Source organism: Amycolatopsis samaneae (assembly GCF_039541975.1).
Lineage (GTDB): Bacteria > Actinomycetota > Actinomycetes > Mycobacteriales > Pseudonocardiaceae > Amycolatopsis > Amycolatopsis samaneae.
In genome coordinates this window covers 1-55,924 of sequence record NZ_BAABHG010000018.1, presented here as the reverse complement: position 1 = coordinate 55,924, position 55,924 = coordinate 1, and the positions used below count along the sequence as shown (strand labels likewise).

General features: G+C 69.6%; 55 protein-coding genes. 30 read left to right on the top strand and 25 right to left on the bottom strand.

Features of this window, described 5'->3' with window-relative positions; translation table 11 throughout:
* Positions 1-9: 9 nt before the first annotated feature.
* Both ABD987_RS36840 and ABD987_RS36835 read right to left on the bottom strand, forming a co-directional pair.
* Complete coding sequence (locus ABD987_RS36840) at positions 10-873, bottom strand: HpcH/HpaI aldolase/citrate lyase family protein (protein WP_345405739.1); 864 nt, start codon at positions 871-873, stop codon at positions 10-12.
* Positions 874-878: 5 nt separating this feature from the next.
* The gene (locus ABD987_RS36835; protein ID WP_345405376.1) at positions 879-1,949 is read right to left on the bottom strand and encodes an HpcH/HpaI aldolase/citrate lyase family protein; all 1,071 of its coding nucleotides are present in this window, start codon (positions 1,947-1,949) and stop codon (positions 879-881) included.
* A gap of 451 nt (positions 1,950-2,400) precedes the next feature.
* On the opposite strand from ABD987_RS36835, the gene ABD987_RS36830 reads away from it, so the two are divergent.
* Genes ABD987_RS36830 through ABD987_RS36820 form a run of 3 tightly spaced genes read left to right on the top strand, consistent with a single transcriptional unit; the run spans position 2,401 to position 4,700 of the window.
* Positions 2,401-3,054, top strand: a complete 654-nt coding sequence (locus ABD987_RS36830; protein ID WP_345405373.1) for a hypothetical protein — start codon at positions 2,401-2,403, stop codon at positions 3,052-3,054.
* 19 nt (positions 3,055-3,073) lie between these two features.
* Positions 3,074-3,724: an NAD(P)H-binding protein gene (locus tag ABD987_RS36825; protein ID WP_345405370.1), complete on the top strand. Its 651-nt coding sequence runs from the start codon at positions 3,074-3,076 to the stop codon at positions 3,722-3,724.
* A gap of 25 nt (positions 3,725-3,749) precedes the next feature.
* The gene (locus ABD987_RS36820) at positions 3,750-4,700 is read left to right on the top strand and encodes a ribose-phosphate diphosphokinase (RefSeq protein ID WP_378214241.1); all 951 of its coding nucleotides are present in this window, start codon (positions 3,750-3,752) and stop codon (positions 4,698-4,700) included.
* Here the strand turns inward: ABD987_RS36820 and ABD987_RS36815 are convergent.
* The 3 genes from ABD987_RS36815 to ABD987_RS36805 form a co-directional block, all read right to left on the bottom strand.
* A complete protein-coding gene (locus ABD987_RS36815; protein ID WP_345405367.1) occupies positions 4,697-5,425 on the bottom strand; it encodes an SDR family NAD(P)-dependent oxidoreductase in 729 nt (242 codons plus the stop codon). The two genes, ABD987_RS36820 and ABD987_RS36815, sit on opposite strands and share 4 nt — an antisense overlap.
* Positions 5,425-6,726: an MFS transporter gene (locus ABD987_RS36810; protein ID WP_345405364.1), complete on the bottom strand. Its 1,302-nt coding sequence runs from the start codon at positions 6,724-6,726 to the stop codon at positions 5,425-5,427. The genes ABD987_RS36815 and ABD987_RS36810 overlap by 1 nt, the downstream gene beginning before the upstream one ends.
* 77 nt (positions 6,727-6,803) lie before the next feature.
* Entirely contained in the window at positions 6,804-8,111 is a 1,308-nt protein-coding gene (locus tag ABD987_RS36805) for a D-arabinono-1,4-lactone oxidase (protein WP_345405361.1), read from the bottom strand.
* 97 nt (positions 8,112-8,208) lie between these two features.
* Here ABD987_RS36805 and ABD987_RS36800 point away from each other — a divergent pair, with 97 nt between their 5' ends.
* Entirely contained in the window at positions 8,209-9,393 is a 1,185-nt protein-coding gene (locus ABD987_RS36800; RefSeq protein ID WP_345405358.1) for an amino acid deaminase/aldolase, read from the top strand.
* Here ABD987_RS36800 and ABD987_RS36795 read toward each other — a convergent pair whose 3' ends face one another.
* Positions 9,394-10,134 carry a VOC family protein gene (locus ABD987_RS36795; RefSeq protein WP_345405355.1) on the bottom strand — a complete coding sequence of 247 codons (741 nt, stop codon included), beginning with the start codon at positions 10,132-10,134 and terminating at the stop codon, positions 9,394-9,396.
* Positions 10,135-10,228: 94 nt separating this feature from the next.
* Positions 10,229-10,846, bottom strand: coding sequence for a TetR/AcrR family transcriptional regulator (locus ABD987_RS36790; RefSeq protein WP_378214248.1), 618 nt, complete (start codon positions 10,844-10,846; stop codon positions 10,229-10,231).
* 157 nt (positions 10,847-11,003) lie between these two features.
* On the opposite strand from ABD987_RS36790, the gene ABD987_RS36785 reads away from it, so the two are divergent.
* The gene (locus tag ABD987_RS36785) at positions 11,004-12,326 is read left to right on the top strand and encodes a GH1 family beta-glucosidase (protein ID WP_345405349.1); all 1,323 of its coding nucleotides are present in this window, start codon (positions 11,004-11,006) and stop codon (positions 12,324-12,326) included.
* Complete coding sequence (locus tag ABD987_RS36780) at positions 12,319-13,584, top strand: MFS transporter (protein ID WP_345405346.1); 1,266 nt, start codon at positions 12,319-12,321, stop codon at positions 13,582-13,584. Before ABD987_RS36785 ends, ABD987_RS36780 begins: the two co-directional genes overlap by 8 nt.
* A gap of 328 nt (positions 13,585-13,912) precedes the next feature.
* Here ABD987_RS36780 and ABD987_RS36775 read toward each other — a convergent pair whose 3' ends face one another.
* Together ABD987_RS36775 and ABD987_RS36770 are read right to left on the bottom strand one after the other, a co-directional pair.
* Positions 13,913-14,326, bottom strand: a complete 414-nt coding sequence (locus tag ABD987_RS36775) for a hypothetical protein (protein ID WP_345405343.1) — start codon at positions 14,324-14,326, stop codon at positions 13,913-13,915.
* A gap of 13 nt (positions 14,327-14,339) precedes the next feature.
* Positions 14,340-14,693, bottom strand: a complete 354-nt coding sequence (locus ABD987_RS36770; protein WP_345405340.1) for a hypothetical protein — start codon at positions 14,691-14,693, stop codon at positions 14,340-14,342.
* A 355-nt stretch (positions 14,694-15,048) separates the two neighbouring features.
* On the opposite strand from ABD987_RS36770, the gene ABD987_RS36765 reads away from it, so the two are divergent.
* Both ABD987_RS36765 and ABD987_RS36760 read left to right on the top strand, forming a co-directional pair.
* Positions 15,049-16,443, top strand: a complete 1,395-nt coding sequence (locus ABD987_RS36765; protein ID WP_345405337.1) for an NsdA family TPR-like regulatory protein — start codon at positions 15,049-15,051, stop codon at positions 16,441-16,443.
* A 22-nt stretch (positions 16,444-16,465) separates the two neighbouring features.
* Positions 16,466-17,353 carry a phosphotransferase enzyme family protein gene (locus ABD987_RS36760; protein ID WP_345405334.1) on the top strand — a complete coding sequence of 296 codons (888 nt, stop codon included), beginning with the start codon at positions 16,466-16,468 and terminating at the stop codon, positions 17,351-17,353.
* A gap of 192 nt (positions 17,354-17,545) precedes the next feature.
* Here the strand turns inward: ABD987_RS36760 and ABD987_RS36755 are convergent, their stop codons facing one another.
* From ABD987_RS36755 to ABD987_RS36735, 5 genes are all read right to left on the bottom strand, one after another.
* Complete coding sequence (locus tag ABD987_RS36755) at positions 17,546-19,612, bottom strand: ATP-binding protein (RefSeq protein ID WP_345405331.1); 2,067 nt, start codon at positions 19,610-19,612, stop codon at positions 17,546-17,548.
* A 112-nt stretch (positions 19,613-19,724) separates the two neighbouring features.
* Positions 19,725-20,753: a copper resistance D family protein gene (locus ABD987_RS36750; protein ID WP_345405328.1), complete on the bottom strand. Its 1,029-nt coding sequence runs from the start codon at positions 20,751-20,753 to the stop codon at positions 19,725-19,727.
* Positions 20,753-21,310: a copper resistance CopC family protein gene (locus tag ABD987_RS36745; protein WP_345405326.1), complete on the bottom strand. Its 558-nt coding sequence runs from the start codon at positions 21,308-21,310 to the stop codon at positions 20,753-20,755. The genes ABD987_RS36750 and ABD987_RS36745 overlap by 1 nt, the downstream gene beginning before the upstream one ends.
* Positions 21,310-22,098: a YcnI family copper-binding membrane protein gene (locus ABD987_RS36740; protein ID WP_345405323.1), complete on the bottom strand. Its 789-nt coding sequence runs from the start codon at positions 22,096-22,098 to the stop codon at positions 21,310-21,312. The genes ABD987_RS36745 and ABD987_RS36740 overlap by 1 nt, the downstream gene beginning before the upstream one ends.
* 71 nt (positions 22,099-22,169) lie before the next feature.
* A complete protein-coding gene (locus ABD987_RS36735; protein ID WP_345405733.1) occupies positions 22,170-22,655 on the bottom strand; it encodes a hypothetical protein in 486 nt (161 codons plus the stop codon).
* Between the two features lie 361 nt (positions 22,656-23,016).
* Here ABD987_RS36735 and ABD987_RS36730 point away from each other — a divergent pair, with 361 nt between their 5' ends.
* From ABD987_RS36730 to ABD987_RS36715, 4 genes are read left to right on the top strand one after another with little or no spacing between them, the layout of a single operon-like run.
* Complete coding sequence (locus ABD987_RS36730) at positions 23,017-23,664, top strand: ABC transporter permease (protein WP_345405320.1); 648 nt, start codon at positions 23,017-23,019, stop codon at positions 23,662-23,664.
* Entirely contained in the window at positions 23,651-24,841 is a 1,191-nt protein-coding gene (locus ABD987_RS36725; RefSeq protein ID WP_378214240.1) for an ABC transporter ATP-binding protein, read from the top strand. Before ABD987_RS36730 ends, ABD987_RS36725 begins: the two co-directional genes overlap by 14 nt.
* Positions 24,838-25,617, top strand: a complete 780-nt coding sequence (locus tag ABD987_RS36720; RefSeq protein WP_345405314.1) for an ABC transporter permease — start codon at positions 24,838-24,840, stop codon at positions 25,615-25,617. The genes ABD987_RS36725 and ABD987_RS36720 overlap by 4 nt, the downstream gene beginning before the upstream one ends.
* A gap of 20 nt (positions 25,618-25,637) precedes the next feature.
* Positions 25,638-26,603, top strand: a complete 966-nt coding sequence (locus tag ABD987_RS36715) for a glycine betaine ABC transporter substrate-binding protein (protein ID WP_378214247.1) — start codon at positions 25,638-25,640, stop codon at positions 26,601-26,603.
* Here ABD987_RS36715 and ABD987_RS36710 read toward each other — a convergent pair.
* Genes ABD987_RS36710 through egtD form a run of 3 tightly spaced genes read right to left on the bottom strand, consistent with a single transcriptional unit; the run spans position 26,596 to position 31,617 of the window.
* The gene (locus ABD987_RS36710; protein WP_345405308.1) at positions 26,596-27,438 is read right to left on the bottom strand and encodes an alpha/beta fold hydrolase; all 843 of its coding nucleotides are present in this window, start codon (positions 27,436-27,438) and stop codon (positions 26,596-26,598) included. The genes ABD987_RS36715 and ABD987_RS36710 overlap by 8 nt on opposite strands.
* 26 nt (positions 27,439-27,464) lie before the next feature.
* The gene (locus ABD987_RS36705; RefSeq protein ID WP_345405305.1) at positions 27,465-30,602 is read right to left on the bottom strand and encodes an amino acid adenylation domain-containing protein; all 3,138 of its coding nucleotides are present in this window, start codon (positions 30,600-30,602) and stop codon (positions 27,465-27,467) included.
* Between the two features lie 43 nt (positions 30,603-30,645).
* Positions 30,646-31,617 (bottom strand): L-histidine N(alpha)-methyltransferase, encoded by a 972-nt coding sequence (gene egtD / locus ABD987_RS36700; RefSeq protein ID WP_345405302.1) that lies wholly within the window; start codon positions 31,615-31,617, stop codon positions 30,646-30,648.
* A gap of 243 nt (positions 31,618-31,860) precedes the next feature.
* On the opposite strand from egtD, the gene ABD987_RS36695 reads away from it, so the two are divergent.
* Complete coding sequence (locus ABD987_RS36695) at positions 31,861-33,318, top strand: MFS transporter (protein WP_345405299.1); 1,458 nt, start codon at positions 31,861-31,863, stop codon at positions 33,316-33,318.
* 7 nt (positions 33,319-33,325) lie between these two features.
* Here the strand turns inward: ABD987_RS36695 and ABD987_RS36690 are convergent, their stop codons facing one another.
* The gene (locus ABD987_RS36690) at positions 33,326-33,790 is read right to left on the bottom strand and encodes a DUF6474 family protein (protein WP_345405296.1); all 465 of its coding nucleotides are present in this window, start codon (positions 33,788-33,790) and stop codon (positions 33,326-33,328) included.
* A 90-nt stretch (positions 33,791-33,880) separates the two neighbouring features.
* On the opposite strand from ABD987_RS36690, the gene ABD987_RS36685 reads away from it, so the two are divergent.
* From ABD987_RS36685 to ABD987_RS36675, 3 genes are all read left to right on the top strand, one after another.
* Positions 33,881-35,524, top strand: coding sequence for a TM0106 family RecB-like putative nuclease (locus ABD987_RS36685; protein WP_345405293.1), 1,644 nt, complete (start codon positions 33,881-33,883; stop codon positions 35,522-35,524).
* An 87-nt stretch (positions 35,525-35,611) separates the two neighbouring features.
* Positions 35,612-36,259 carry a PadR family transcriptional regulator gene (locus tag ABD987_RS36680; RefSeq protein ID WP_345405290.1) on the top strand — a complete coding sequence of 216 codons (648 nt, stop codon included), beginning with the start codon at positions 35,612-35,614 and terminating at the stop codon, positions 36,257-36,259.
* Positions 36,260-36,421: 162 nt separating this feature from the next.
* Positions 36,422-37,102: a class I SAM-dependent methyltransferase gene (locus tag ABD987_RS36675; protein ID WP_345405287.1), complete on the top strand. Its 681-nt coding sequence runs from the start codon at positions 36,422-36,424 to the stop codon at positions 37,100-37,102.
* Between the two features lie 76 nt (positions 37,103-37,178).
* Here ABD987_RS36675 and ABD987_RS36670 read toward each other — a convergent pair whose 3' ends face one another.
* Complete coding sequence (locus ABD987_RS36670; protein ID WP_345405284.1) at positions 37,179-37,937, bottom strand: SDR family NAD(P)-dependent oxidoreductase; 759 nt, start codon at positions 37,935-37,937, stop codon at positions 37,179-37,181.
* 170 nt (positions 37,938-38,107) lie between these two features.
* Between ABD987_RS36670 and ABD987_RS36665 the strand changes: the two genes are divergently transcribed.
* The 6 genes from ABD987_RS36665 to ABD987_RS36640 all read left to right on the top strand — a co-directional run bounded on the left by ABD987_RS36665 (position 38,108) and on the right by ABD987_RS36640 (position 44,406).
* Complete coding sequence (locus tag ABD987_RS36665) at positions 38,108-39,421, top strand: UDP-glucose dehydrogenase family protein (protein ID WP_345405281.1); 1,314 nt, start codon at positions 38,108-38,110, stop codon at positions 39,419-39,421.
* A 443-nt stretch (positions 39,422-39,864) separates the two neighbouring features.
* Positions 39,865-40,443, top strand: a complete 579-nt coding sequence (locus tag ABD987_RS36660; RefSeq protein WP_345405278.1) for a YbaB/EbfC family nucleoid-associated protein — start codon at positions 39,865-39,867, stop codon at positions 40,441-40,443.
* Between the two features lie 20 nt (positions 40,444-40,463).
* Positions 40,464-40,799 (top strand): hypothetical protein, encoded by a 336-nt coding sequence (locus ABD987_RS36655; RefSeq protein WP_345405275.1) that lies wholly within the window; start codon positions 40,464-40,466, stop codon positions 40,797-40,799.
* Positions 40,796-41,935 carry a hypothetical protein gene (locus ABD987_RS36650; protein WP_345405272.1) on the top strand — a complete coding sequence of 380 codons (1,140 nt, stop codon included), beginning with the start codon at positions 40,796-40,798 and terminating at the stop codon, positions 41,933-41,935. Before ABD987_RS36655 ends, ABD987_RS36650 begins: the two co-directional genes overlap by 4 nt.
* Before the next feature lie 65 nt (positions 41,936-42,000).
* Entirely contained in the window at positions 42,001-42,618 is a 618-nt protein-coding gene (locus tag ABD987_RS36645) for a hypothetical protein (RefSeq protein WP_345405269.1), read from the top strand.
* 9 nt (positions 42,619-42,627) lie between these two features.
* A complete protein-coding gene (locus ABD987_RS36640) occupies positions 42,628-44,406 on the top strand; it encodes a gamma-glutamyltransferase family protein (protein ID WP_345405266.1) in 1,779 nt (592 codons plus the stop codon).
* A gap of 70 nt (positions 44,407-44,476) precedes the next feature.
* On the opposite strand, the gene ABD987_RS36635 is transcribed toward ABD987_RS36640, so the two are convergent.
* The 5 genes from ABD987_RS36635 to ABD987_RS36615 all read right to left on the bottom strand — a co-directional run bounded on the left by ABD987_RS36635 (position 44,477) and on the right by ABD987_RS36615 (position 47,616).
* Complete coding sequence (locus ABD987_RS36635) at positions 44,477-44,869, bottom strand: hypothetical protein (RefSeq protein WP_345405264.1); 393 nt, start codon at positions 44,867-44,869, stop codon at positions 44,477-44,479.
* A gap of 54 nt (positions 44,870-44,923) precedes the next feature.
* Positions 44,924-45,814 carry a VOC family protein gene (locus ABD987_RS36630; protein ID WP_345405261.1) on the bottom strand — a complete coding sequence of 297 codons (891 nt, stop codon included), beginning with the start codon at positions 45,812-45,814 and terminating at the stop codon, positions 44,924-44,926.
* Complete coding sequence (locus tag ABD987_RS36625) at positions 45,807-46,331, bottom strand: RNA polymerase sigma factor (protein ID WP_345405259.1); 525 nt, start codon at positions 46,329-46,331, stop codon at positions 45,807-45,809. The genes ABD987_RS36630 and ABD987_RS36625 overlap by 8 nt, the downstream gene beginning before the upstream one ends.
* Positions 46,332-46,395: 64 nt before the next feature.
* Positions 46,396-47,310, bottom strand: a complete 915-nt coding sequence (locus tag ABD987_RS36620) for an NAD-dependent epimerase/dehydratase family protein (protein WP_345405256.1) — start codon at positions 47,308-47,310, stop codon at positions 46,396-46,398.
* A 9-nt stretch (positions 47,311-47,319) separates the two neighbouring features.
* Entirely contained in the window at positions 47,320-47,616 is a 297-nt protein-coding gene (locus tag ABD987_RS36615; protein WP_345405253.1) for a hypothetical protein, read from the bottom strand.
* A 110-nt stretch (positions 47,617-47,726) separates the two neighbouring features.
* Between ABD987_RS36615 and ABD987_RS36610 the strand changes: the two genes are divergently transcribed.
* The 3 genes from ABD987_RS36610 (at position 47,727) to ABD987_RS36600 (ending at position 50,015) form a co-directional block, all read left to right on the top strand.
* Complete coding sequence (locus ABD987_RS36610) at positions 47,727-48,560, top strand: helix-turn-helix domain-containing protein (RefSeq protein WP_345405250.1); 834 nt, start codon at positions 47,727-47,729, stop codon at positions 48,558-48,560.
* Between the two features lie 6 nt (positions 48,561-48,566).
* Entirely contained in the window at positions 48,567-48,833 is a 267-nt protein-coding gene (locus tag ABD987_RS44655) for a DUF397 domain-containing protein (RefSeq protein WP_378214239.1), read from the top strand.
* Between the two features lie 162 nt (positions 48,834-48,995).
* Positions 48,996-50,015 carry a hypothetical protein gene (locus ABD987_RS36600; RefSeq protein WP_345405247.1) on the top strand — a complete coding sequence of 340 codons (1,020 nt, stop codon included), beginning with the start codon at positions 48,996-48,998 and terminating at the stop codon, positions 50,013-50,015.
* Positions 50,016-50,064: 49 nt separating this feature from the next.
* Here the strand turns inward: ABD987_RS36600 and ABD987_RS36595 are convergent, their stop codons facing one another.
* Positions 50,065-51,507, bottom strand: a complete 1,443-nt coding sequence (locus ABD987_RS36595) for an MFS transporter (RefSeq protein ID WP_345405244.1) — start codon at positions 51,505-51,507, stop codon at positions 50,065-50,067.
* 101 nt (positions 51,508-51,608) lie between these two features.
* Here ABD987_RS36595 and ABD987_RS36590 point away from each other — a divergent pair, with 101 nt between their 5' ends.
* The 5 genes from ABD987_RS36590 to ABD987_RS36570 all read left to right on the top strand — a co-directional run.
* Entirely contained in the window at positions 51,609-52,445 is an 837-nt protein-coding gene (locus tag ABD987_RS36590; protein WP_345405241.1) for a helix-turn-helix transcriptional regulator, read from the top strand.
* A gap of 82 nt (positions 52,446-52,527) precedes the next feature.
* A complete protein-coding gene (locus ABD987_RS36585) occupies positions 52,528-53,424 on the top strand; it encodes a hypothetical protein (RefSeq protein ID WP_345405238.1) in 897 nt (298 codons plus the stop codon).
* Positions 53,425-53,482: 58 nt separating this feature from the next.
* On the top strand, positions 53,483-54,607 hold the full coding sequence (locus tag ABD987_RS36580) for a sensor histidine kinase (protein WP_345405235.1): 1,125 nt from the start codon (positions 53,483-53,485) through the stop codon (positions 54,605-54,607).
* Positions 54,604-55,272, top strand: a complete 669-nt coding sequence (locus ABD987_RS36575; protein ID WP_345405232.1) for a response regulator — start codon at positions 54,604-54,606, stop codon at positions 55,270-55,272. The genes ABD987_RS36580 and ABD987_RS36575 overlap by 4 nt, the downstream gene beginning before the upstream one ends.
* A gap of 406 nt (positions 55,273-55,678) precedes the next feature.
* The coding region (locus tag ABD987_RS36570; RefSeq protein ID WP_345405228.1) for a hypothetical protein at positions 55,679-55,924 on the top strand (246 nt) is incomplete at its 3' end.

Sequence of the window (55,924 nt, the reverse complement as noted above, 5' to 3'; positions counted from 1 at the left end):
GGCTTGTGACTAGCTCGCGGGCTCGCCGATGGCGTCGGCCAGCGCGAGGACTCGGCGGGCGTTGTCGACGTGCAGGTTCTCGATCATCCGGCCGTCCACCGTCACGACGCCCTTGCCCGCCGCCTGTGCCTCCTCGAACGCCGCGATGATCCGGCGCGAGCGGTCGATCTCCTCGGCGGACGGGGCGAAGATCCGGTTGCACGGCTCGACCTGTCCGGGGTGGATGAGCGTCTTGCCGTCGAAGCCGAACTGGCGGCCCTGCAGGCACTCCGCCTCGAACCCGGAGAGGTCCTTCACGTCGTTGTAGACGCCGTCGAGGATGACCTTGCCGGTCGCGCGCGCCGCGAGCAGCGCCAGCGACAGCCCGCCGAGCAGCGGCGCCCGGCCCGGCACGAACTCCGCGTGCAGCTCCTTGGCCAGGTCGTTCGTGCCCATCACCAGCACGGTCAGCCGCTCCGACGCGCCCGCGATCTCCGCCGCGCGCAGCATCGCGACCGGGGTTTCGACCATCGCCCAGATCTTCGTGTGCTCCGGGGCGCCGCCCAGCTCCAGCGCGCGCTCGATGTTGTGCACCTCGGCCGCCGAGTTCACCTTCGGCACCACCACCGCCGCGGGTCCGGCCGCCGCGGCCGCCCGCAGGTCGGCGTCGTGCCATTCGGTGTCGAGGCCGTTGACCCGGATGGTCACCTCGCGAGAGCCGTAGTCGCCGGACGAAGCGGCAGCGCAGACGCGTTCGCGTGCGGCCTCCTTCGCGTCCGGGGCGACGGCGTCCTCCAGGTCGAGGATCAGCGCGTCGGCGGGCAGCGTCTTCGCCTTCTCCAGCGCGCGCTCGTTCGCGCCCGGCATGTACAGCACCGAGCGGCGCGGCTTCACTTCACTCACGACAGGGCCTCCTTGGTGGCCGCGGCATAGGCGGCGGCCAGTTCCGCGTCGTTCGCGGCCAGCTCGTCGGCCAGCTCGGCGACCACCCGGCACTGCTTCACCGACGCGTCGTCCTGCATCTTCCCGTCGATCATGACCGCGCCCGTACCGTCACCCATTTCGGCGATGACCCGGCGCGCCCAGGCCACGTCGGACGGCGACGGCGAGAACACCTTCTTCGCGATGTCGATCTGCACCGGGTGCAGGCTCCACGCCCCGACACAGCCGAGCAGGAACGCGTTGCGGAACTGGTCCTCACAGGCCACGACGTCACGGATGTCCCCGAACGGCCCGTAGTACGGCAGGATCCCGTGCATCGCGCACGCGTCGACCATCCGCGCCACCGTGTAGTGCCACAGGTCCTGCTGGTACGTCGTGCGCCCGGCGGTCAGGTCGTCGCCGACGGGGTCGGTGCGCACCAGGTAGCCGGGGTGCCCGCCACCCACCCGGGTGGTCTTCATCCGGCGGCTCGCGGCCAGGTCGGCCGGGCCGAGCGAGATGCCCTGCATGCGCGGGCTCGCGCCGGCGATCTCCTCGACGTTGGCCACGCCGCTCGCGGTCTCCAGGATCGCGTGCACGAGCAGCGGCTTCGTCAGCCCGGCGCGGGCCTCCAGCTGGGCGAGCAGCCGGTCGACGTAGTGGATGTCCTGCGCGCCCTCGACCTTCGGCACCATGATGACGTCGAGCTTGTCGCCGATCTCGGTGACCAGCGTGACCAGGTCGTCCAGCACCCACGGCGAGTCGAGGCTGTTGACCCGCGTCCACAGCTGGGTGCCCCCGAAGTCGCTCGCCTTGGCGATCGCCACCAGCCCGGCGCGCGCGGCCTCCTTGCGGTCGGCGCGCACGGCGTCCTCGAGGTTGCCGAGCAGGACGTCGACCTTCTTCGCGATGTCCGGCACCTTGGCGGCCATCTTCTCGTTGCCGGGGTCGAAGAAGTGGATCATCCGCGACGGCCGCACCGGGATCTGGCGGAGCGGTTCCGGCGCGCCCAGCGCGAGCGGGGCGAAGAAGTCCTTCGGCGAGCGCATCGATCCTCCATGCACGGTCGTATACCGACGAGTAACCATAAACCCGGGCGGTGCCCGGACGCTGCGGCGCAAGTCACCTCCAACCGGGTGAGGGAACCCGAACGGGGCAACCGGGGGTGTGGCCGCTGGTCAGTGCTCCGGCGTCCACAGTGGATCCTCAAGCGATTGGGCCGAATGGTCTAGCGCGTTGAATCCTTTGCTCTACCGTGGTTCTGTGCCTTCGGTAGCGGTACGTGGGCGCACAGTAATGCCACTCACCTCGCACTCACTCGGTTGGCGGCACGGTCGGACCGAAGTCCGTCGACCGCCCGTCGACCGGTCACCGACCGCTGAGCGCCGTCGATCGCAGCCACTCGCGCTAGCCGGAGACCCCGCGTCGCCAGACTGGTACTCAAGTACCTGTGCCGGTTTTCGCTGGCACGAGCGGTACAGGGTTGAAGGAGGCGGACTCGTGGCGGCTACACCTCAGAACACCGAGAGCTCGGCGGTCACCGGAAGCGCGAAGCGCAGCCGGTCGCTGCCCAGCCGTGTGGTGCCGCCGATCGAGCTTCCGGCGAGTACCGGGGAGCTGGCCCGCAAGGCCGCCGCGCTGCTGGGCTGGCACGGCGTCGTGCTGCCCGAGACGACCGTGCTCGGCCGCAAGGTCTGCGTGGTCGCGCGCCTGCGCACCGACGTGCACGCCGAGCGGATCGCGATGGGTGTCGGTCCCGTCGCCGACCGCGCCACCGTCGACACCTGGACCTGGCCGGAGCTGGCCGCGACCGCACCCGCGCCGGCCGCCGAGATCATCGGCGTCCTCGCGGTCGCCCGGCACTGGCGCACCGCGATGGCCTCCGCGGTTCCGTTCGCACGCTACGGCGAGGCCGCGATGGTTCTCCCATCGCCAGCCGTACTGACGGAGGACTACGTCGGCAACTGCCTCCCGCGTGCCCGCGCGTACGGCCTCGCCGTCGTCTCCGCCGACCCGAACGCGATGATCGACCTCGACCTGGAGGGCCGCGCCGAGCGGATCCTGCTCGACGAGGACCCGGTGTCCCGCTTCGTCAACGAGCACGTCTACGACCAGCTGCTGCGCGCCACCGAGGTCCCGGCGGACGTCGACTAGGCAGGCTAGGGTCACCGGTATGCGAGTCGTCATCGCCGGTGGACACGGTCAGATCGCGCTGCGGCTGGAGAAGCTGCTTGCCGCGCGCGGAGACGAAGCGGTCGGGATCGTCCGCAATCCCGGGCACGTCGCCGATCTCGAAGCGGTCGGCGCCCGCGCCGCCCTCCTCGACCTGGAAAAGTCCGATGTGGACGCGGTGGCCGCGGTGCTCGACGGCGCCGACGCGGCGATCTTCGCCGCGGGCGCCGGGCCGGGCAGCGGTGCCGCCCGCAAGGACACAGTGGACCGTGGCGCCGCCGCGTTGTTCGGCGCGGCGGCCGAACAGGCCGGGGTCCGCAGGCACATCCAGGTCGGCTCGATGGGCACCGACCAGCTCGACTCGCCCGCGTTCAGCCCCGAGTTCCGCGTCTACCTGGAGGCCAAGAAGGCCGCCGAGGACGACCTGAAGGCCCGCGACCTCGACTGGACGATCCTGCGGCCGGGCCAGCTGACCGACGACCCCGGCACCGGGCTGGTGTACTTCGCCGAATCCACCGGCCGCGGCAAGATCCCGCGTGACGACGTCGCGCTCGGCCTCGTCGGTCTGCTCGACACGCCGGGCACCGCGGGCCGCACGCTGGAGCTGATCGCCGGTGACCTGTCGGTCGCCGACGCCCTCGCGGTGCTCTGAACGAAGGATCGTTACCCTGTCGGGAGTGAGCGCACGCGAGATCGCAGTCTTCAGCGGAAGTGCCCATCCCGAGCTCGCGGCGGAGATCTGCGCGCAACTCGGCGTCCCCCTGCTACCCACCCAGGTGCAGCGGTTCGCGAACGACTGCCTCGAGGTGCAGTTGCAGGCGAACTGCCGCGAACGCGACGTCTTCATCATCCAGCCGCTGGTCCGCCCGGTGCAGGAGAACCTCGTCGAGCTGTTGCTGATGCTCGACGCCGCGCGCGGTGCCTCGGCCGCCAGGATCACTGCGGTCATCCCGCACTACTCCTACGCGCGCTCGGACAAGAAGGACGCGCCGCGGATCTCGATCGGCGGAAAACTGGTCGCCGACCTGCTGGTCACCGCGGGGGCGAACCGGGTGCTGGCGATGACGTTGCACTCGCCGCAGGTGCACGGATTCTTCGACATCCCGGTCGATCACCTGCACGCGCTGCGGGAGCTGGCCCGGTACTTCCGGCAGTACGACCTGTCGAAGACCACCGTGGTGTCCCCGGATCTGGGCAACGCCAAGGAGGCGGCGCATTTCGCGCGGCTGCTCGGGGCGCAGGTCGCGGCCGGGGCGAAGCAGCGTTTCGCCGACGACCGCGTCCAGATCAGCTCGGTGATCGGCGAGATCACCGGCCGCGACGTGATCGTCCTCGACGACGAGATCGCCAAGGGCAGCACGGTGCTCGAACTCCTGGACCGCCTTCGCGAGCTGAAGCCGCGGTCGATCCGGGTCGCCTGCACGCACGGGCTCTTCGCCGCCAAGGCGATCGAGCGCATCGGCGCGCAGGAGGACGTGCTGGAGATCGTCTGCACCAACACGGTGCCGATCCCGAAGGACGAACGCTCGGACAAGCTCAAGATCCTCTCGATCGCCCCGGCGATGGCCGAAGCGATCCGCCGCATCCACAACGGCGAGTCCGTCAGCGCGCTCTTCGAGTCCGTTTAGGCCATCAGGGCGCCGCCGTTGACGTCGAGGACGGCGCCGGTGATCCAGCCCGCTTCCCCGGAGGCGAGGAACCCGACCGCGGCCGCGACGTCCTCGGCGGTGCCGAGGCGTCCGACCGGAACGGCGGCGAGGACGCGACGCAGCAGTTCGGGGTCCCGGCCGGTGATGAGGCCGGTGTCGACCGGGCCGGGCGCGACGGCGTTCACAGTGACGCCGTCGACTGCGAGTTCGCGCGCTGCGCTGCGGGTCAGCGAGATCAGTCCCGCCTTGGAACTCGCGTACGCGGCGGTGCCGATCAGCCCGCCGCCCTGCCGTCCCGCGACCGACGCGACGTTCACGATCCGGCCACCGCGGGCCCGCATCGGCGCGATCGCGGCGCGGATCGCGGTGAGCGCCGCGGTCAGGTTGACCGCGTGCACGTGTTCCCAGCGTTCGGGCGTCAGTTCGGCCAGCGGCGTCGTGTCCAGCACCGCCGCGTTGTTGACCAGCACGGCGTGTCCCGGCCCTGCCGCCAGCGCCGTCCGGACGGCTTCGGCCAGCGCGTCGTGGTCGGTGACGTCCAGCGCGACCGTCCGATATGGACCATCCACTGCGGACAGTGCGGCGGCGTCGCGGTCGATCAGCGTGACCTCGGCGCCGCGAGCGGCCAGCGTGGCCGCGGTCGCCAGGCCGATCCCGCGGGCGGCGCCGGTGACGACCGCGGCCACGCCGTCGAGCGCGGACATCAGGGCGCCAGGCCGTCGGTGAAGTCGGCGTCCTTGGTCTCGCGAAGCAGCAGCAGCGAGACCACGCAGATCACCGCGATGCCGATCAGGTAGAGCGAGATCGGCGTGGAAGATCCGGTCCTGGCCAGCAGGTCGGTCGCGATGATCGGGCTGACCCCGCCGCCGACCACGCCCGCCGCGCTGTAGGCGAAGGACGCGCCGGAGTAGCGGAACCGCACCCGGAACAGCTCGGGCAGGAACGCGCCCATCGGCCCGTAGAGCATCGCGAAGCACAACAGGCCGCCGGTCATGCCGAGCGTGATCAGCAGTGGGTCCCGGGTTTCGATGAGCCAGAACATCGGGAACGCCCACAGCGCGGCGAGCACCGCCGACGCGACACACAGCCGTTTGCGGCCGATCCGGTCGGAGTACACCGCGAAGACCAACGTCAGCAGACCCATCACCGACACCGCGATCATGGCCGCGACCAGCATCATCGTCCGGCTGATCTTGAGCGTGCCGGTGCCGTAGGAGAGCACGAACGTGGTGACCGTGTAGAACAGCGTGTGCGCCAGGATGAACGACAGCGTGGCGAGCGCGAGCACGCCGGGCTGACGGCGCAGCAGGTCGAGGAACGGGACGCGGGATCGCTCCTGTTTGTCGAGCGCGGCCTGGAAGATCGGCGTCTCGGCGATCCGCATCCGGATGTAGTAGCCGACGGCCAGCAGGATGGCCGAGGCCAGGAACGGGATGCGCCAGCCGATCGCGCGGAAGGTCTCGGCCGACATCGTCGCGTTGAGCAGCAGGAACAACGCGTTGCCGAGCACGAACCCGATCGCGGGACCGAGCTGCGGGAACGCCGAGTACAGCCCGCGCTTGCCCGGCGGCGCGTACTCGGTGGCGAGCAGCACCGCGCCGCCCCACTCCCCGCCGAGGCCGATGCCCTGCAGGAACCTCGTGATCACCAGCAGGATCGGCGCGGCGACGCCGATGTCCTGATAGGACGGGATGAGCCCGATGGCCACGGTCGCCCCGCCCATCAGCAGCAGCGAGACGATGAGCATGCGCTTGCGGCCGAGTCGATCGCCAAAATGTCCGAAAAGGACGGAGCCGAGCGGCCGGGCGACGAACCCGACGGCGAAGGTCGCGAACGAGGCCAGCGTGCCGGCGAGCGCGGAGAACTGCGGGAAGAAGACCGTGCCGAACACCAGCGCGGCGGCGGTGCCGTAGATGTAGAAGTCGTAGAACTCGATCGCGGTGCCGATGAAGCTGGCGGTCGCGATCCGGCGGCGCGACGGCGCTTCGGTGTTCGTGCTGCTCACCCGCCGATGTGATCATGCGGGCGCGTGCCGGGCAAGGGACTAGACGGGTCGAAGTACTTCTTGCCGCTGAGACCCCATCAGCACAGTGGTCCGAGCACGCGGTCCAGGTGGGTGTTGGTGAACACGCCCGCGGGGTCGACCTCCTTGCGGACACGGAGGAAGTCGTCGAAGCGCGGGTAGCGCGCACGCAGGGTGTGCACGTCGAGATCGTGCATCTTGCCCCAGTGCGGGCGGCCGCCGACCTGGCCGGCGATGTCGGCGAAGGCGGTGAAGTACTCGCGGTAGGGCATGCCGGCGAACTGGTGGATCGCGATGTAGGCGGAGTCGCGGCCGTGCGCGGTGGACAGCCAGATGTCGTCACCGGCGGCGACGCGGACCTCGACCGGGAACATCACCGGGTTCTCCAGCCTCGGCACGAGCGCGCGCAGTTCGGCGAGCACGTCGAGAACGGATTCGCGGGGCACGGCGAACTCGGACTCGGTGAACCGGACTCCGCGGTGCGTGACGAACACGCGGTGGGAGAGGTCGCTGTAGTCGCGTTCGGACAGTACCCGCGAGGCGAAACCGCCCAGTGGCTTGACGAGTTTCGGGACCGTGCGGCCGAGGCGGCACAGTCCGCCGAAGGCGAGGTTCTCGGTGAGGTCGTAGTCGATGTACTGCTTGAGCCTGCTCAGCGGCCTGCGTTCGGCGTCGGCAGGGAGCCGGTTGTTGCGCTTGACCAGCGCGTCGCGGCCGTAGGGGAACCAGTAGAACTCGAAATGGTCGTTGGTGGCGGCGAACTCGTCGAAGCCTTCGAGGACCTGTTCCAGTGGTTCCGGTCGTTCCTGCGCCGCGAGCACGAACGACGGCTCGCACCGGAGGGTGACGGTGGTGATGACGCCGAGCGCGCCGAGCCCGACCCTGGCGGCGGCGAAGAGGTCCGGGCGTTCGCCGGCCGAGCAGGTGACGATCGACCCGTCGGCGAGGACGAGTTCGAGCGCGGCGATCTGGGTGGCGATCCCGCCGAACTTCGCGCCGGTGCCGTGGGTACCGGTGGAGATCGCGCCCGCGACGGTCTGCGCGTCGATGTCGCCGAGGTTGGTCATCGCGAGGCCGAGCGCGTCGAGTTCGGCGTTGAGCTGCCGCAACGTCGTGCCGGCGCGGACGGTGACCAGACCCGTGGTGACGTCGGCCTTTTCGATGCCGGTCCAGTGGGTCAGGTCGAGCGCGTCGGAGTCCGCGACGGCGATCGCGGTAAAGGAGTGGCCGCTGCCCCAGGCACGGACGCGGTGCCCCGAAGCGGACACGGTGGACACGGTTTCCGCGATCTCGGCCACGCTGCGCGGCCGATGGACGCGCAGCGGTGCGGCGTGCGCGGTTCCGGCCCAGTTGCTCCACCGTGTCATGCGTCTACACCTTGTCGTCGTCGTCAAGGGATGTGCGTGCCGAAACAGTAAGTGAATAGTATTCGCGTTTCAAGGCTTGTTGTCGTACTTTAGAGCGGTGACCAGTGCGACGGTGTACGACGCGGCGACCAAGGACCTCGATCCTCCGTTCGCGGTCGTCGATCTGGCGGCGTTCGACGCGAACGCCGACGATCTGGTGCGCCGCGCCGCGGGCAAGCCGATCCGCGTGGTCAGCAAGTCCGTGCGCTGCCGTGCGCTGTTGGAGCGGGTGCTCGCGAAACCGGGCTTCACCGGGCTGATGTGCTACTCGCTGGCCGAGGCCGTCTGGCACGTCGAGCAGGGCACCACCGACGACATCGTCGTCGCGTACCCGACGGCCGATCATGGCGCGCTGCGCGGCCTCGCCGCGAACGAGCGCGCGCGGGCGGCGATCACGATCATGGTCGATTCGACCGCGCATCTGGACCTGGTGGACGCCGCGCTCGGCGACGGACATCCGGAGATCCGCGTGTGCCTGGAGCTGGACGCGTCGTGGCGGCCGCTGCCCGGCGTGCACGTCGGCACCCGCCGGTCGCCGGTTTTCACCCCGAAGCAGGCCGCCGAACTGGCGCGGATCATCGTGGCGCGCAAGGGTTTCCGGCTGGCCGGGATGATGGCGTACGAGGGGCAGATCGCCGGGCTGGGCGACGCGGACGGCGCCCGCCCGAAGAACGCGCTGATCGGCTGGATGCAGCGCCGGTCCGCGGCGGAGCTGGCCCGGCGGCGCGGGGCCGCGGTGCGGGCCGTACGCGCGATCGCGGAACTGGAGTTCGTGAACGGCGGCGGCAGCGGCAGCGTCGAGTCCACCGTCGCCGAGGGCGCGGTCACCGAGGTCGCGGCGGGTTCGGGGCTCATCGGCCCGACCCTCTTCGACGGCTACGCCCACTTCAGCCCGCGCCCCGCCGCGTTGTTCGCGCTGCCGGTGGTTCGCCGTCCGACGCGCAACGTCGCGACGCTCTACTCCGGCGGTTACATCGCTTCGGGCCCGACAGGGCCTTCGCGCGTTCCGACGCCGTACCTGCCTGAAGGGCTTTCGCTGTTGAGTTTCGAGGGCGCGGGTGAAGTCCAGACGCCGGTCACCGGCGAAGCCGCCCGGTCGCTGAAGCTCGGCGACCGCGTCTGGATGCGTCACGCGAAGGCGGGCGAACTCGCCGAACGGTTCACGCACTACCACCTGCTCTCCGGTGACCAGGTGGAGCGCACCGTGCCGACCTACCGTGGCGAGCAGCGGAACTTCGGCTGATCAGGGGCGTGAGCCGACCGAGAACTCGGTGCCCCACGGGTCGGTGACCGTGGCCATGCGGGCGTACCGCGTGTCCTCGGGTGCGGTGGCCGTCCCACCCGCGGCCCTGACCCGCGCCACGGTTTCGTCGGCGTCGGCGACCTCGATCAGCGTTCCCCAGTTCGACACCCTGGCGTCCGCCGAGCCCATGATGCCGCCGATCTCGTGGCCGTCCGGCCTGCGGAGGAAGGTGAAGTCGACGCCGGGCAGATCGTCGTTGCCGTCCAGCGTGAAGTCGAAAACCGCGGTGTAGAAGGCCCGTGCCCGCTCGGCGGCGGGAGTGACCAGGTCGTTGCGCACCAACGTGCCCGGCTCGTTGACCAGCCGGCAGCCCGGCCGCGTCCGGCCCTGCCAGAGCCCGAACCGCGCACCGGTCGGGTCGAGGGCGTAGGCGACGCGGGCCTGGTCGCCGACGTCGTGCGGCTCGTCGAGCAGCGTGCCGCCCGCGGCGACCACGTTCTTCGCGGCGCCGTCGCAGTCGTCCGTGGCCAGGTGGACGGTCCAGCCGCCGCCCGAGGTCACGGCCTCCCGCAGGCCCGCGACCGGGAGGCCGCGCAGCAGGCAGGTGGCGCCGTTCTCCTCCTCGGCGAACTCCCAGCCGAAAACGGATCCGTAGAACTCCCGCGTCCCGGCCGGATCCGCGACGTCCAGTTCGATCCAGGTCGGCGTGCCCAGCGGCTGGTTGTGGTCGACTCGGCTCATCGTGTGCTCCCTCGTTCGGTGACCCGGCCGAGCGTAGGGAGCGTTTAGGTCAGATCCGGTCCTACTGGCGGCGAAGGCGCTTACCCGATCGGGGTCATTCGCCGAACTTGCTCGCCAGGTAGCCCTTCACCAGGTACTTCGTCTCCGTGACGATCTTCTCGTCACCGCTCGCCTCGCGGCGGAAGGCGAGCTTGAGCAGTGCGTCGGCGGCCTCGTTGGCGATGGTGATGGCGAAGCGCAGGTCCTCCACGGGCCGGTCCACCCGCACGCTGAGCAGATCGGTCAGCGAGTCGACGAGCACGGCGTTGTTGTCCCGGTCCTCGTCGAGCAGCTGCCGGTCGACCACGTCGCCGAAGTGGACCTTGGAGAAGCCGGGTACCTCGCGGTGCATCCGCAGGTAGATGTCGAGGATCGAGTCGACGACGTCCCACCAGTGCTCCGGGCTGAGTTCGGTCAGCCGCTCGTTCACCGCGGCGACGAAGCGCTCCATGTTGCGCTGGGTCAGTGCCTGGACCACGGCCCGCTTGTCCGGGAAGAACTGGTACAGCGAGCCGACGGCGACGCCGGCCCGCTTGGCGATGAGCGTCGTGGTCAGTGCGTCGTAGCCGAGCTCGTCGATCAGCGCGGCGCTCGCGTCGAGCATCTGCTCCACGCGCTTCGCGCTGCGCTGCTGCACCGGCTGCCGCCGGAGGGGGGTGGTGTCGGCCGGCATCTTCGAGGCCTCGACGTCGGGCACTGAGCTCCTCCTCCATTTTTCGCTCTGGGACATTACCGTGCCGACGGGCTTCCCCAGGCCCGGCCGACGACCTAGTATATGAGAACTTTTCACGTTCACCCGCACGGGTGGCAGGACGAAAGGTGCGTAGCCGGTGGAGTTTCCGACCTTCCCGCCCGATTTCCTCTGGGGAGTTTCGACTTCGGCCTTCCAGATCGAGGGAGCCACCAAGGAGGGCGGCCGCGGACCGTCCATTTGGGACACTTTTACCGCGACCGAGGGCAAGGTAGCACGCGGGGAAAACGCGGACGTCGCGGCTGATCATTATCACCGGTATCCGGAAGACATCGCGTTGATGGCCGAACTCGGCGTCGATGCCTACCGCCTTTCCATCGCCTGGCCGCGTATTCAGCCCACCGGCAGCGGCAGGCCCAATCCGGCCGGACTTTCCTTCTACGACAAGCTGATCGACGCAGTGTGCGAGGCCGGGATCGCCCCCGTGGTCACGCTGTACCACTGGGACAGTCCACAGGTGATCGAGGACGACGGTGGCTGGCTTTCCCGGGGCACCGCCGACCGGTTCGCAGAGTACGCCGCGATCCTCGGAGCACGATTCGCCGATCGGGTGAAATTGTGGATTCCGCTCAACGAGCCGATGGTCATGTCGATTTATGGCTACGCGATCGGCGAGTACGCGCCAGGGAAGACCTTGTTGCTCGACGCCATCCCGACCGCGCATCACCAGGCACTCGCGCACGGCAAGGCCGTCCAGGCGCTGCGGGCCGCGGGCGCCACCGGCGTCGGCACCGCGAACAACCACTCGCCGGTCTGGCCCGCAGCCGACACGCCCGCCGATCGCGCCGCGGGCGCGTGGCTCGACGCCTTGATCAACCGCCTCTACGCCGACCCTGTCCTGCTGGGCAGCTACCCGGAGGAACTGCACCCGTATCTGCCAGAGGGGTTCGCCGACGACCTGCCGGCCATCGCGCAGCCGCTCGACTTCTACGGCGTCAACTACTACGAGCCGCAGGGCGTCGCCGCGCCCGGCGAGGGCAATCCGCTGCCGTTCGAGCTTCGCCCGATCGAGGGCTATCCGATGACCACCAACGATTCGCCGATCGTCCCGCACGGATTACGCGAGCTGCTGGTGTCCTTCCACGAGCGCTACCGTGACAGGCTTCCGCCGGTTCACATCACCGAAAACGGGTGCAGTTTCGCTGACGAGGTCGACGCGGACGGCACGGTGCGCGACCCCGAACGCGTCGACTTCCTCGCCGGGCACCTCGGCGCCGTGCGCGAGGCGATGGACGCCGGGGTGGACGTCCGCGGCTACTTCGTCTGGTCCCTGTTGGACAACTTCGAATGGTCCAAGGGCTACGCGCCGCGCTTCGGGCTGGTGCACGTCGACTACGAGACGCAGCGCCGCACGCCCAAGGATTCCTTCCACTGGTACCGGAAGCTGGTGCGTCATGAGTGAGACCGCCGCCGACCCCGCCACCCCGGAGGCACTGGCCGAACCCGTCGTCCCGGTCCGCGCCGGGTGGATGAGCCTGCTGTTCTTCGCCAACATCGCGCTCTGGCTCGGGATCTACGCGCCGATCCAGGTGCTGCTGCCGAAGCAGGCGGAACTGCTCGCCGCGACGGACAAGGAGTTCGTGTTCGGTCTCGTCACCGGGGTCGGTGCGGTCGTCGCGATGGTGACGAATCCGGCGATCGGGTTGCTGTCGGATCGCACCTGCTCCCGCTTCGGCCGTCGTCACCCGTGGACGGTCGCGGGCGCGACGGTCGCCGCGCTCGGGCTGCTCACGCTGGCGATCGCCCCGAACGTCGCGGTGATGATCATCGGCTGGTGCCTCGTGCAGGCCGGGCTGAACGGGATGCTCGCGACGTTGATGTCGGGCATGGCCGATCGGGTGCCGGTCGGCCAGCGCGCCCAGGTCGGCGGGCTGATCGGTATCGCGCAGATGCTCGGCACGGTGCTCGGCGCGGCGGTGGTCGTGGTCATGCTCGACCTCGCCGGGCTGCCACCGGCCTACGCCGTCTGCGCGGCGATCGTCCTCGCGGGCGCGGCGGCGTTCGTGCTGCGCACCCCGGACGCGCGGCTGCCGGTGGCGTTCCGGCCCTCCACCCGGCTGCGCGAGGTGCTGGCCGAGCTGTGGGTCTCGCCGCGACGTCACCCGGACTTCGCGTGGGCGTGGGCCTGTCACTTCATGATCAACCTCGGGAACGCGTTCGGGACGCTGTACCTGTTGTTCTTCCTCAAGGACGCGGTGCACTACGCCGATCCGGACACCGGGCTGCTGATCATGATGGGCCTCTACGGTGTCGCGCTGGTGATCGGCGCGGTGCTGGCCGGGCACTTCTCCGACCGGTCAGGCCGCCGCAAGCCCTACGTCCTCGGGGCGTCGGCGGTGATGGCGCTCGCCGCGCTCCTGCTGGTGGTGTGGCAGACCTGGCCGGTCGCGCTCGTGGCGTCCCCGCTGCTGGGCGTCGGTTTCGGCACGTACATGGCGGTCGCGCTGGCGATGCTCACGCAGGTGCTGCCCGCCGCGCGGGACCGGGCGAAGGACCTCGGCGTCGTCAACATCGCGAACTCGCTGCCGCAGGTCGTCGCGCCGCTGCTGACGACCGTCATCCTCGCGTCGTTCGGGGGCTACCCGGCCCTGTTCACCGCGTCGGCGGTGGCGACCGTGATCGCCGGGGTACTGGTCACCCGGGTGCGGTCGGTCGGCTGATCGGTATGGAACCGCGGGCCGGTGCCGGTCGGGGGAGGGGAGTGCAACGGCACCGGCCCGCGGAATCAGGGGGCCACTCGTGGGCGGGGCGCAGGGTGTGAGCTACGAAAACCGCACCCTGCGGCTGATGATCTTCATAATCTAGCGGTCGGATTATGCCCTCCGCTAGGTTTTTCGCGGAAATTTTTCGATTAATCGCGGTGGGGACCGGGATGGTTGCCGAGCGTCGGTCTGTCACGGTCGGGGAGCCGGACAAACCCGCGTCGGCCGGGACGAACACGACGGCGCGCCGAGGGGGCGGGGTCGGAGCGCCGTCGTGCCCGTCGGGTCAGGCCGGGGCGGTGGCGCGCCGCGGGGGAACCAGCGCGTGCCGTCCGGTGGTCTCGGCGGGGGACGGCTGGCCGGGCACGGCGGCCCGGCGCCGACCGGGACGCAGCCTGCTCGCGGCCGACGCCGTCTGCTGCGGCGCGAGACCGCCCGCGACGAGGTGCTCGTGCGCGGCCTGCCAGACCGAGCACGGCGCCTTGCAGCGGTGCCACCGGGTCGAGCAGGTTGGGCAGTCACCGCGCTCGTCGGGCTCGTGCGCCTTCAGCATCGCGCGCCAGCCCTCGGTCAGCCGGGGCAGTTCGGAGCGGGCCACCGACACCAGCGACTGCGCGTCCGCCCGGTCCGCGAGGTCCGCCAGCATGTCGAGGCGTTCCCAGACCGCGTTGCGCAGGACCTGGCCTAGTACCTGATCCATCGAGAGCTCACCGTTACCTTTCCGCCATCTTGGCGGCTTCGTTGAGCGCGGCCCTGAGCTGGCCGAGCTGGCCGGAGGTCAGTCGCGCCGTCTCGCCGGGAGGCGACACGAGGACCACCTGGTTGTCTTCGACGAAAACCGTGACCGCGCGTTCGCGGCTGATCAGGTCGCCGCACTGCACACGCCAGACCAGCTGCCCGCCTTCGTAGCGGCGCAGGCTCGCGGTGCGGGGGTCGACGGGCGCGGAGGTGACGGGGCGGGGCCCTGGTGTCGTGTTCATGGTCGCCGCCTGCGTGATCGCCGCCTGCCGCACAGGTCGTGTGGCGGTACCGGCGTGCCTGGCCGCGATCGAGTCCACGAACTCCACTGGCTCTTCTCCGCTCTGTCGTGCCGCGCTGTCCGGCTCCTGTGTCCGGGTCGACTCCCGTGTTCGGGCCGGCTCCCGTGTTTGGGTCGACACTGTCCTCTCGACCGGTTTTCGTAGCTCTCCGTAATCGCTGCCGGTATCCGGACGGTGACGGAGATCTGACAACTACAGTGAAGTGAAACCGGGTGCGATAGAAGGTCGAAACGGCGTCATAGCGGTGACCGGGCGAGGTTCCACGGTAAGCGGTCAAGGAACTTCGCCCCGACCGATCAGGGTGCGGTTTCGCTGTTTCACACGGTTCAAGAGCTTTGCCTACGCTGTTTCCCAGACGCCCGATGGACGGTGAGGGGTCGCAATGGACGCCGGTAAAGGCGGCAACGGACCTGGTTCCGAGGCCCGGCAGGGTCAGACGGTTCCCCCCGAGGCCTGGGAGCAGGTCGACATGCGGGAGGCGCTGTCCGTCCGGGACGTGAGTGCGGTCTACCGGTTGTTGCGCAAGCACGGGATCTCGCAGCGCCAGATCGCCGCGATGACCGGGCAGTCACAGTCCGAGGTGTCGGAGATCCTCAAGGGTCGGCAGGTCATGGCCTACGACGTGCTCACGAGGATCGCCGACGGCCTGGGTGTCCAACGTGGATACATGGGCCTCGCCTACGACGAGGCGACAGCGATACGGGTCGTCGGCTCCGTCGGCGGCCAGCAGGCTGAGGAGGACGAATCCGTGAAGCGACGGAGGTTCCTCGCGCACGCCGCCCAGGTCACGATGGGCGCGGCGGTGTTCGGAGCGGAATCGGGGACGTGGGCGGCCGGGCCGGCACGGACACCGGCGCCCGGCCGGATCGGGATGACCGACGTCCGCCAGGTGGAGGCCGCGACCAGGGCACTGCGGGCGCTGGACTACCAGTACGGCGGCGGCTTCTGCCGGGACGCCGTGGTGGCGCAGCTGTCCTGGGGACAGCAGATGCTGGAGGCCACCGGCGCCGATCCGGTCAAGACCCGGCTCTACACCGCGCTCGCCGACCTGCACAGTCTCGCCGGCTGGACCTCGTTCGACACCGGTCTGCTCGACTCCGCCCGCGGTCACTTCGCCAACGCGCTCGACCTGGCGAAACAGGGCGAGAACCACCCGCTCGTCGCGAACGTGCTCTACCGGATGGGCCGGGTCTACCTGCACCAGGACGCGGCGAACGACGCGCTCAAGCTGTTCCAGCTCGGCCAGATCGCCGCGCAGGAATCCGGTTCCGAGCTGGCGGTCGCCGTGTTGTGCGCCAACGAGGCGTGGGCCTACGCGATGATGGGCAACGAGGAGCAGGCGGTGAAGCTGCTCGGCCGGAGCAAGGACAAGTTCGAGCGGGCCAACCTCGCCGAGGCGGAGTCCTTCTTCAAGTTCTTCACCGAGACCGACGTCTACGCCATGGTCGGCACCGTGCACACTGTGCTCGCGCAGAAGAACGCCGAGCACACCAAGTACGCCATCCCGGCGCTGACCCGCGCGGTCGACTCCTACGACGACGGCATGGCACGCAGCAAGGCGTTCATGCTCAGCGCGCTGGCCACGAATCACCTGCTCGAAGGCGATATCGACCACGGCGCGAAGGTCGGAGGCAAGGCCGTCGACTGCGCGGAGAGCCTCAAGTCCGAGCGGGTCAAGGACCGGATGCGGCCGCTGCGGGAGGAAGCCGAACGACGCAGCAACAACCCCGACGCCCGTGACCTCGCCGGCCGCCTGCACGACTTCTACGCGGCCTGAGCCAGGAGTCGCTGGGACCGTCTTGGACGGCCGGTTCACGCCCGAAAAACTCTACGGCGCGCTGACGTCGACGTGCGCGTCGCTCGGTCTCGATCCCGCCGGAGCACGGCTGCTGCGCTTCACGAACAACGCGGTGTACGCGCTGGCCACGGCCCCGGTCGTGGTCCGGATCGTCGGTTCGACCCGGCTGAGGCATCGCGTCGGTACCGTGGTCCGGGTCGCGAAGCACTTCGAACGGCACGGAGTTCCGGCGATCCGCCTGCTCGACGGCGTCGAGCAGCCGCTGCACGTCGGCGAGCACCTGGTGACCGTCTGGCACGAGGTGCCGAGCACCGGCCGCCCGGCGACCGTCGCCGATCTGGCCCTGCTGCTGCGCCGGGTGCACGCGCTCGAACCGCCGGACGGCCTCGCCGCGTGGGCGCCGCTCGCCGCCGTGCGGGCGAGGGTGTCCGACGCCGAGGAACTCGCCGAGGGCGACCGGAACTTCCTGCTGGACCGCTGCGCCGAGCTGGACGACGCGCTGGCCTCGCTGGACTTCGCCCTGCCGCGCGGGCTGGTGCACGGCGACGCCTACCCCGGCAACCTCATCCCCGGGCCGGACGGCCCGGTGCTGTGCGACTTCGACTCCGCCGGGGTCGGGCCGCCGGAGTGGGACCTGACGCCGCTCGCCGTGGGCCGTGAGCGGTTCGGTGACCCGTCCGGGCAATATCGGGCGTTCACCGCCGCGTACGGCTTCGACGTCACCGCCTGGCCCGGGTTTTCGGTGCTCAGGGCCGTGCGGGAACTGAAGCTGACGACCAGTGTGCTGCCCATTCTGCGGAGTCACCCGCAGGTACGGCCCGAGTTGTACCGGCGGCTGGACGATCTGCGGCACGGCCGCACCGGAACGCGCTGGACGCGGTATCGCTGACCTCGCGCAATGCGCCAAATGCACGTGCATTCGGCGATGACAAAAGACCGCTCGCCGCATTCGAATAATCGTCTTCGGAGAGTAGAGAATTCTGCCCGACAGGTCACCTCCAATGGATCACGCTTCCCCCAATTGTGCAAGTTGCAGCTACGGGGGGTGACCAATTTTCCGGGCGTCCCTCTTTGGGGACGGTCAAAGCCCCTCGATCCGCCGACGCAGTTCGTCAGCTTCCGGACGGCCGAGCCCGACGAAGATGGGCAACGCCTGGTTGTACAGCCGTTGCGCCGCCTCGACGTCGCCTTCGGCCTCGGCCACCTCACCCAGCGCCTGTAGCGTCCGCGCCTCCTCGAACGGCGAACCGCTCTCGTGCATCGCCTCCTGGGCGAGGGCGAGTTCCGCACGGGCGGTCGCGAAGTCGCCGGAGGCACCCAGCGCCCGGCCGAGTTCGATCCGCGCCCGCGCCGCGTTGTAGCCGTCGCCCTGCGCCGCGAGCGAATCCCGCGCCCGCACGAGGTGCTCGACGGCTTCGGCCACCCGGCCCGCCCTGACCAGCGTGGCGCCGAGGTTGATCAGCGCGAGTCCGACGTCGTGCGGCCGGTCGAGGCGTTCGCTGATCCGCAGGTCCTCGGTGAACGCGTCGAGTGCCGCGTCGATCCGGCCACGTCGCAGGGCGACCAGGCCGAGTCCCTCGACCGAGCGGATCGCGATCACCGGGTCGTCGCCCGCGAGCGCGACCTCGTGGCCGCGCCGGTAGTGGCCCTCCGCCTCGTCGTACTTCCCGGTCGCCCTCGTCGCCGCGCCGCTGCGGTTGTGCATCAGCGCCTCGGCCGAGCGGTTTCCCCACCGCCGGGCGTGCCGCACCCCGAGCTGGCTGACCTGGAGGAAGTTCGGATAGTGCTTGTGCAGCAGGAACAACGGCCACATCGCGGCCGCGAGCTGCCAGCCGAGCTCGTACATCTCGTACTCGTGCGCGAGTTCGATCGCGGCGATGAGGTTCGCGCGTTCGAGCTCCAGCCATCCGAGCGCGGCCTCCCTGGTCTCGAAGGACACCCGGCTCGCCGGCCGGTGCGCGTAGGCGTAGGGGATCGGGCTCTGGTCGGGTGTGGTGAGGGCGGCGGTCTCGCTCGCCGTGTGGAGGTACCACTCCAGCATGCGCCGGACGACGGTTTCCCGGTCCTTCGCCGACGTCTTCTCCGCGGCGTGCTTCCTGATCAGGTCGTGGAAGGTGTACCGGTCGTCGCCGCGGTCCTCCAGCAGTCCGTCGGCGACGAGCCGGTGGAGCAGCTCTTCGGTCGCTTCGACGGTTTTGCCGATCGACGCGGCGGCCACCCCGCTGCCGAACTCGGCGCCGGGGTGCAGCCCGAGCGCTCCGTAGAGGGCGGCTGCGTCCGGCGGGAGTGCCTCGTAGGACCAGTTGAAGACGCCGTCCACCGGAGCCATCCCTTCCGCCGCGATCGCCAGCGGCCGCTCGCGTAGTTCGATCACCACCTTGGTGAGGGACAACTTAGGGCGTTCGGCCAGTTTCGCGGTGACCACGCTCAGCGCGACCGGCAACCCGCCGCACGCGCCGACGATGTCCCGCGCCTGCTCCGCCTCCGCGGCCACCCTGGCCTCGCCGACCGTCCTGACGAGCAGTTCCGTGCTGTGCGCGCTGGTCAGCGGGGCGAGTTCGACGATCCGCGCGCGGTGCTCGGTCTGGAGCACGCCCAGCCGTCTGCGGGAGGTCACGATCACCAGGCTGCCCGCGGACGCGGGCAGGAGCGGGTCGAGCTGCGCGAAGGTGCCCGCGTTGTCGAGCAGGACGAGCAGCGGCCGGTCGGTGGTCACCGTGCGGTAGAGCGCCGCGAGCTCCTCGACGTCGGCGGGGAGGCTCTGCTGCGGGACGCCCAGCGCGCGGAGGAACCGGCCGAGCACCTCCGCCGGGGTGAGTGGTCCGGTGGTGCTGAAGCCGCCGAGGTCGACCGAAAGCTGGCCCTGCGGGAAGTGGTGGCTGACCCGGTGTCCCCAGACGCGCGCGAGCGCGCTCTTGCCGACCCCGGCTGGGCCGCTGATCAGCCGGATCGCCGGTCCGTCCTGCCGGTCCTCGGCCAGCGACCGGTCCAGCAGGTCGAGTTCGGCCGACCGGTTGGTGAAGTTCCGCGGCACGCGGGGCAGCTGACGGGGTGACCCGTCGGACGGCGAGACCGTGGCCGTGCCCTGCCGTGGCCGGGGCACCCGTACCGTGCCCACCTCGCCGTCGCCCTGCTGCTGGTCGCCCATGGCCGCGTTTTCCTCCGTAGGAAATCCAAACCGACGAGGAGAGCATCCACGGTGAATCGATCAGGACAAGGGAATCCCCGGAAATGCGGCCGGATGGCCTAGCCGGGTCCGCTTAGGAGAGCGCGACCGGGGCGCGGGTCAGCACCACCGCGAACCCGAACGCCAGCCCCATCACGGTCAGCTCCAGCGCCGCCCACGCGGCGAACGCGGTCCGGTTGTGCCGGATGATCAGCGGCATCAGCCGCCAGCGCGCGTGCGCGCCGAGCAGCGCGATCGCACCGGTGCAGACCAGCTTCAGCAACACCAGCTGACCGTAGGGCGTGGTGAACACCCCGGCCCAGAAGCCGATGGTCGGGTTGAGCGAAATCTCGATGATCCCGTTGAACAGCCCGGTGGCCGCAGAGAGGATCAGGCACAACGTCGCCAGCTTCGAAAACCGCGGCAGCGCGTGCGCGAGCAGCGTCCGGTTGCCGATCAGCAGCACACCCATCGCGCCGAGCCCGCCGGTCCAGGCGACGGCGCTCATGACGTGCAGCTCCATCGAGATCATCGTGTAGTCGTGGAAGTTCCAGTTCGACGCGTGCCCGGTGACCGGCAGCGGCAGCAGCGCGAACAGGCCCAGCCCGACCCGCACCTCGGCGGGCACTTTTTCGCCGTGCCGCAACGAAAGCACGCCGAGCCCGGCGTGCAGCAGCGCGAGGGCGGCCACGATGACGAGTGCCTTCCCGGCGCCGACCTCGGCGATGTAGCTGCCGATGTCGGCCATGGACAGCCTCGGCGATCCCGGTTTGAACTCGGCGGTCTGCAGGATGAGCGTGACGATCGCGGTCGCCGCCCACACCAGCGCCGCGGCGACGCCGGCGGGGCGGGCGAGCCGCATGATCGGCTCGGTGAGTTTCGGCCGGTCGTAGCCGACCAGCACGGAGAGCAGCGCCAGCCCGATCGTGGTCACCGCGGCGAGGTCCAGCAGGACCCGCACGACCGGGATGGCGGCCGAGACCACCGGGCTGACCTGTGCCACCCCGGGCACCGGGGCGGTCGCGGTCAGCGCGACGCCGACGAGGGCGCCGACGAGGCCCGCCGCCACGGCGCTCACCAGCGTGGCGTAGCGGACGCCCCCGGTGGTCCCGGCCTGTGTCATCAGTCGCTCTTCTCCTTGGTGCCGCCGGTGCGGAGCGCGACGGTCAGCCCGATCGCGAGCAGCACGACGGCGCCCGCGATCCACACCCAGATCGGTACGCCGCCGCCCGAGGACGCGGGCTGCGCCGCCCCTGCGGGCTGACCCGTCCCGCCGGAGCGCGCCGCGTCGACGCTCGCCGGCGTGCCGGTGCCCGCGGCGGTGAGGGTGAACGGGATCTCCCCGGTCACCGCGTGCCCGTCCGCGGAGAGGATGCGGTAGCCGATGGTGTACTTCCCGGCAGGGCCGAGCGCGCGTAGCGGGGCGCTGACGACGTTGTTCTCGACCTTGACCGGGCCCTCGGCCCATTGTCCGCCGTTCGGGCCGGTGACCGCGATCTGGTTGACGTCGGCGTTCTGCACGTACTGGTCGAAGGTCAGCTTGACCTGGGACGGCCCCGTCGCGACCGAGGCGTCCTTCGCCGGGTCGGAGGAGATCAGCACGTTGTGCGCCAGCGCCGGGGTGGCCGTGGCGAGCAGGGCCACCCCGGTGATCGCGAGCGCGGCGAGCGCTTTGCGCATTACTTCGTTCCCTCTTCGTTCTGCTCGTGCTGCGTGGTGCCGGTGGTGGCGGCCGGACGGCGGGAGCGCGCGATCGCGCCGATCCCGAAGCCGAGACCGAGCGCGCCGACGACGAGTCCGGCGCCGCCGAGCCAGCGTGCGGTGTTGTCCGATGCGGACGATGCTGCCTCGGCGTGCTCACCCTCGCCGGACTTGCTCGCCTGCGCCCCGCCGTGCGCGTCCCCGCTCGCGCCCTTCGCGGCCAGCTTCACGACCGGGGCCGGGTGCTCGGGCTCCCCGCCACCCGGAGGCGTCGGCTGGTTCCAGTTGACGACCTTGCCGCTGTCGTAGGTCTGCTCGGTGGGGAACTCGATCTGGTCGAGGTTGGGGAGCGCGCCGGCGCTGACCTGGAACTCCTCGAACGAGGTGTTGCCGGGGCCGATCTTGGTGCCCGGCTGCGCGGTCCAGGTCACCTTGGTGACGGCCTGGGTGACCTGCGTGCCGGACGCGGTGGTCACCGGGGCGGGCAGCTGGGTCTTGTCGACCTGGGCGGTCCAGCCGGGGACCGGCTTGGTGCGGACGCTGGCGAGGCCGTATTCGGGCTTGACGGTGACCGAGACCTTGACGGTCGCCGCGTTGGCGTCCTCGTTCGGCACCCGGAAGAAGATGGCGCCGTATCCGCCCTTCGTGGGCTGGGTGCCGTAGACGTTCGCGGTGACGTGGGCGGAGGCGATGCCGGCGCCGAGCAGGCCGGTGACGCCGATCGTGGCGGCCAGGAAACCGGCGCGCCGGAAGACGTGCTTGGACATGGAAACTCCTGAACAGGGGATGGGACCGGCGGAACCTCGGAGAGTTCGCCGGTGAAGGAGGGGGTTCGGGTTCAGGAGTGCCGCGGCGGTCCGCGTCGCCCGTGCGCGCGGCGGAGCTGGACGTCGAGCAGGTGACCGGGTCCCGCGGTGCGGACCGGCAGCGGGGCGGGGGCCGCGGCGGGCACCGGCACGGTGCCGAACAGCAGCGGGAGAACCGCACGCAGTCCGGAAAGGGCCGCGAGCAGCATCGCGTCCGCGCGGGCGAGCAGGAGCGCGGTGCACACCGTGGCGACGACATGCGCCGCGATCATGGTGACCCCGGCGCCTGCCGCGGGCAGGTCGTGCCCGGCGAGGGTGGTGAGCACCAGGTGCATGACCAGCTGGCCGCCGCCGAGCAGGGCGATGGTGGCGAGCGGTCCGCGCGCCTTCCCGGCGAGCGCGGTGGCCGTCCAGCCGATGAGTCCGGTGAGCAGCAGGGTCAGCGCCGCGTCCGGTACCCCGCCGTCGGCGAGGGCGTGCGCGGTGACGGCGAGTGCCGCCGAGCTGACGGCGAGCAGGCCACCACGCACAGCGCGTAACGCGCAGCGAGGTCGGCCTGGTGTGTTCACCCGGACAAGGTTAGAGGAGCACCCCAACGTGAGCGAGCACTCGCCCGCGGTGCGCACCTGGTGGGACAAACCCGTACAGCTTCGTGACAATCACCCGTTTGTGCTGGTCAAGGGGTTTCGTTCGGGTTAAGTCGGGGCGACACGGGGGGTCTGACTGTTGCCGAACACAGAGTGATGGGGAACGGTGTTTTACCAACGGCGGTCAAGGGGGTTTGAGCCGACTCTGTTCCGGGTAGTGACATTGCCGATCAGAGGGTTACTCCGAACGAGTGACGGTGATCCTCCACACGCGGCAGGAGAACAGACACGGATGAATCTCTTCGAGTACATCTCGGACCGGTGGGACAAGCTCTATCTGGAAGCGCTCCTGCACGTCAGTGTGGTGGTCCAGTGCACGATCCTGGCGGCGGTCATCGGGGTACTGGTCGGTGTGGCGGTCTACCGCAGTCCGGTCGGGTCCGCCGTGGCCACCGCGCTGGCCAGCACGATCCTGACGGTGCCCTCCTTCGCGTTGCTGGGTCTGCTGATCCCCCTCTCCGGTCTGGGTTCGACCACGACGGTCATCGCGCTCGTCCTGTACGCGCTGCTGCCGATCGTCCGGAACACCATCGTCGGCCTCTCGGCCGTCGACCCCGCCATCTCCGATGCCGCGCGCGGCATCGGGATGAGCCGCCTCGGCGTGCTCGCCAGGGTCGAGCTGCGACTGGCCTGGCCCGCGGTCCTCGCCGGCATGCGGGTCGCTACCCAGATGCTGATGGGCATCGCGGTCATCGCGGCCTACGCGAAGGGGCCGGGTCTCGGCGGCGAGGTGTTCTCCGGGCTGACCAACGCCGGGAGCACCAACTCGCTCAACCAGGCGCTGACCGGGACGGTCGGGGTGGTCATCCTCGCGCTCGTCCTCGACGGCATCTACGTCCTGATCAATCGTTTCACCGTTTCTAGGGGTGTCCGTGGCTGAGCACGAGAAGGTTTCCGGCGTCGAGATCGAGCTGGATCACGTCACCAAGCGCTACTCCGGCACGCGCGAGCCCGCCGTCGACGACTTCTCGATGGTCGTGCCCGCGGGCAAGATCGTCGTGTTCGTCGGCCCCTCCGGCTGCGGCAAGACGACGACGATGCGGATGATCAACCGGCTGATCGAGCCGACGTCGGGGCGGATCACCATCGGCGGTGAGGACGCGCTGAAGTTCGACGTCGACAAGCTGCGTCGCGGCATCGGCTACGCGATCCAGCAGGCCGGGCTGTTCCCGCACTTCACCGTCGCACAGAACATCGGCGTGGTGCCGGGGCTGCTCGGCTGGGACAAGAAGAAGGTCACCGACCGGGTCGAGGAGATGATGGACCTGGTCGGCCTCGACCCTCGTGACTTCCGCGACCGCTTCCCGCGCCAGCTCTCCGGCGGCCAGCAGCAGCGCGTCGGGGTGGCGCGGGCGCTCGCCGCGGACCCGCCGGTGCTGCTGATGGACGAGCCGTTCGGCGCGGTCGACCCGATCACCCGGGGCAACCTGCAGGACGAGCTGCTGCGGCTGCAGACCGAGCTGAAGAAGACGATCGTGTTCGTCACGCACGACTTCGACGAGGCGGTCAAGCTCGGCGACAAGATCGCGGTGCTCGGCAACAGGTCGTCGATCCTGCAGTACGACACCCCGGAGGCGATCCTCGCCAACCCGGCCGACGACACGGTCGCCGGATTCGTCGGCGCGGGCGCGTCGCTCAAGCAGCTGACCCTGCTGCGCGTGCGCGACGTGGAACTGAAGCAGGAAGCGCTCACCGCCGGGATCGACGAATCCCCGGCGGAGGTCCGGCAAAAGCTCGCGGGTCAGCGGAGGCAGTTCGTGCTCGTGCTGGACGCCAAGCGGCGGCCCGCGCGCTGGGTGCACGGCCGCGAGCTGGTCTCGGCGACGTCGCTGGAAAACGCGGGGCGTCCGCTGCGTGACGTGGTCAGCCTCCAGTCGACGCTGCAGGACGCGCTCGAAGCGATGCTCGCCGAGGGCGGCGCGGTGCCGGTCACCGGTTCCCGCGGCGAGTACGCCGGGACGATCCACCTGGAGACGGTGATCGCGACGATCCAGCAGCTGCGGGACGAGCACGCCGACGACCACGAGGCGGACGAGTCGGAAGGCGCACCCGCATGACGACCGTCGTCGACACCGGTTTCACCACCGAGTCCAGCTCGAAACGGGCCGAACGCGTCCGGCTGTTCGCCCAGCCCGTGGTGGTGCTCGCGATCGTCGCGGCGGTGCTGATCTGGGTGTTCTCCAGCGGGCTGACCACGACGGAGAAGGAGACGCTCAACGCGGGGTACCTGCTCACCGCGTTGAAGGACCACATCCTCATTACGCTCGTGGTCACCGCGATCGTGCTCGTGGTGGCGGTACCGCTCGGCATCCTGGTGAGCCGGCCGTGGGCGAAGTGGGCGGCGCCGGTGTTCCTGGCGATCGCGAACATCGGCCAGGCCGCGCCCGCGCTCGGTGTGCTGGTGCTGTGGTTCATCGTCACGGGTGCCACCGGCGGGATCTGGGTGGCGGCACTGCCGCTGGCCTTCTACTCGCTGCTGCCGGTGCTGCGGAACACCATGGTCGGCCTGCAACAGGTCGACCCGTCGCTGGTCGACGCCGGGCGCGGCATCGGGATGTCCGGGGCGGGGGTGCTGTGGCGCGTCGAAATCCCGCTGGCCATCCCGCTGATCCTGGCGGGGCTGCGCACGTCGTTGGTGCTGGCGGTGGGGACCGCGACGTTCGGCACGTTCGTCAACGCGGGCGGGTTCGGTCTCCTGATCGACACCGGCTACAAGCTCAACCTGACGAAGGTGCTCATCACCGGCTCGGTGCTGGCCGTCGCGCTGGCGCTGCTGGTGGACTGGCTGGGCGCGGTCACCGAGCAGTACTTCGGACCGAAGGGACTTCGCTGATGCGGCGCTTGAAGCACAGGATGGCGCGCCGGGTCGCGGCGCTGGCCGGGGCGGTGGTGCTTTCGGCGTCGTTGGCCGGGTGCGGGCTGGACGTCAACACCGGGGTGCCGTACACGATCCACCCTGGCTCGATCCAGCCGATCCCGTCGCTGGAAGGGCTGAAGGTGACGGTGGGGTCCAAGGACTTCACCGAAAACATCCTGCTCGGGTACATGGCGGAGATGGCGCTGTCCGCCGCGGGCGCGGACGTCACCGACCTGACCGACATCAAGGGTTCGAACTCGGCGAGGCAGGCCCTGCTCAACGGGCAGACCGACATCTCGTGGGAGTACACCGGCACCGGATGGATCAACTACCAGGGCAACGAACTGCCGGTGCCGGGCGGGGAAAAGGCGCAGTACGACGCGACCAAGGCCGCCGACGAAAAGAAGTTCGGCATCACCTGGCTGAACTACTCGCCGCTGAACGACCAGTACGCCTTCGCGGTGACCGAGGCCTACGGCGCACAGCACAACTTGAAGACGACGTCGGATCTGACGGCGTTCCTCAAGCAGAAGCCGGATCAGGCGGTGTTCTGCCTGGAGCCGGAGTTCACCAGCAGGCAGGACGGATTCCCGGCGGCGCTCAAGGCGTACGGTTTCCCGAACCCGACGGTGAAGAACTTCGGCACCGGGACCATCTATTCGGCGGTGGCCAACGGGACCTGCCCGATCGGTGAGGTGTTCACCACCGACGGCCGGATCTCGGGGCTGAACCTGCGGGTGCTGGAAGACGACAAGAAGGCGTTCCCGCAGTACAACGCGGTGCCGACGATGCGCCTGTCCTTCCTGAACGACCACCCCGAGGTGCGCGGTCCGCTGGAGGCGGTGGCCGCGGCGCTCGACAACAAGCAGATGATCGAGCTGTGCAAGCAGGTGGACGTCGACGGCCGGGACGCGGGGCAGGTCGCCCGCAACTGGATGATCTCCAAGGGCTTCATCAAGTAGAGCCGTGGTTCTCGCCGTTCGGCCGGGACGCCTGGGCGCTCCGTGTCCCGGCCGAACGGGAGAGCTGCTCGACGTGGCCGACCAGTTCCGCGAACCGGGCCGGATGGGTCACGTGCGCCACGTGCCTGCCGCGCGGAACCTCGACGAACCGTCCGGCCTGGACCAGATCGGCCAGGCGCCGGGCGGTTTCGTGGTGATGGGGCAAGGATTCGGCACCGGCGGCGGTGACCAGCGGAACGTCGAAGTCGAGCGGATCGAAGCTCGGTTCGTCGAGCGTCGTGTCCAGCATTTCGGTCAGCAGCGCCGTTCCGTCGGCGGCGAGGTCCGCCCGGCCGGACCCTGACGGTAGCCGTGGACGGCCCGCCACCGCGCGGTGGAGCGCGTTCGCGACCGCCGCCGGATCGCCTTCCGCGGCCGACTCCCGGACCACGCGTTCCCACGGAGCCTCGTCCGGCCACCACGGTAACCAGCGCACCGGCGGCTCGAAGGCCACGACGCCCCGGGTCAGCTCCGGCCGGGCGGCGGCCGCGGCGAGTGCGACGAGTCCGCCGTAGCTGTGGCCGACCAGGATCGGTTCACGCACCGTCTCGGCGATCTCGATCAGGTCACCCACGTGATCGGCGAGCGTGGTCCGCCGGTCGCCGAGCGTGCGGGACCGGCCCCATCCTCGTCGGTCGTAGCCGATCACGCTCCACTCGGAAAGACGGTCGGCGGTCTGCCGGAAGCTGGCCGCCCGGTCCATCGAGCCGTGGACGAAGACGACAGTTCCCCTCGCGGCCTGGACAGCCACCCGTCTGGTGATCGATGGCCGGTTGCGTACGGAACGGGTGCTCACGACAGTCCTCCCCGGTGATCCGATGGTCAGCCCGCCGGGCGTCGCCCGGCGATGTGGTGGGACATTTCGGCGGGCGTGGGGTGGTCCAGGAGTACTTCGACGTCGATCTCGGTGGTCATCTGGCTCTCCAGGCCGGAGAGCAGCGTCGCGGTGGTCAGGGAATCGCCGCCGAGCGAGAAGAAGTCCGAATCCGCCTTCACCCGCTGCTGTGGCACGCCGAGGCAGTCGGCGAACAGCCGCGAGATCCGCCAGGTGAGCCGTGAATGCTCCCGAAGATCGCCACGTTCGTCGTGGTGCCGGACGACGGTCTCCGCCGGTCGCGCGGGGGCGTCGGACGGCGCCGCCGGCCGTCCGGCCTTCCCGTTCGTGGTCAACGGAACGTCGTCGACCACGGTGAACACCGCCGGGATCATTCCGCTGTGCAGCCGTTCGGCGAGGTGGGCTCGTACGGCCGCCTCGTCGAACATGTCGCGTGCGGTGGTGACGGTGGCTTCGAGCCGGCCTTCTCGCACGTCCGCCTTCGCGAACGTGACGCCGGGGACGGCCGCGAGTACTCGCTCGACCTCCTCGAGCTCGATACGTTGGCCCCGGATCTTCACCTGACGGTCACGCCGGCCGAGGTACTCCAGCGAACCGTCCGGCAGCCAACGGCAGATGTCGCCGGTGCGGTACACCAGCTGCCCGGGCGCCGTTTCCGCCGGGGCGGGCGCGAACCGTTCCTCCATGAGCGCCGGTTCCCACAGGTAGCGGCCGATGCCGAGACCGCCGATGCACAGCTCACCGGCCTCACCGACCGGCAGCGGGCGCGACCGTTCGTCGAGTACGTAGGTGCGCTTGTTGGCCACCGGACGGCCGATGGGCGGATCCCCCGGCGCCGATCGCTCGCATTCGTGCCAGGTCGCCAGCACCGCCGTTTCCGCCGGGCCGTAGAGGTTGAGGAAGCGACGTCCCGGTGCGCTCCACTTGGCCAGTACCGCGGCGGGGAGCCGCTCGCCCGCGGCCGCGGCGATGCGGAGATCGGGCAGGTCCGTTTCCGGCAGCGCCGCCCAGACCGAGGGGGTGAGGATGACGGTGGTGATGCGCTGCCCGCGCAGTAACCGTGCCAGCGGCGGTCCCACGGTGAGGCTGGGCCGCGGGGCGAGGACCAGCACCGCTCCGCTCAGCAGCGCGAGCATGATGTCGGCGACGCAGCCGTCGAAGTTCGGCGAGAGGAACTGCAGGACGCGGTCGTGCGGGCCGAGGCGGAAGATCTGCCGCTGCGCCACATGGAGGTTGACCACGCCTTCGTGGCTGACGGCGATGCCCTTGGGGCGGCCGGTCGTTCCGCTGGTGAACACCACGTACGCGGTGTTGCCGGCGGAGACGCCGGTCAGCGGCCCCCGCGTCTCCACCGGACCGACGTGCGGCACGAACACCGGTACCGATCGGCCCGCCGCGCTTTCCCGGAGCGTCGGCGCCGTTTCCGTGTCGGCGAGTATCAGCGCGGCCCTGGCCTGGCGCACCATGGAATCGAGACGTTCTTCCGGACAGGAGGGGTCGCACAACAGGAAGGCGCCTCCGGCCTTCGCGATGGCGAGCGTGCTCACGACGAGGTTCGCCGAACGTTCCATCACCACCGCGACCAGGGCCTCCGGCTGGATCTCGTGGGCACGGAGAGTCCGCGCGAGGGCGTTGGCACGCTGGTCGATCTCACGATAGGTGTGTTCGCCGGCCGGGTCCTCGACGGCCACGGCGTCGGGGGTGAGACGTGCCCGGTGTTCGAACACCTGGTGCCAGAGCCCCGTCGGTCCGATCGGGGTTCCGGTGTCGTTCCAGTCGACCAGCAGATGATGGCCGGCGTGGTCGGGCAGCGGCGCCCGCACCGGCGGAGTCTCCCCGACCCGAACGCTCACCCGGGCCGGGCACCGCGTGTTCGGGTGGGGACCCCAGCGGACCGCGTCGGCACCGGGCTGGACACCGTATTCGGCGTAGCGGTCCAGGAAGCCGAGGATCGCCCAGCGCGCGGTCCGTTCCGCGTACGGGGCGCCAAGGCAGTAGTGCCTGCCCAGGCCGAAGCCCAGATGCCTGGCCTCCCGGCGCGCGATGTCCAGCCTGTGCGGCTCGGTGAACTCCCGGGGATCCAGGTTGGCGGCGGCGAGGTGAACGAGGATCGTGCTGTCCGCCGGAATCCGGTGGCCTGCCAGCTCCACGTCCGTCGTCGTCCTGCGGGCCACGTACTGGCTCGACCCGTTCAGCCGCATGACCTCGTTGATGGCCGAGTCGATCAGGTGGGGCTCCGCACGTAGGCGTCGTTGCTGGTCCGGGTGCCCGTCGAGCAGCACCAGCGCGGAGGAGACGAGCTGCGTCAACGTCTGGTAGCCGCCGCCAAGCAACACGACGCAGTTGGCCGCGATGAGGTCGAGCGGGGCGTTCTCCCTGGCGGCCGGCCCCTCGGCGAGACCGACGGCCAGCGCGCTCAGGATGTCGTCGCCCGGAGCGGCGATCCGGGCATCGGCTTCCGCCCGGAAGAAAGCCAGCGCCTCGTCGAGTACGGGAATGACGCTCTCGTCCTGGATGTCCGGGAGGGTCGACAAGCTGCCGAGAAGCGTTTCGTAGGCCTCCGCCCATTTCGTGATGTCCGGTTCGTGCCCGGGAATCCCGAGCAGTGCGCAGACGAGGGGCGAGGAGAGCTTGGCGGCGAAGCCGGTGATCAGCTCGATCGTGCCGTGCGACGGGAGTTCGCGTATCGCGCGCTGCGCGATTTCGCGCATGATCTCGTCGTGTTCGGCCACCTTGCCCGGGGTGAAATGGCTTTGCAGGCAGGACCGGATCCGGGTGTGGTCCGGCGGGTCGGTGAACAGCATTTGCTCGACGGTCATCTTCGCGACACCGGCGGCGGGGCCGAGCCTGCGGTGGTCGAGCGCTTCCGCGGTGCGTGCCCTGGCCGACGAGAAATTCCGGAAACCGGTCAGTACCTCGACGGATTCGCGATAGCCGGAACACACCCAGATATGGCTGACCTCGTCGAAGAAGACCGGCCCGAGTTCCCGTATCGGATCGATGTACCGATTGGGGTCGGCGATGACCTCCGGCCGCGACAGATTGTGGATGCCATGCCTGGAACGGTGGTAGGGTGGGCGGCCTTGACGGTCATCGAATAGGTCGGGTGCGCTCTGCCCGGTCACGACACTCCCCTTACGTGTCCAGGTGCTTTGTTTGGCCGGTCGGCTAGCGAGACGACAAGCCGAGCATGAAGAGGTCTTCGGAGTCCGTCCACCATTTCCGCGGCTCGAACCCGGCGTCGGCCAGCTCCCGGGAGAAGTCGTCCTTGTGGAACTTCGCCGAAATATCGGTGCGGAAGTGTTCGTCCGCCGAGAAGTGCACTTCCAGATCCAGCCCCGCCAGCTTGACCGTCATCGGTTTGGTGGCTCGCAGAAAGCCTTCCATCCGGTTTTCCGTGTCGTTCCAGCGCACGACGTGGTCGAAGCTCATCGGGTCGAAGTCGGCGGCCACGGACCGGTTCAGCATGTGCAGGACATTGCGGTTGAACTCGGTCGCCACGCCGGCGGGGTCGTCGTAGGCCGCGAGGATGACCTCGGGGTCGGTGACCTGGCCGGCGCCGATGAGCAGGAGGTCGCCAGGGGCGAGAACCTCATGGAGCGTCGTCAGGAAGCCCGCCCGCTCGGCCGGTGGCAGGTTCCCGATGGTGCCGCCGAGGAAGGCGACCAACCGCGGGCCGTCGCCGACGCTCACCGGCGCGAGATCCTGGGAGAAGTCCGCGACCACGCCGTGGATCGCCAGTTCTGGGTAGTCGCGGGCCAGCTGGACCGTGGCTTCGTGCAACGCGCTGTAGGACACATCGAACGGGACGAAGGTCCGAACAGGGGAGCCGATTTCGGCGTAGGCGTCGAGCAGCAGTCTTGTCTTTTCCGAGGACCCTGAGCCGAGTTCTACCAGTGTTTCCACTTTCGCGTGCTTCGCGATGTCCTGCGCCGAGGTGCGGAGAAGTTCCCGCTCGATTCGGAAAGGATAGTACTCGGGGGTGCGAGTAATCCTTTCGAAGATAGCGCTTCCTTCACTGTCCCAGCGCCATTTTGGCGGCAGCTGCTTGCGCTGGGCGGTCAGGCCTTCGGTCACGTCTTTGAGCAGTTCTGCTTTCGCGTCATTTTCGGTGAAGCGAATTTCGATCGCCGGATCCACTGTTGGATCGTGCATCTTTGGCCCTCACCCTTCGTTGCGTCACAATTTGCGCTCTCAAGGCTTTGAGCAATTCGCGATAAATTGATGGCAAAACCGTATGGCCCCCTATGCTGGCTGTAGTCTATCTCGACGGTCGAAGGTTCGACTCTTCCATCTGGGTGAAATTAACGACGATGAGTCTGATCTGGTAGCTTTGTCACAGACGAGGTGGGAATCCGAAAGCCGCTGACCAGAGGGGGCTCAATGGCTTCGGTGGGGACGCGTGCCGGGTCGATGTCCGAGGAGAGCCCGTCGCGACTGTTGCTGGTCGTCCTGGCGACATCGACACTCGTGAGCGCGATGGGCAACAGCATGATGACCGTGGTGCTGCCCCAGATTCGGACCGAATTCTCCGCGTCGCTGACCGCGCTGGGGTGGACCGCGACCGCGCAGCTTCTCGCCGTCGCCGTGTGTACGCCGCTTTGTGGGCGGTTTTGTGAGGTGTTCGGCCTCCGTGCCGTCTTCTGCGCCTCGGGCCTGACCTTCGCGGTGGCCTCTTCGGCCGCGGTGTTCGCGCCCGGCATGGGCACCCTGATCGCGGCTCGTGCCGTCCAGGGGGTGGGGGGCGCGGGGCTCATCGTGACCGCGTCGGTCGCGGTCGTCCAGCTGGTCCCGGCCGGACGGCGCGGCAGGGTGCTCGGCTTGACCGCGAGCGGGACGGCGGTCGGCCAGGCGTCCGGTCCGGCGCTGGGCGGCTTCGTCGCGCAGGCCGCGGGCTGGCGGGCGATGTTCGTGGTCACGGCCGTGCTCACCCTGGTCGTGCTGCTCGGCTCGCTGCGCGCGCTGCCGGCCGGCGACCCGGCGGCGCGCGGGCGCGGGCGGCGGGTCGATCTCGCCGGCGCGGGGATGTTCGCGGGCGGTGTCGCGCTGTCGCTGGTGGCGCTGACACAGGGCGCCCAGACGGGGGCGGCCGACGCCGTGCCGCTCGTCACCGGCCTCGTGTCGCTGCTCTTCTTCGCCGGATTCGGCTGGCGGATGTTCACCGCGGCCGAACCGTTCGTGCCGTCCACCCTGCTCGCCGACAAGCGGTTTCTGGCCGCTTGCGTGCTCGGCTTCCTCGGCCTTTGCGCCTTCCTGGCGACGGAAACACTCATCCCGCTGCTGTCCGCGTCGGCGAACGACCTCGGCAGCGGCCAGGTGGGGCTGGTCCTGCTACCGGGGACCGTGGCGATGATCCTGATCTCCGGCCCCGCCGGCCGGTGGCTCGACCGGGCGGGCACGCGGGTGGTCGCCACCACCGGGCTGCTCGTGACCGGTGGTTCCGCCGTGTTCCTGTCGACCTTCGCGGGAGCGTCCCCCGTGGTCGTTTCGCTCGGGATGCTGGGAATCGGGGTCGGGTTCGCGGTGACGACCGTTCCGGCGCAGGCCGCCGCGTCCTTCGCGGTCACCAAGAAGGGTGCGGGGGCGGGGCTCGGCCTGTTCCAGAGCGTCTATTCACTCGGGGGCGCGGTCGGCGCGGTGGTTTCCCCGGCGATGCTGGCCGTCCGGGAGGGTACGGGAGACGGCTGGAACATCCTGCACCCCGGAGGGGCGACCCACGGGTTCTCGGACGCCCTGCTCCTCGTCGGCGTGCCCGCGCTCGCCGCGCTGGCGGTGGTCCCGTTCCTGGCGCGTGGCCCCCGGGAGGGACGTCGGCGCGTGCTCCTGGGGGCGCCAGGCTGAGCCGCGGTCAGAGGCCGAGACGGTGCAGGAGCTGCCCTTCGAGCCGGTCGAGTTCCCCGGCGATGGCGCGGTGGGCCGGCTTGCGCCGCACCGTGGGCATGCGCTCGGCGGCGCGGACCGTGGCCGAGAGCTGCTCCAGCGTCGCCTGCGCGTCGGTGGCGAAGGCGAGGTCGGCTTCGGAGGCCTTCGACGACTTCCGCAACTCCGCCAGGCCCTGCGCCAGACCGGCGATCCGGACGTGCAGCGCGGCGCCGCGGCCGGTGTACTCGCCGAGCTGGTCGACCGGCACGCCCAGCTTCCGTGCCTGGTAGCGGTCGTACAGCTCGCGCGCGGCACCGGCGGCGCGGACGGCATAGGGCGCTACCACCGGGATCACGGCCGGGCCGATCACCTTGGCCACCGCGATGGCGTTCTTCGCCTTCTTCGGTGTGATCCGTGCCTCACCATCGACCTGCTTGGCCTTGCGCGCCATAGCCACCTCCGCGACGTGTCGAGGTCGAACTTACTGGTCCCCCAGGTGGCGGGCATGTCGGCCGGGGGATGTGCTTCTAAAGTGATCAGCATGGAACAGGAGGTAGTGCTCGACGCGGGAGCGGTCAGCCGCTGCCGTCGTCGCGTGCACCTCGAGCACGACCCGGCGATGCGCGGCGTCCCGCTCCCGCCGCCGGACCCGACAGCACAACAACGGATGGCCGACGCCGCGGCGCACCGCGAGGAGATCCTGCGGCGGCTCATGGCGGCGAACGGGCCGGCCGCGAACTGGGTGACGATCCCGCGTGACCTGCCGGCGGCCGAACGCGTGCGGCGCACCGAGCAAGCGCTTGCCGAGGGTGCCGGTCACGTCTGGGGCGCGTTGTTCCCCGTCGATCCCGCGGCGCACCGGCGCGGCGGCGTCGACCTGCTTGTCCACACCGGACAGGGCTACGTGCCGGTTCTCGTGGTGCGCCACCGCATCACCGACCGTGGCGCCGGCGCGCAGACGACGCCGCCCACCGACCTCGATCCCGGGCACCGGGCGCCGGACGAGCGGCGCAAGGTCCGCTCGCAGCCGCGTGACCAGCTGAAGCTCGCACATCTGCACCGGATGCTCCAGACGCTGGGTCACGCCGACCCGCGCGCGATCGGCGGGGTGATCGGCCTCGACGCGGACGTCGTGGTCTGGCACGACCTCACCGCGGGCACCTGGCCTGGCGGGCGCAGCGCGCTCGCGGAGTACCAGAGCCGGTTCGCCGACCGGGTCGCCGTCGCCACCGCGGCCGCGAACGGCGACGAACCGCTGGCGGCCCCGTCCCGGATCCTCGAATGCCGCCGGTGCCCGTGGTGGGCCACCTGCGAGACGGTGCTGACCGAGACCAGGGACGTCAGCCTCGTGGTGCGCGGCGAGGACGCGATGGAGCTGCGCCGCGCCGGGGTGTCCACAGTGGACAAGCTGGCCGCGCTGGACCCGGCGGACGAGCCGCCGCCGCTGAACTGGACGGGCGGGCCCTTCACCGACGCGATCCTGCTCGCCCGCGCCTGGCTGGCCGACCTCACCATGGTGCGCCGGGTCGACGTCGTCGAGGTGCCGCGCGCGGACGTCGAGGTGGACGTCGACATGGAGAGCTTCGGCGATTCCGGCGCGTATCTGTGGGGCTGTCTGCTCACCGGCGCCGACATCGGGCTGCCGCGCGGGTACCGGGCGTTCGCGACCTGGGATCCGTTGCCGACCCAGGACGAGGCCCGGTCGTTCGCCGAGTTCTGGGCCTGGTTGAGCGAGGTCCGGGAACGCGCCGCGGCCGCGGGGCTGACCTTCCGCGCCTACTGCTACAACGCGCTCGCCGAGAACCGCTGGCTGTTCGGCTCGGTGGAACGCTTCGGCGAACATCCCGGGATCCCCGGCCGCAAGGACATCGAGTCCTTTGTGGACTCCGAAGAGTGGGTCGACCTCTTCCGCAGCGTCACCGACCAGTTCCTGTGCTCGCACGGCAAGGGGCTCAAGGTGATCGCGCCGGTCGCCGGGTTCGCCTGGCGGGATCCGGAGGCAGGCGGTGAGGCGTCGATGCGCTGGTACCGCGACGCCGTCGGGATGGACGGCGACGCGCCGGACGACGGCCAGCGCGAGCGGTTGCTCCAGTACAACGAGGACGACGTCCGCGCGACCCATGCGCTGCGCGAGTGGATGAGCACCCGCGCGCAGGCCGAAGTCCCGTTCGCGCTCGACCTCTGATCTCTTAGTTTGTGAGATACTTGACGGGTCAGGCTGTGCCCTGCATACTCGTGTGCGAGTACTCGTCCACGAGTTGAGGAGCTTGCGATGGCGAAGCGGCGTAAGGTCGGCAACCTGCTCGGCCTCGCCGTGCTTTCGGCGCTGGTCGAGCGGCCGATGCATCCCTACGAAATCGCCTCCCTGCTGCGGGAACGCAACAAGGAGCGCGACATGAACATCAAGTGGGGGTCGCTCTACACCGTCGTCGGCAATCTGGAAAAGCACGGCTTCATCGCCGCGGTGGAGAACGTGCGGGACAGCGGTCGCCCGGAGCGGACGGTCTACCGGCTGACCCCGGCGGGCCGCGCCGAGTACGAGGACTGGGTCCGTGACCTGCTCGCGACGCCCGAGCGGGAACAGCCGCGTTTCGAGGCGGGGTTGTCGGTGATGGCGGCGCTCGGGCCGGACGAGGTCATCGAACTGCTGGTCCGCCGGGGCGACGCGCTGGCGGCCGAGGTCGCCGGAATGCGGGAAACCCTGTCCAGGACGGCGGAGGAGATCCCGCGGTTGCTGCTGGCCGAGGCGGAGTACGACCTCGCGATGCGCACGGCGGAGCTGAACTGGGTCCGCTCGTTCGTGGCCGAACTGACGTCCGGGGCGATGCCGGGTGTCGAAGCGTGGCGGCACTGGCACGCCACCGGGGAACTACCGGACGACCTGGCCGAACTGGCGGAGAGGGGGAGCACACAGGACTGAAGGGGCGACCCCGGCGGGTGCTGGCACACCGCGCCGGGGTCTGGGAACCTCGAACCGAACCCGCGTACGGATCCTGGCCACGAGGTGGCAGCGTCAGGATAGCCGGGGGCTCCGTCGTGGGCCGGTTCGGACGAAGCACACGAACCGAAACCGGAGAAACCCATGAAGAACCAGGAAACCACCAGCGAACGCCGCAAGCTCGTGCCCGAGATGGGCGGCCCGGTCGCGCGGATGTACGCCCGCCAGCGGGGCACCGAACCGCAGCTGGCGGCGTGGCGCAAACAGGCCGCGGAGCTGACCGCGGACCTGCCGGACGGCGCCGACCTTCTCGAAGTCGCGTTCGGTCCCGGCTATTTCGCCGTCGAGCTGGCGCGGCTCGGCCGGTTCACCGTCACCGGGCTGGACGTCGCGCGCACGTTCGTCGAGCTGGCGAACGAGCACGCGGCGAAGGAACGGCTGCGCGTCGACTTCCGGCAGGGCGACGTGGCGGCGATGCCGTTCGAGGCGGAGTCGTTCGACTTCGTCGTCTGCCAGGCGGCGTTCAAGAACTTCACGCGCCCGGTCGACGCGCTCGACGAGATGCACCGCGTGCTGCGGCCGGGCGGGATCGCGGTCGTCCAGGACATGAACACCGAGGCCTCGGCCGCCGAGATCGACCGCGAGGTCGACAGTATGGACGTCGGGCGGGTCGCGGGATTCGCCATCCGGCACACGCTGGGCGGCATGCTGCGCCGCCGGGCCTACTCACCGGAGCGGTTCCGGCTGATGGTCGCCCAAAGCGCGTTCGGGACCTGCGAGGTCACCACGGTCGGCATCGGCCTGGAGGTCACCCTGCGCAAGTGACGCCGAAGGTCCGTGAATGCCACATTGAGGGACTCTGAATCCCTCAATGTGGCATTCACGGATCATGGGGCAGGTGTCAGCGCGGGGCCATGCGCAGCGAGCCGTCCATGCGGACGACCTCGCCGTTGAGGTAGTCGTGGTCGATCAGCGACAGCGCGAGCTGCGCGTACTCGTCCGGCCGCGCGAGCCGCTTCGGGAACGGGACACCGGCGGCGAGGCCGGCGCGGAACTCCTCGCTGACCGTCGCGAGCATCGGCGTGTCCACGATGCCCGGCGCGATGGTCAGCACGCGGATGCCGTGCGAGGCGAGGTCACGCGCCGCGGGCAGGGTCATGCCGACGACGCCGCCCTTCGACGAGGCGTAGGCGACCTGGCCGATCTGCCCGTCGTAGGCCGCGACCGACGCGGTGTTGATGATGACGCCGCGGGCGTCGTCGGCCAGTGGCGCGGTCTTGGCGATCGCCTCCGACGCGATGGTCAGCACGTTGAACGTGCCGATCAGGTTGATCTGGATGACCTTCGCGTACAGCGCGAGATCGTGCGGGCCCTTCTTGGACAGGATCCGCGCGGACGGGCCGATCCCGGCGCAGTTCACCACGGTCCGCAGCGGCACGCCCGCGCTCGCCGCGGTCTCCACCGCCACGCGTACCTGGTCCGGGTCGGTGACGTCGGCCTCGACGTAGGTCACGCCGTCGACCTGCTCGGCCTTCTCGATCGACGAGGCGAGGTCGAGCGCGAACACCTTGGCGCCCTTGCCGGCCAGCGCCTTCGCGGTCGCCCCGCCGAGCCCGGACGCGCCACCCGTGACGAGTGCCGCGGTGTCGGTGATCTGCATGTTCTCCGGTTCCCTTCTGGCCAGCGCACTGATTGAGACAGGTTAACGCTCGTTCGCATCGGCGTCGCGGGTGTGCTGCCTCACTGTCCTGAGGAAGTGTCGCGAGGAGTATTCGGGGCTGCCCACTTCCGTTAGCGCGGTGGTCAACTCCGGCCGTCACCCTCGGCTGCATGACCGCAGCTCGGATCGTGGTGGTGGGGACCGGTTACGTCGGACTGACCACGGGAGCGTGCCTGGCCAGCCTGGGGCATCGCGTCACCTGTGTGGACGTCGACCAGACGAAGATCGCGCGGCTGTCCGCCGGACGGGTGGACATTCTGGAACCGGGGCTGGCCGAACTGGTCACCCGCGGGCTCACGAGCGGGAGACTCGGGTTCGTCGTCGGCGCGCGGGAGGCCGTGCGCGACGCGGAGGGTGTCTTCCTGTGCGTCCCGACGCCGATGGGGGCGGGCGGATCGGCCGACCTGCGCGCCGTCGAGGCCGTGACGTCCGAGATCGGGGACGTCCTGCCCACCGGCTGCGCCCTGATCACCAAGTCGACCGTGCCGGTCGGGACGGCACAGCGGATCCGGGCGATGCTCGGCCGCACCGACATCCCCGTGGTGTCGAACCCCGAGTTCCTGCGCGAGGGCACCGCGGTGGCGGACTTCCTCGGCCCGGACCGCATCGTCGTCGGCTCGGACGACCTCGACGCCGCCCGCTGGGTCGGCGACCTCTACGCGGATCTGGACGCCCCGGTCGTTGTCGCGGACGCGGCGAGCGCGGAGCTGGTGAAGTACGCGGCGAACTGCTTCCTCGCGATGAAGCTGTCCTACGTGAACTCGATCGCCGAACTGTGCGAGCGGCTGGGCGCGGACATCGACCTGGTGACCGAGGGTATGGGCCACGACCGGCGGATCGGCCGGACGTTCCTCAAACCGGGGCCGGGCTGGGGTGGCTCCTGCCTGCCGAAGGACACCAGCGCGCTGGTGCGGGTCGCCGAGTCGGTGCAGTACGACTTCCGGATGCTGACCTCGGCGATCGAGGAGAACATCGCCCAGCGGGACCGGATCGTCGCGAAGATCGCGGGCGCCGTCGGCGGGACCCTCGCTGGCGCGCGCATCGGGGTGCTGGGCCTCGCCTTCAAGGCGGGCACGAACGACCTGCGCGACTCGCCCGCGCTGGCGGTGTCCTCGGTGCTGGGCGCGCTCGGTGCCGAGCTGACCGCCTACGACCCGGCCGTCGGCGGCGAGATCGCCGGGATGGTCGTGGTCGACGACCCGTACCAGGTCGCGAAGAGCGCGGACGCCGTCGTCGTGCTGACGGAGTGGAACGAGTTCAAGCGCCTCGACTGGACGTACTTCGCCGAGCTGATGGAGGGGGACACCGTGGTGGACACCCGGAACCTCCTCGATCCGCACCGGATCATCGACGCGGGCCTGGTGTGGCAGGGCGTCGGCCGCCCGCGCGCCGCCCATCGCCCGGTCTCCGCCGCGAACGTCTGATTCTCGCGGTTCTCCTTGCGCCCCAGGCTTTTCTCGCGTCTGGTCCGTGAATGCCACATTCACGGACTCTGAGTCCCTTAAGGGGGCATTCACGGACTCCGGCGTTCTCCGGTGAGACCCCGAAAACTCTCGAAAAGACGCTGTAGATCCTTGGCGTCCGGCGGCTGAGCCAGGGTTGTCCACAGCGCATCGCGCATGTGGACAACTTTGGCTGTGCGGGCCGTTTTCCGGGGCTTCGTCGTGCCCCGGCGATAGAATGGTCTTGGGGTCGCCCCCCCGGAGAGGGCGGGGGACACCCTCGCAGTGGGGGAGGCGCGTGGCGGGGGCGGCGGGCGCCTGTCGTGGCGGTGTTCCGCGATCCGTCGAAAGCCGGACAATGCGCGCACGGGCCTGCCATAATCCGGGCAGATGGCCCTGTCAACCTACCGCGCAAGGGAGAGGCGATGTCCGCTCACATGGACGAGCTGATCGCCCAGTTCGAGAGTTTCCAGGCCAAGGTGCGGCAGGCCGAGGCCCGCTTCGCCGGGGTCGAGGACATGCAGGAGCGGATCACGCAGGTCCAGAGCACCGCGACCTCGCCGGACGGCACCGTCACCGTCGTCGCGGGCGCCGGTGGCACGGTCACCGATCTCCGCCTCACCGCGGGCGCCACGCGTGTCGAGGCGGGCCAGCTCGCCTCCACCATCATGGCCACCCTGCGCAGGGCGGTGGCCGGCGCCGTTCAGCAGCAGGCCGGGATCGTGGACAACGCGTTCGGCGACGCGTTCAACGTCGACGTGTCGGCGCAGGTCCGCCAGGCACAGACCGAGGCGTTCGGCGCCGTCGCCGAGCCACCCGCGGCCCAGCAACAGCAGCAGCAACAACCACTGCAACAGCCGGGAACCCCGGCGGCGGGGTTCGCGTCGTACCAGCAGCCGCCGCAGCAACAGCCGTCTCAGCAACAGCCACCGCGGCGACGGCCGAGCGCGCGCAATGACGACGACGACTACTTCGACGACAACTCCATCCTCCGCCGCGACTGATCCGACCGAGGGACTCCCCGATGGCAGACATCCAGACGAATATCGACGCGATCTCCGGCTATTCCAAGAAGCTTCCCTTCTACGAACAGGAAGCGGACAAGTTCGGAGCCAAGATCGACGCCGCCGACGTGAGCAACGAGGCGTGGGGAGTCATCGGCATCTTCGCCAAGCAGGGCTACACCGAACGCCTCACCGAGCTGCGTTCGCTGCTGACCGATCTGAAGGACGGCGTCGACGCGCTCACCGACAAGATGAGCAGGGCCGCCAACATGTACCGGGGCGCCGAGGACGCCGGGAAGATCACCTTCGGCAAGTACGAGGCGGAGATCGACGCGATGGGGAAGCCGGGCAAATGACCGACGAAAAGAAGAGCATCGCCGACACGCTGAACGTCCAGCCGTACGACGAGAGCATGAGCGCCAACCTCGACCGCGCGGCGGAGAACGTGCCGGTGGCGGGGACGGCCTACAAGACGGGCAAGTCGATCGGCGAGCACGCCAGGCAGGCGGCCGAAGCGGACAACCCGCAGGAGCTGGCCTCCGCGGGCGCCGCGCTGGTCGGCGACGGCGCGAAGTTCGTCCAGGGCGCCGCGGTGGACATGGTCACCTTCGCCATGGACCCGATCGGCTGGCTGGTCAGCCACGGCCTGAACATGCTGCTCGAACTGGTCCAGCCGCTGCAGGACGCGCTGCACCAGGTCACCGGGGACGGCCCGGCCATCGGGCACGCCTCGGAGAACTTCACCGCGATCGCGCAGGGTTTCGTGGCGCTCGCCGACGACTTCGAGAAGACCGGTGACACCGAGCTCGCCGAATGGGTCGACAAGGCGGGCAACGCGGCGAAGGAAGCGCTCGGCGACTTCTCCTCCGGCATCCGCGGGGTCGGTTCGGCCGCCGGTTCGGTGGCCGAGGTGCTCCAGATGTGGTCGATGGTCATGGTGGTCATCGAGGAGCTGATCAAGGGCATCATCACCGAGCTGATCTCCTGGCTGATCACCCTCTGGCTGCCCGCGCTCGCCGCGTCGGTGATCAGCTTCGGCAGCTCGGTCGCCGCCGCGATGACCGCCTCGATCGCCAAGGCCGCCAGCGTGCTCACCAAGGTCACCCGCTACCTCGGCAAGTTCGGCAAGCTGCTCGAGAAGTTCATCGAGTACATGGCCAAGTACGCGACGAAGGTCGTGGCCATGACCAGGAAGTTCCGCCTCGGCCGGTACGCTGGCGAATCGCGGTTCGGCCTCGACACGCTGGAGAACACGGCAGGGGCGGCGTTCACCAAGAGCAACCGGGCGCTCACCACTGAGTTGGGGGCGGCGGCCGGCGCCAAGCCGCTAGTCGTCGGCGCGAGCGTCAAGGCCGGTACCGGCGCGGGCAAGGGTGCCTTCCACGAAGGCAAGGACGCCGTCAGCACCGAGGGAGACGAGCCGTGGTTCAACAAGAGCGAGATCGGTGGGGACAAGAGCCCGGAGGAGACCCGGGGCAACCTCGACATCTAGGCGCCACACCACAGGATTTCGTCAACCGGGCGCCCAGCGAGGCCCGTCGGCGGGCGGCGGCGAAGATGTTCGCCCACCAGGAACAGCTGGACGCCCAGCAGGAAAGCCTCTTCGTGCGCCCGGGGTTCCGGGAACTGGTCGAGGGGTTCCTGCGTGGCCAGTGGCGTGAGCCGGTCATCGCGCTGCGGCTGTCCGACAACAAGCTGACGTTCGAGGTGCCCGGCCGCCGTGGGGACGGCACGGTCGAGGGGGAGAACCAGGTCGGCCGGTTCTTCGGGAACGCGCTGCGGGGCGTCGGCACCGCGGCGGCGGCCGTTTTCGCCGTGGCCAACAGCTCGGGCGGCAGTGGCGGCCCCAAGGGAAAGCCGGAAGCCCACGTCCGGGGCCCGGCGAACGCGATGGCGCTCGACCTCGTCGACCGGCTTCGCGGGGTGAGCGGGCCGTGGTTGGCCTTCTCGCCGTCGTACCTCGCGGCGGTGGACACCGGATCGACCTTCCGTGACCCGGCCGACGCGCCTGCCCCGCGGATCCTCTGGCAGGCACGCAAGCCGCAGGCACCGGAGATCAGGTTCCGCGGGCACACGCTGGTCTGGCCGGACGGGTCGAGTTTCCGGTTCCCGCTGCACGGCCGTACCGAGGATCAGTACCTGCGGCAGTACCTCGATTCACTGGGCAATGGTTAGCATCGATCCATGTTCACGACGAGGCCCGAGCTCAAGGGCACGTTCGGCATGGTGGCGTCCACCCACTGGCTGGCTTCCTCGGCCGGGATGGCGGTACTGGAAAACGGCGGCAACGCCTTCGACGCGGCGGTCGCGGCGGGGTTCGTGCTCCAGGTCGCCGAGCCACACATGTGCGGCCCCGGTGGTCAGGTGCCCGGCATCTTCGTCACCGCGAAGGACCGGACACCGCGCGTGCTCGCCGGGCAGGGCGTCAGCCCGGCCGCGGCGACGCCGGAACACTTCGCCGGGCTCGGCCTCGACCTGATCCCCGGCAGCGGTCTGCTCCCGGCCACCGTGCCCGGCGCGTGGGACGGCTGGCTGCTCCTGCTGCGCGACCACGGGACCAAATCGCTGCGCGAAGTCCTGCGGTACGCGATCGGCTACGCGCGTAACGGGATTCCGCTGTCCGCGCAGGTCGTCGACAAGATCGGGACCGTCGAGCGGCTCTTCCGCGAGCACTGGACGTCCTCGGCCGAGTTGTGGCTGCCCGGCGGAAAACCACCCGTCGCGGGCGAACTGCACCGCTATCCCGTCCTCGCCGACACCTGGGAGCGGTTGCTCGCCGAGGCCGAGTCGGTGCGCGGCCGTGAGGCCCAGATCGACGCCGCACGCCGCGCGTGGTCGCAGGGTTTCATCGCCGAGGCTGTCGATTCCTTCTCCCGCAAGGCTTTCCTCGACGACTCGCGGCGCGAGCACGCCGGTCTGCTCACCGGCGACGACCTCGCGAACTGGTCGGCCACCTACGAGGACGCGCTGATCGTCGACGTCGGCGAGTGGAGCCTGGCCAAGGCGGGTGCCTGGACGCAGGGACCGGCGCTGGCCCAGCAGGTCCTGCTACTCGACGGTTTCCGTGACCAATTGTCCTATGTGGATGGAGTGCCGACGGCGCGCACGGTGCACCTCGCCGTGGAGTGCGCGAAGCTCGCCTTCGCCGATCGCGAGGCCTGGTACGGCGACACCGGCGAAGTCCCGCTCGACGTCCTGCTCTCGAAGACGTACACCGACGCGCGCCGCGCGCTGATCACCGACGAGGCCAGCTTCGAACTCCGGCCGGGCGACGCCGGGGGCGCCGCGAAACTGCCCGCGATGCTGGACGAACTGAAGGGACGCGGGACCGGCTCGGGCGCCGTCGGCGAACCGACACTCGAAGAACTCGGCCTGAACCGCGGCGACACCGTGCACCTCGACGTGGTCGACGCGGCGGGCAACCTGGTGTCGCTGACGCCGTCGGGCGGCTGGCTCCAGTCCAGCCCGACCATCCCCGAGCTGGGGTTCTGCCTCGATTCGCGTGGTCAGATGTTCTGGCTGGAGCAGGGATTGCCGAACTCGCTGCGGCCCGGCAAACGCCCGCGCATCACGCTCTCCCCGTCGATGGCGCTGCGGCACGGCGAACCGGTGGTCGCCTTCGGCACCCCGGGCGGCGATCAGCAGGACCAGTGGCAGACCTGTTTCTGGCTCGCGCACACGGTCGCCGGGCTGAACCTCCAGGAGGCCATCGACGCGCCCGCCTGGCATACCTCGGCGTTCCCCAGCTCGTTCTACCCGCGTTCCTGGACGCCGGGGGAGATCCTAGTCGAATCCCGGCTCGGAAAGTCCACAATGGACGAACTGACCGCGCGCGGGCACCAGGTCGTCGACGCCGGCCCGTGGAACCTCGGCAGGCTCTCCGCGGTTTCCCGCACCGGCGACGGCCTGCTCCGCGCGGCCGCCAACCCCCGCGGCATGCAGGGCTACGCCGTCGGCCGCTGATCACGCGAGATCTCCGTCCAATCACGCGAGTTGCGCGCCTGATCACGCGAGTTTCGCCTCTGATCACGTCCTAGAGCGGAAGGGCGCTCCAGCCACCGCCGACCGCGAGCAGTGTTCGCACCCCCTGCGCGTGATCGGCGAATCCGGCGAGGTCACCGTGCAGCAGCGAGGCGCGCTCGCCGTCGAGCGGGAGCGTGTCGTCGCTCCAGAGCTCGAAGATCCAGCTCGCCGCCAGGTGCATCGAGCGCAGCAGGCCGACGACGGTCGCGTCGTCCTTGCCGCCCTCGGCGAGATAGCCGGTCAGGATGTCGTCACAGGAAGCGACGAACTGCCGCAGGCCGCGGACCGCGTCGGACGGGCTGCCGTCCCAGTCCGGGCCCGGCCAGGCCGACGAGCTCAGCGCGAGCCACAACCGCCACCCCGCGGTCAGTTCGGCGTGATCGCCCGGGATCCACTCAGCCATGCGATCCAGTGTGACCCCGGGCGACCCGCTTTACCCCCTTCCGAATGGCCTATCTCACGAGCCGGGCTGCTGCCACAGCCAGAACTCGATGCCCTGGTTGTCCACACAGTCCGCGCTGATTCCGTACGGCATGTGCTCGGGTTCACCCGCCTGGCCGCCTTGTTCACGCACCCGGGTGAGAGCGGCGTCGAGATCGTCGACGGCGAACATGAGTTTCCAGCCGACCTGCCGTCCCGGTCCGCCCCAAAGCCCGCCTTCCAGACCGTGTCCGGAGATGCCCCAGCCGCCCTCGACCCGTCCCGGTGCGAACTGCCAGCCGAGCACTGCGCCGTAGAACGCCTTCGCCGCGCCGTCGTCCGGGACCTGGAAGGTGAAGTACCCGGCTTCGCCGTGCCGGACCGGCTTCGCGTCCGCTGTGGGCCGGGGCGCGCCTTGGGCGATCAGCCACCGCTGGCCGAACGGGTCCTTGATCGGCCCGTGCTTGCCGTGCCCGCGGTCCTCGACCGCGCCGAGCGGTTCGGCGCCGAGTTCGACGGCGCGTGCCACCGCGGCGTCCACATCGGACACTTCGACCCGGATGGTCGGGCCGCCGACGGGGGCGACCACAAGGTCCATTTCGGGGAATTCCTCGGCGAACATGAGCACGGTGTCGCCGATGGCCACCTCGGCGTGCCCGACGCGGCCGTCGTCCATGATGATCGGGTCCGACCGGCGCCGGGCGCCGAACGCCTCGACGTAGAAGTCGAGCGCGGCACGGGCGTCGGTGACCACGAGATACGGGGTCACCGAGCGCACTTCCGCGGCGGTCGCGGGGGTTTCGGTGGTCGTCATATCGGCTCCGTTCAGGATCGCGCGACGCAGGCGGTCACGCAGTTCGTCGGCGAAGGCGGGATCGGGATCGACTGGCGTCGAGGGACGGCGAAGCGCATCGAACGGTTCAGACATCGCGACCCTCCTTCTCCTCGTAGGCGCGTCGGAACGCGGCACGGGCGCGCACGAGCAACGCCTCGGTGGCGTGCACGCTGCGACCCAGGTGGGCGGCGACCTCGGGCACGCCGAGCCCGTCGACGTAACGCAGGGTCAATGCGGCCTGGTGATGTGCGCCCAGGGTTTCGAGCACTTGCCGGGCCCGTAACGCGTCGACCTGTGCGTCCCACGGATCGGTGACGTCCGGTTCACCCTCGTGGACCAGTCTGAGGCCGCGTTCCTCACGTTCTTTGCGCCGCCAGTGATCGGCGAGCTTGTGCCGGGCGACGCCGATCAGCCACCCGGTGCTCACTGGAGGCGCGTATTCCTTGCGACAAGCGGAAACCGCGCCGAGGAAGGTTTCCGAGGTCAGTTCCTCGGCGATGGTGCGGTTTCCGCAGCGGGACAGCAGGTACCCAAAGACCTCCGGCAGAGCCGTCTCGTACAGCTCCAGCAGCGCGAAGGCCGGGTCCGGTCGTACCCGCGGTTCCGTCACACCCTCATCGTCGCTCGGGACCGCGGTTCTCCGACGGGTGAACTTGAACTTTTTTGCGCCGCGGCTATTTTCGCAGTTCAGCGGCGGTCGCGGGCCATCCCTCGCGCGCACTGGGGTAACGCGGCGCCCAGCCGGTGGCCTCGCGGAAGCGGGCGTTGCTGACGCGGAGTGAGCGGCTGAGCGAGGTGAGCCGGTCGCCGAAGAGCAGTGCCGCGCGGCCGGGCACCCGCAGCCACGGCTTCTTGCCGGCGGCCTCGCCGAGCGCGTCGGTGAACTCGCGTTTGGTCAACGGTTCGTCGTCGACGACGTTGTACGTACCCGCGGGCGCGGTGAGCGCGGCCGCGACGGCGGCGCCCGCGTCCGCCATGTGGATCACCGAGAGGTAGCCGCCGGGCGGTCCCGGCATCATGCCGACGTGGTAGCGGGCCTGCGCGAGCATCTGTTCCGCGTGCGCCGCGCCGGGGCCGTAGAACCAGCCGAACCGCAGCACGACGCCGGTGCCGCCCCGCTCGGTGAAGCGGCGCGCGTTCGCCTCCGCGGCGAGATTGCCCTTGGTCATCGGATAGCGGTCGACGGGCACGTCCTCGTCCACCCACTCCGCGCCGCGGTCCGGGTAGAGCATGCAGACCGACTCCTGGAGCAGCCGCCCGACCCCGGCGGCCAGCGCGGCGTCGACCACGGCCGCGGAGCCCTCGGTGCGGACGTGCTCGTTGTAGCTGTGCGCGTTTGTGCTCATGAACTTCGCCATTGACGGCAGCGCGGTCGCGAAATTGGCGACGGCGTCGTGCCCGGCGAAGGCCTCGGTGAGCGCGCCGCGGTCGAACAGCGAGAGCTGGACGGGTGTCGCGCCCTGCTCGGCGAGCGCGGCGGCCTTGCGCGGTGTGCGAGCGAGCGCGGTCACGGCATGGCCGGCGGCGAGGAGCGCGGGAACGGCGTGACTGCCGAGCGCGCCGGTCGCTCCCGTGACGAACACCTTCATGTAGGCAACTTACGGCGTGCGCGTGGCCGGTGGCCACCGCGTGCGGAGTGACACGAGATGCGTCCGGCCGTCCGGGAAGAGCCGGTAGATGTGCACGAGGAACTTGCCGGGCTCGGCGCGTTTGCGGGCGAGGAAGTCCTGCGCGCACGCGGTGCCGTAGCTGACGGCCCAGCGCTCGCGGTGCTCGGCGCGGTGTTCGAAGACGAACCCCATGTCGTCCACGAGTTCGGTGTACTCGTGCGCGCGTTCGCCCTTGGCGGTTTCCCGGTGGTATTCGATCTCGTGCGGATAACCCCAAACGTCCATGACCAGCAGATTTGCGTTCCGAGTCTCACCCTGGGGCCCTGAACCTGGGAATCCCACATCGGGACTTGCGGCCTACGATCGGTGCTGGATCGATCACATGAGGTGACACTATGCCCAGACTCAGTAGGCCATCGTTCCCGCGCCGCCAGGTAGGGCGAACATTGCGGCGGTTGCGTGAGCGGACCGGAATGACCCAGGAAGCAGCGGGCGAGCCCATTCGGATCTCGGGCTCGAAGCTGAGCCGGATCGAACAGGGGCACATCCCGGGCTACAACGACTTTCTTGCGCTCCTGGACCGGTATGGCGTGCTCACCAGCGATTACGACCACTACGTGCGCCTGTACGACCTGGCCAAGCAGGCTCGATGGTGGCCGAGCAATCCTCGGCGGAACTTCGGCTACGTGGACGCGGAGGACAGTGCGTCGTTGACATCGGGGTACCAAACGGGGCTTGTACCGGGCATTTTGCAAACGAAGAGCTATGCCCGAGGGGTGTTCGAGTTCTCCGGTGCGCAGTGGTCATCGTCGGAGGTGGAGCAGTTGGTGAGTGTTCGAGAACGGCGCCAGCGTCGGTTGTTCGAGCAGCCGACGCTGGCTGTACATTTCGTCGTCGACGAGTCGACCCTGATTCGGCGGTTGTGTGATCGTGCTCAGCTGGAGCAGCTTGTCGAGTTGAGTGCCCTGCCGAATGTCACCGTGCAGGTGGCGGAGCTTTCTGCGCCTCCTCATGGGGGGTTTTACGCAAGTTTTGTCGTCCTTGATTACCCCGATCCGGAGGAATTTGGGCTCGTCTACGTTGAGTTCCCCTTCGGCTCGGACTTCATTGAGAACGTCAACGAGGTTCGTGAGGCCAAGAGGCAGTTCAAGATGATCTCGAAGTTCGCGTTGGATGAGAACGACTCCGTCGAGTTGATCAAGCGTCTGATCGTCGAGAAGGGCAGGTGAGCTGGCGTGTGGCGGAAGAGCAGTTGCAGCGGCGGCATTAACGGCAACTGCGTCGAGGTGGCGTTCGTGCCGGAGGCCGTCGCTGTCCGTGACTCCAAGGCCCCTGAAGGACGCCTTCGGGGCGCTCGGTGCACTGAAGGCGTCCTTCAGGGCGGCCAACGCACTGAAAGCGTCCTTCAGCACACCGTCTTGGCGTCCCGCCGCTGTCGAGGGGCCCAGTGGGTCACTGGCGCGGTGATCGTCTCGGAGCCTCCTGACGTTACGGGTGGATGACGGCAATTTTCCCCTCGTCGTACCGCTGGCGAGACATCACGCATCGGCGTTCGTCGGATGTGTCGCCACCCCGGACAACGTGCTAGTTTTACTTTTACTGGGGTGAAATATCCCGTTTTATTTACTTCATTTGCGTTTCCCGAATTGGGGAAGGGAACAGTAATGAAACGTACGTTCCGTCTGTTGTTCGGTGCTGCCATCGCGACCGCGGTGGTGGCCGGACCAGGCACGATGTCGGCGGCGGCCGCCGGATGCAGCTGGAAGCCGAGTGCGCTTCCGCTGCCTTCGGGCGGCCTTTCCGGCGTTGCCAGCGCCACCGACCACGCGGGCGGCGTCGCGGGCGTGGTGAAGTTCTCCGACAAGACGACGCGCATTGTCTACTGGAAGAACGGCAAGACCACCGAATACGGTTCCTACCTGTCCGGCCTGGCGTCGGTGCAGGTGAAGGACCAGAACCGGTCCGGGACGATCGTGGGTTCGGTGACCGTGGGCCGCCCGAGCATTCCGCCGCGGATCTCCGCCTTCCGGATCACCGCGAACGGCTTGGAGAACCTTGCCTCGCCGGACGGGGCGACCATGACCTTCCCCAGCGGCGGCATCAACGACAAGGGCGACATCGTCGGCGGCTACCGCACCAGCCGGTCGAGCCCCATCGCCGGGATTCGCTGGCCCGCCGGGTCGGGCAAGGTGGAGAAGCTGGACGGCCTGGCGGACGTCGGCTACATCGGCGGGCTGGACGAGGACGGCACCGTGCTGTACTCAGCCGCGGAGACCAGCATCTACCAGCAGCGGCCGTTCCTGTGGAAGAACGGCAAGAGCACCGCGCTGGCCAAGCCCGCCCAGGTCGGTGACCTGCAGGGCGAGGCCATCTCCGCCGGTCGTGTCGTCGGCAAGCTGTACTACCAGAACTCCTCGGGCAAGTACGTGGACGAGGCGATCTTCTGGGACACCGACGGCGTGCCGCACAAGCTGCCGAGCGGTCAGTCCGCCGAGGACATCAACCGCAACGGCGTGAGCGTCGGCGCCTCGACCGACGACCAGGCCGCGGTTTGGCGGCTCGGTGCCCTCGACGCGAAGCTGGGCAAGGGCACGGTCGCGCACGCCATCGGCGACGACGGTGTCATCGCCGGGTCCCGCACGGTGAACAACGTCGAGCAGCCGACCGTCTGGCGCTGCGGCTGACGCCGACCACCGGGGAAGGCCACCGGCGTCCCGGTGGCCTTCCCCGCTTTCACCCCCGTGGGTCGGGCAGCTTGCGCGCGCCCGCGATCACCGCGAGCACCAGCACCGCCTGCAGGCCGATCACCAGCATGAACGCGTGCTTCATCCCCAGCGAGTCCGGCGCGCTCAGCGACGCGAACAGGCTCCCCAGCGTCGCGACGCCCAGGGCGAGCGAAGTCTGCTGGTTCGTCGTCATCACACCGCTGCCCATCCCGGCCAGGTCGGTCGGGACCTTCGAGAGCACGATGCGGAACAGCGTGGTCATCGCGAGCCCGTTGCCGACGCCGATGAGCAGCATCGCGGGCGCGAGGTCGAAGACGTTCAGGTCCGGCCACGCCAGCATCGTCGAGCCGATCAGGGTGAGCACGCCGAGCAGCAGCAGGATCCCGCCGGTCACGACGACCTTCTGGCCGTACCGCGCGACCAGCCGGCTGCTGATCAGCGACATCGTGAAGAAGCCGATCGCCATCGGTGTCAGCGCGAGCCCGGCGCCCATCGGGCCGAGGTGCAGCCCGCCCTGCAGGGTCATGGCGTAGACGAACATGAACGCCCCGAAGCCGCTGAAGAACGGCACCCCGACGAGCAGTCCGAGCCGCACGCTCGGCATCCGCATCACCGACGGCGGCAGCAGCGGGTGCCCGCCGCGCCGCTCCAGACGTCGCTCCACCCTGGCGAACGCGAACGCGGCGAACGGGAACAGCACGAGCAACGCGACCGTCCACAGTGGCCAGCCGAGGGCGCGGCCCTCCATCAGCGGGACGAGCAGCGAGAACAGGGAAACGCCCAGCAGCACGGTGCCCCAGCGGTCGACGCCGAGCGGGTTGTGCGCGCGGGTCTCCGGCAGCTTGCGGGCCATGAGCAGGCCGACGACGCCGATCGGGACGTTGACCAGGAAGATCGGCCGCCAGGACAGGTCCCAGACGTTCGCCGCGACGAGCGCGCCGCCGAGCAGCTGGCCGATCACGGTCGCGATGCCGCCGGTCGCGCCGTACATGCCGAGCGCGCGCGAGCGGTGTTCGCCGTCGGTGCTGGCCTGGATGATCGAGAGCACCTGCGGCAGCAGCATGGCCGCGGCCGCGCCCTGCGCGACCCTGGCGATCACCAGCGTCCCCGCGTTCGGGGCGATTCCGCAGGCCAGCGACGTCAGGGTGAACAGCGCCAGTCCGATCGTGTACATCCGGCGCCTGCCGAACGTGTCGCCGAGGCGGCCGCCGACGACCAGCAGCACGGCGTAGGCGATGCCGTACCCGGCGACCACCAGCTCCAGGGTCGCGGTGGACGCCTTGAGGTCGGCGTCGATGGTGGGCAGCGCGACGTTGACGATGAAGAAGTCGATGATGGTCAGTGCCGCCCCCAGCAGCACGGTGACCAGGCCGGCAGGGGTGAGGCCCGGCCTGACGGATGCCTCGGTGGCGCGGGTGCGCACCGTCGAGACGGTTTCGGTCGTGGTCATGGGTACTACGATCAACGGTTCCGTAACCTGGTACCAGATACCGTTTATCCGGGTATTGGGACTACCTGGTAACAGCATCGAGGGTATGGGAGCCTGGCACCATGACCACCGCCGTCGAAGAGCGCGTGCGGCGCGACGAGCTGGCCGCGTTCCTGCGCAGCCGCCGTGAACGCATCACACCCGAGCAGGTCGGCCTGCCGACAGCCGGGCGGCGCCGGACGCCGGGGCTGCGCCGCGAGGAGGTCGCGCAGCTCGCCGGCGTCGGGGTCACCTGGTACACCTGGCTCGAGCAGGGCCGCGACATCAACGCCTCCGAGCAGGTGCTCGCCGCGATCTCGCGCACGCTCAAGCTGGACCCACACGAGCACAAGCACCTGTTCACCCTCGCCGGCGCACCCGAACCCGCCTTCGAAAAGGAATGCAACTCGATCTCGACGACCGTGCTCACCATGATGGAAAAGCTGGAGCCCTACCCGGTGGTGGTGCGCAACGCCCGCTGCGATCTGCTCGCCTACAACCGCGGCTACACCTGGCTGATGGGTGAGGTCGATTCGATTCCGTTCGAGGACCGCAACACCCTGGTGCAGTGCCTGACGAATCCGGAGTGGCAGGCGCGGATGCTCGACTGGGAGAGCAACGTCCCGAGGGTGGTCGCCAAGTTCCGCGCGGCGATGGCCGAGCATGTCGCCGAACCGGCGTGGAAGTCGCTGGTCAAGCGGCTGAAGGCGGAGTCGCCGCTGTTCGCGCAGCTGTGGACCCAGCACGACGTCAACGCCGAGCCGATCCAGTGCAAGCGGTACCTGCATCCCGAGGTCGGGCTGCTCAAGTTCAACTTCACCTACCTCTACTTCGGGCGGCACTCGGAGATCACGTTGTCGGCCTACACCCCGGACGACGAGGAGACGGCGGCGAAGCTGCCGAAGTCGTTTCGACCCTGACCTGGCCCGTTCCCTCCCGAGGGGGAGCAGGGCGGCGCTGCGGAGGGACCCGATCCGTCGCCGCGCGGACGACGCTGAAGGCATGACCAGCACAGTCGCTCTCCGGGCCAGGACGTCGATCCCGCATGCCCGCCTCGTCGCCTGCTACGCGGCGATTCTCGGCACTTTTCCTTACCTGACACTGAAGATCTCCTGGGTCACCGGCGGCACGATCGGCCTGCGTGATCCGTCCTTTGTGGACACTTCGACGATGCGGTTCGCGAATCTGCTCACCGCCGGGATGGACGCGGCGGCGATCGCGCTGGCCTTCGCGCTCACCTACGGGTGGGGCCGCCGGATCCCGGCGCCGCTGGTGCTGTTCCCGGCCTGGGTCGCGACCGGGCTGCTCGCCCCGATCGTGCTGAGCAGCCCCGTCATCGGCGTCGACCTGCTCAGCGCGTCCTCCAGCGCTCTGCCGCTGGAGGACTGGGTCTGGGCCGTGGTCTACGGCGGGTTCACCTGGCAGGGCGTCGCGTTGCTGACCGCGTTCGTGCTCTACGCCAGGGACCGCTGGCCCGTGCTGACCACCGCCCATGCCCGGCCCGTCGGCCCGCTGGGCGGGCTCGTCGGTGTCGCCTCGATCGGGACCGCCGCGCTGCACTTCGCCTGGGCGGCCGGATCGACGTTCGCGCTGGTCCCCGGGCGGACCGTGGGCCTTTCGGCACGCTTTCTCGACGTTGTGGTGGGCGTACTGACCCTGCTCATCGTCGCCGCGCTGCTGACGCTGCACCGCGGACGGCTGTGGCCGCGCTTGGTCGTGATCTGGACCGGCGCGGGCTCGATGGCCGGCTGGGGTGGCTGGATGCTGTTCACCACGGTCCTCGGCGGCCCGCTCGCCGAGGGCGCGACGCTGGTGCAGGCCGCCGTCTACGCCGTCCAGGTGACGGTCGGCGTGCTGGCGATGGCCGCGCTGCTGCGGCGGATACCGCGTACGGCGTAGGCGGGCAGTCGCTTGCGGACGGACGCGCGCGCGGCCCGCGACGGGTAGTTTTCGCTGCATGAGACCGGACTGGTGGCAGGCGCGGAACCCGTGGGTGGGCCGCGTCGTGCGCACCGTGCTCGTGCTGGTTCTCGTGCTCGGCGCGACCTCCGGCGCGTCGCACTGGCAGCGGCACGGGCAGCCGCTCACCGCGGCCGGGTTCGCGTGGCTGGCCGCGACGGTGCTGACGCTGCTGGTGGTCCACCGTTTCCCGCTCACGATCTTCCTGCTGACCGTGGCCTCGGCCTACCTCTACTACTCCAGTGACCTGCCCGGTGGTCCGGTGATCATCGTCCCGACGATCGCGTTGTTCATGCTCACCCGCCTGCGCGGTCCGCTGACGGCGGGGATCACCGGCGCCGCGGTGCTGGCCGCCGGGTTCACCGCGTTCTTCGTCAGCCGTCGTTCGCTGGAGTTCACCGCGGGCGGGGGACTCGCCGTGGTGTGGATCGCCGCGGTGATCGGCGTCGGCACGGCGGTGCGGTACCAGTGGGCCGCGGTGCAGGCCCGGCGCGAGCAGGCCGCCGAACACCGGCACCGGATGGCCGAGCAGGAGCGGCTGCGGATCGCGCGCGAGGTGCACGACGTCGTCGCGCACAGCCTCGCGATGATCAACGTGCAGGCCGGGGTCGCCGCGCACGTCGCGGACCGGCGGCCGGAGCAGGCGAAGGAGGCCCTGCTGAACATCAAGGCGGCCAGCGCGTCGGCGTTGAAGGACCTTCGGGCGACGCTGGCCGTGCTGCGGTCCGGCGAGGACAAGGCGCCTGCGCCGAGCCTCGCGAACCTGGACGAGCTGGTCTGTCGTGTCGAGGCGGCGGGCCTGGACATCCGCGTGCACGGCGACCACGGCGAGCTGCCCGCCCCCGTCGACGGCGCCGCCTACCGGATCCTCCAGGAATCGCTGACCAACATCGTCCGCCATGCCGAGGGCGCGCGTGCCGTCGACGTCCGGTTCGAACGGCGCGCGGACGCACTGACGCTGACCGTGCGGGATGATGGCCGGACCACGGCGGAACCGACACCGGGACACGGGCTGCGGGGCATGTGCGAGCGGGCCGCGGCGCTCGGCGGCCAGGTCACCGCGGGCGTCGTCCCCGGAGGCTTCGAAGTCCGCGCGGAGCTACCTGTGGAAGGGGAATCATGACGATCCGGGTGGTTCTCGCCGACGACCAGGCGCTGGTGCGTGCCGGGTTCCGGGTACTGCTGGAGACCGAGGACGGTTTCGAGGTCTGCGGTGAGGCGGGCGACGGCGAGGAGGCCGTGGCGCGGGCCGTCGAGCACAAGCCGGACATCGTGGTGATGGACGTCCGGATGCCCGGCACCGACGGCCTCGAAGCCACCCGGCGGATCACCGCGAACCCCGAGCTGGCCGGGGTCAAGGTGCTGGTGCTGACCACCTTCGACGTCGACGAGTACGTCTACGAGGCACTGCGGTCCGGGGCGAGCGGATTCCTGCTGAAGGACACCGACCCGGTCGAGCTGCTGCGCGCGCTGCGTGTCGTCGCCGCCGGTGAGGCGCTGCTCGCGCCGACGGTGACCCGCAGGCTGATCGCGGAGTTCGTCGGCCGTCCGGAGAACCGGCGGATCGACACCAGCGCCGTCCGCGAGATCACCGACCGCGAGCGCGAGGTGCTCGGCCTGGTCGCCGGCGGTCTGTCGAACGACGAGATCGCCGCGCACCTGGTGATCTCGACCGCGACCGCGCGCACCCACGTCAGCCGCATCATGACCAAGATCGGCGCACGGGACCGCGCCCAGCTCGTCGTCCTCGCCTACGAATCCGGCCTGGTCACGCCGAAACGTGGCTAGCCACAATTTCGGCAGTTGTCCGCGTCACCGCGGGTTCGTCTGTTCGTGTGTTCGTTGGTTGCGGTTCGGCAACGGCGAGGCATTGCGAAGCTCGTAGTTCATGCCGCTGATCGGGCTAATTTTCGGTGCTTTGTTAACACCCCATCGTGAAACTCGGTGAATCGTTACGGGCGTTCCCGATGATCGGTGGGTGACTCCCGGCACCATTGCCCGGTGCTGGCACTCTCGCTACGGTCCGATTACCTGTGTCGGGCAGTTTTTGGGGAGGGACCTCCGTGCGCGAGCGCGTGGTGATGAGTGCTGTCTGTCTTTCGTTGAGGACACCGATGTTCGCGACAGCATTTTCGCTGTGAATTTTCTGTCTTTTCGCTGATTCCTGGCTTGAAGTGCTGAGGGAAGGTGCTGCGTGAACGCGGTGGGTATCCGAAGATTGTTGTCCGTTTTCCTTGCTGTGGCGGTGTTTGCTGGGTTGGTTCAGCCGTCGGTTGTGCTGGCCGCGCCGGCCCCGGTTGCTCGTGTGGTTGCGGAGGATCCGGTGTCGCGGCCGATGCCGCCGGATCCGTATCGGGAGTGGGACGGCAGTGTGGGGGTGCCGGATTGGGGTGATCCTCGGTTCCGGCAGATTGTGGTGGATAACGCGGAGTTGGCGGAG

Coding starts and splice junctions, on each gene's coding strand:
- ABD987_RS36835 (WP_345405376.1), bottom strand. CDS start 1,949: ATGCGCTCGCCGAAGGACTTCTTCGCCCCGCTCGCGCTGGGCGCGCCG.
- ABD987_RS36825 (WP_345405370.1), top strand. CDS start 3,074: ATGCGAGTCGTCATCGCCGGTGGACACGGTCAGATCGCGCTGCGGCTG.
- ABD987_RS36815 (WP_345405367.1), bottom strand. CDS start 5,425: ATGTCCGCGCTCGACGGCGTGGCCGCGGTCGTCACCGGCGCCGCCCGC.
- ABD987_RS36805 (WP_345405361.1), bottom strand. CDS start 8,111: ATGACACGGTGGAGCAACTGGGCCGGAACCGCGCACGCCGCACCGCTG.
- ABD987_RS36795 (WP_345405355.1), bottom strand. CDS start 10,134: ATGAGCCGAGTCGACCACAACCAGCCGCTGGGCACGCCGACCTGGATC.
- ABD987_RS36790 (WP_378214248.1), bottom strand. CDS start 10,846: ATGCCGGCCGACACCACCCCCCTCCGGCGGCAGCCGGTGCAGCAGCGC.
- ABD987_RS36780 (WP_345405346.1), top strand. CDS start 12,319: ATGAGTGAGACCGCCGCCGACCCCGCCACCCCGGAGGCACTGGCCGAA.
- ABD987_RS36775 (WP_345405343.1), bottom strand. CDS start 14,326: ATGGATCAGGTACTAGGCCAGGTCCTGCGCAACGCGGTCTGGGAACGC.
- ABD987_RS36765 (WP_345405337.1), top strand. CDS start 15,049: ATGGACGCCGGTAAAGGCGGCAACGGACCTGGTTCCGAGGCCCGGCAG.
- ABD987_RS36755 (WP_345405331.1), bottom strand. CDS start 19,612: ATGGGCGACCAGCAGCAGGGCGACGGCGAGGTGGGCACGGTACGGGTG.
- ABD987_RS36750 (WP_345405328.1), bottom strand. CDS start 20,753: ATGACACAGGCCGGGACCACCGGGGGCGTCCGCTACGCCACGCTGGTG.
- ABD987_RS36745 (WP_345405326.1), bottom strand. CDS start 21,310: ATGCGCAAAGCGCTCGCCGCGCTCGCGATCACCGGGGTGGCCCTGCTC.
- ABD987_RS36740 (WP_345405323.1), bottom strand. CDS start 22,098: ATGTCCAAGCACGTCTTCCGGCGCGCCGGTTTCCTGGCCGCCACGATC.
- ABD987_RS36730 (WP_345405320.1), top strand. CDS start 23,017: ATGAATCTCTTCGAGTACATCTCGGACCGGTGGGACAAGCTCTATCTG.
- ABD987_RS36720 (WP_345405314.1), top strand. CDS start 24,838: ATGACGACCGTCGTCGACACCGGTTTCACCACCGAGTCCAGCTCGAAA.
- ABD987_RS36715 (WP_378214247.1), top strand. CDS start 25,638: ATGGCGCGCCGGGTCGCGGCGCTGGCCGGGGCGGTGGTGCTTTCGGCG.
- ABD987_RS36695 (WP_345405299.1), top strand. CDS start 31,861: ATGGCTTCGGTGGGGACGCGTGCCGGGTCGATGTCCGAGGAGAGCCCG.
- ABD987_RS36690 (WP_345405296.1), bottom strand. CDS start 33,790: ATGGCGCGCAAGGCCAAGCAGGTCGATGGTGAGGCACGGATCACACCG.
- ABD987_RS36685 (WP_345405293.1), top strand. CDS start 33,881: ATGGAACAGGAGGTAGTGCTCGACGCGGGAGCGGTCAGCCGCTGCCGT.
- ABD987_RS36680 (WP_345405290.1), top strand. CDS start 35,612: ATGGCGAAGCGGCGTAAGGTCGGCAACCTGCTCGGCCTCGCCGTGCTT.
- ABD987_RS36675 (WP_345405287.1), top strand. CDS start 36,422: ATGAAGAACCAGGAAACCACCAGCGAACGCCGCAAGCTCGTGCCCGAG.
- ABD987_RS36670 (WP_345405284.1), bottom strand. CDS start 37,937: ATGCAGATCACCGACACCGCGGCACTCGTCACGGGTGGCGCGTCCGGG.
- ABD987_RS36665 (WP_345405281.1), top strand. CDS start 38,108: ATGACCGCAGCTCGGATCGTGGTGGTGGGGACCGGTTACGTCGGACTG.
- ABD987_RS36660 (WP_345405278.1), top strand. CDS start 39,865: ATGTCCGCTCACATGGACGAGCTGATCGCCCAGTTCGAGAGTTTCCAG.
- ABD987_RS36655 (WP_345405275.1), top strand. CDS start 40,464: ATGGCAGACATCCAGACGAATATCGACGCGATCTCCGGCTATTCCAAG.
- ABD987_RS36650 (WP_345405272.1), top strand. CDS start 40,796: ATGACCGACGAAAAGAAGAGCATCGCCGACACGCTGAACGTCCAGCCG.
- ABD987_RS36645 (WP_345405269.1), top strand. CDS start 42,001: ATGTTCGCCCACCAGGAACAGCTGGACGCCCAGCAGGAAAGCCTCTTC.
- ABD987_RS36640 (WP_345405266.1), top strand. CDS start 42,628: ATGTTCACGACGAGGCCCGAGCTCAAGGGCACGTTCGGCATGGTGGCG.
- ABD987_RS36635 (WP_345405264.1), bottom strand. CDS start 44,869: ATGGCTGAGTGGATCCCGGGCGATCACGCCGAACTGACCGCGGGGTGG.
- ABD987_RS36630 (WP_345405261.1), bottom strand. CDS start 45,814: ATGTCTGAACCGTTCGATGCGCTTCGCCGTCCCTCGACGCCAGTCGAT.
- ABD987_RS36620 (WP_345405256.1), bottom strand. CDS start 47,310: ATGAAGGTGTTCGTCACGGGAGCGACCGGCGCGCTCGGCAGTCACGCC.
- ABD987_RS36615 (WP_345405253.1), bottom strand. CDS start 47,616: ATGGACGTTTGGGGTTATCCGCACGAGATCGAATACCACCGGGAAACC.
- ABD987_RS36610 (WP_345405250.1), top strand. CDS start 47,727: ATGCCCAGACTCAGTAGGCCATCGTTCCCGCGCCGCCAGGTAGGGCGA.
- ABD987_RS36600 (WP_345405247.1), top strand. CDS start 48,996: ATGAAACGTACGTTCCGTCTGTTGTTCGGTGCTGCCATCGCGACCGCG.
- ABD987_RS36595 (WP_345405244.1), bottom strand. CDS start 51,507: ATGACCACGACCGAAACCGTCTCGACGGTGCGCACCCGCGCCACCGAG.
- ABD987_RS36590 (WP_345405241.1), top strand. CDS start 51,609: ATGACCACCGCCGTCGAAGAGCGCGTGCGGCGCGACGAGCTGGCCGCG.
- ABD987_RS36585 (WP_345405238.1), top strand. CDS start 52,528: ATGACCAGCACAGTCGCTCTCCGGGCCAGGACGTCGATCCCGCATGCC.
- ABD987_RS36580 (WP_345405235.1), top strand. CDS start 53,483: ATGAGACCGGACTGGTGGCAGGCGCGGAACCCGTGGGTGGGCCGCGTC.
- ABD987_RS36575 (WP_345405232.1), top strand. CDS start 54,604: ATGACGATCCGGGTGGTTCTCGCCGACGACCAGGCGCTGGTGCGTGCC.